This window comes from gamma proteobacterium symbiont of Scutellera amethystina (assembly GCF_059730845.1).
In genome coordinates, this window is sequence record NZ_AP035935.1 from 395433 (window position 1) to 453103 (window position 57671).

At 56.7% G+C, this 57671-nt stretch carries 49 protein-coding genes, 6 tRNA genes and 4 rRNA genes (2 of these 59 cut by a window edge); 32 read left to right on the forward strand and 27 right to left on the reverse strand.

Annotation, left to right across the window (positions count from 1 at the left end; translation table 11 throughout):
• Window positions 1–109, reverse strand: the 5' portion of a protein-coding gene (gene def / locus AC6I79_RS01885; RefSeq protein ID WP_021508231.1) for a peptide deformylase. Its footprint begins 404 nt before the window's first position; the window shows 109 of its 513 coding nt (coding positions 1–109); its start codon is at window positions 107–109; its stop codon lies off the left edge, out of view.
• A 115-nt stretch (window positions 110–224) separates the two neighbouring features.
• Here def and dprA point away from each other — a divergent pair, with 115 nt between their 5' ends.
• The 6 genes from dprA to AC6I79_RS01915 are packed head-to-tail and all read left to right on the forward strand — an operon-like array spanning window position 225 to window position 4011.
• On the forward strand, window positions 225–1349 hold the full coding sequence (gene dprA, locus AC6I79_RS01890) for a DNA-protecting protein DprA (protein WP_159377825.1): 1125 nt from the start codon (window positions 225–227) through the stop codon (window positions 1347–1349).
• The gene (gene smg / locus AC6I79_RS01895; protein WP_031279836.1) at window positions 1321–1794 is read left to right on the forward strand and encodes a DUF494 family protein Smg; all 474 of its coding nucleotides are present in this window, start codon (window positions 1321–1323) and stop codon (window positions 1792–1794) included. Before dprA ends, smg begins: the two co-directional genes overlap by 29 nt.
• 24 nt (window positions 1795–1818) lie before the next feature.
• On the forward strand, window positions 1819–2367 hold the full coding sequence (locus tag AC6I79_RS01900) for a DNA topoisomerase family protein (RefSeq protein WP_159377824.1): 549 nt from the start codon (window positions 1819–1821) through the stop codon (window positions 2365–2367).
• A gap of 2 nt (window positions 2368–2369) precedes the next feature.
• Window positions 2370–2945 carry an L-threonylcarbamoyladenylate synthase type 1 TsaC gene (gene tsaC, locus AC6I79_RS01905; protein WP_159377823.1) on the forward strand — a complete coding sequence of 192 codons (576 nt, stop codon included), beginning with the start codon at window positions 2370–2372 and terminating at the stop codon, window positions 2943–2945.
• 2 nt (window positions 2946–2947) lie between these two features.
• Complete coding sequence (aroE, locus tag AC6I79_RS01910) at window positions 2948–3766, forward strand: shikimate dehydrogenase (protein ID WP_159377822.1); 819 nt, start codon at window positions 2948–2950, stop codon at window positions 3764–3766.
• Entirely contained in the window at window positions 3763–4011 is a 249-nt protein-coding gene (locus tag AC6I79_RS01915) for a DUF1488 family protein (protein WP_058759902.1), read from the forward strand. The genes aroE and AC6I79_RS01915 overlap by 4 nt, the downstream gene beginning before the upstream one ends.
• Here the strand turns inward: AC6I79_RS01915 and AC6I79_RS01920 are convergent.
• Window positions 3987–4541, reverse strand: coding sequence for a gamma carbonic anhydrase family protein (locus AC6I79_RS01920; protein ID WP_058776575.1), 555 nt, complete (start codon window positions 4539–4541; stop codon window positions 3987–3989). The genes AC6I79_RS01915 and AC6I79_RS01920 overlap by 25 nt on opposite strands.
• Before the next feature lie 494 nt (window positions 4542–5035).
• Here AC6I79_RS01920 and AC6I79_RS01925 point away from each other — a divergent pair.
• The 7 genes from AC6I79_RS01925 (at window position 5036) to rrf (AC6I79_RS01955) (ending at window position 10606) form a co-directional block, all read left to right on the forward strand.
• A 16S ribosomal RNA gene (locus AC6I79_RS01925) occupies window positions 5036–6577 on the forward strand.
• A gap of 74 nt (window positions 6578–6651) precedes the next feature.
• Window positions 6652–6728, forward strand: a tRNA-Ile gene (locus AC6I79_RS01930).
• A gap of 149 nt (window positions 6729–6877) precedes the next feature.
• Window positions 6878–6953 (forward strand) — tRNA-Ala (locus tag AC6I79_RS01935).
• Between the two features lie 198 nt (window positions 6954–7151).
• Window positions 7152–10055 (forward strand): 23S ribosomal RNA (locus AC6I79_RS01940).
• A gap of 197 nt (window positions 10056–10252) precedes the next feature.
• Window positions 10253–10368 (forward strand): 5S ribosomal RNA (gene rrf / locus AC6I79_RS01945).
• 14 nt (window positions 10369–10382) lie between these two features.
• A tRNA-Thr gene (locus AC6I79_RS01950) sits at window positions 10383–10458 on the forward strand.
• 32 nt (window positions 10459–10490) lie between these two features.
• Window positions 10491–10606: ribosomal RNA gene (rrf, locus tag AC6I79_RS01955) — 5S ribosomal RNA — on the forward strand.
• The 16S, 23S and 5S rRNA genes sit together here with 3 tRNA genes alongside, the layout of an rRNA operon.
• Before the next feature lie 152 nt (window positions 10607–10758).
• On the opposite strand, the gene AC6I79_RS01960 is transcribed toward rrf (AC6I79_RS01955), so the two are convergent.
• From AC6I79_RS01960 to msrP, 15 genes are all read right to left on the reverse strand, one after another.
• Complete coding sequence (locus AC6I79_RS01960; RefSeq protein ID WP_058759889.1) at window positions 10759–11520, reverse strand: amino acid ABC transporter ATP-binding protein; 762 nt, start codon at window positions 11518–11520, stop codon at window positions 10759–10761.
• Window positions 11521–11528: 8 nt separating this feature from the next.
• Window positions 11529–12629, reverse strand: coding sequence for an amino acid ABC transporter permease (locus AC6I79_RS01965; protein WP_058781108.1), 1101 nt, complete (start codon window positions 12627–12629; stop codon window positions 11529–11531).
• Between the two features lie 15 nt (window positions 12630–12644).
• Window positions 12645–13823 (reverse strand): amino acid ABC transporter permease, encoded by a 1179-nt coding sequence (locus AC6I79_RS01970; RefSeq protein ID WP_348879857.1) that lies wholly within the window; start codon window positions 13821–13823, stop codon window positions 12645–12647.
• A 66-nt stretch (window positions 13824–13889) separates the two neighbouring features.
• Complete coding sequence (locus AC6I79_RS01975) at window positions 13890–14915, reverse strand: amino acid ABC transporter substrate-binding protein (RefSeq protein WP_058759887.1); 1026 nt, start codon at window positions 14913–14915, stop codon at window positions 13890–13892.
• Between the two features lie 537 nt (window positions 14916–15452).
• A complete protein-coding gene (gene fis / locus AC6I79_RS01980) occupies window positions 15453–15749 on the reverse strand; it encodes a DNA-binding transcriptional regulator Fis (RefSeq protein ID WP_003855228.1) in 297 nt (98 codons plus the stop codon).
• Between the two features lie 24 nt (window positions 15750–15773).
• Entirely contained in the window at window positions 15774–16739 is a 966-nt protein-coding gene (dusB, locus tag AC6I79_RS01985; protein ID WP_040679767.1) for a tRNA dihydrouridine synthase DusB, read from the reverse strand.
• A gap of 308 nt (window positions 16740–17047) precedes the next feature.
• Window positions 17048–17776: a carbonic anhydrase gene (locus tag AC6I79_RS01990; protein WP_031279827.1), complete on the reverse strand. Its 729-nt coding sequence runs from the start codon at window positions 17774–17776 to the stop codon at window positions 17048–17050.
• A 195-nt stretch (window positions 17777–17971) separates the two neighbouring features.
• A complete protein-coding gene (prmA, locus tag AC6I79_RS01995; RefSeq protein WP_021508161.1) occupies window positions 17972–18853 on the reverse strand; it encodes a 50S ribosomal protein L11 methyltransferase in 882 nt (293 codons plus the stop codon).
• 12 nt (window positions 18854–18865) lie between these two features.
• Window positions 18866–20311: a sodium/pantothenate symporter gene (gene panF, locus AC6I79_RS02000; RefSeq protein ID WP_059011529.1), complete on the reverse strand. Its 1446-nt coding sequence runs from the start codon at window positions 20309–20311 to the stop codon at window positions 18866–18868.
• On the reverse strand, window positions 20301–20543 hold the full coding sequence (locus AC6I79_RS02005) for a YhdT family protein (RefSeq protein WP_058775720.1): 243 nt from the start codon (window positions 20541–20543) through the stop codon (window positions 20301–20303). The genes panF and AC6I79_RS02005 overlap by 11 nt, the downstream gene beginning before the upstream one ends.
• 71 nt (window positions 20544–20614) lie before the next feature.
• Window positions 20615–21964 carry an acetyl-CoA carboxylase biotin carboxylase subunit gene (accC, locus tag AC6I79_RS02010; RefSeq protein WP_021508158.1) on the reverse strand — a complete coding sequence of 450 codons (1350 nt, stop codon included), beginning with the start codon at window positions 21962–21964 and terminating at the stop codon, window positions 20615–20617.
• Window positions 21965–21975: 11 nt separating this feature from the next.
• Complete coding sequence (gene accB, locus AC6I79_RS02015) at window positions 21976–22443, reverse strand: acetyl-CoA carboxylase biotin carboxyl carrier protein (protein ID WP_058759883.1); 468 nt, start codon at window positions 22441–22443, stop codon at window positions 21976–21978.
• Between the two features lie 21 nt (window positions 22444–22464).
• Window positions 22465–22917 (reverse strand): type II 3-dehydroquinate dehydratase, encoded by a 453-nt coding sequence (gene aroQ / locus AC6I79_RS02020; RefSeq protein ID WP_021508156.1) that lies wholly within the window; start codon window positions 22915–22917, stop codon window positions 22465–22467.
• 232 nt (window positions 22918–23149) lie between these two features.
• Window positions 23150–23752 (reverse strand): protein-methionine-sulfoxide reductase heme-binding subunit MsrQ, encoded by a 603-nt coding sequence (msrQ, locus tag AC6I79_RS02025; protein ID WP_021508155.1) that lies wholly within the window; start codon window positions 23750–23752, stop codon window positions 23150–23152.
• Complete coding sequence (gene msrP / locus AC6I79_RS02030) at window positions 23753–24757, reverse strand: protein-methionine-sulfoxide reductase catalytic subunit MsrP (protein ID WP_159377415.1); 1005 nt, start codon at window positions 24755–24757, stop codon at window positions 23753–23755.
• A gap of 305 nt (window positions 24758–25062) precedes the next feature.
• Between msrP and csrD the strand changes: the two genes are divergently transcribed.
• From csrD to tldD, 8 genes are all read left to right on the forward strand, one after another.
• Window positions 25063–27009 carry an RNase E specificity factor CsrD gene (gene csrD, locus AC6I79_RS02035; RefSeq protein WP_058771469.1) on the forward strand — a complete coding sequence of 649 codons (1947 nt, stop codon included), beginning with the start codon at window positions 25063–25065 and terminating at the stop codon, window positions 27007–27009.
• 311 nt (window positions 27010–27320) lie between these two features.
• Window positions 27321–28364 (forward strand): rod shape-determining protein MreB, encoded by a 1044-nt coding sequence (gene mreB, locus AC6I79_RS02040; protein ID WP_003855260.1) that lies wholly within the window; start codon window positions 27321–27323, stop codon window positions 28362–28364.
• A gap of 268 nt (window positions 28365–28632) precedes the next feature.
• Window positions 28633–29667 carry a rod shape-determining protein MreC gene (gene mreC / locus AC6I79_RS02045; protein ID WP_021508152.1) on the forward strand — a complete coding sequence of 345 codons (1035 nt, stop codon included), beginning with the start codon at window positions 28633–28635 and terminating at the stop codon, window positions 29665–29667.
• Window positions 29664–30152, forward strand: a complete 489-nt coding sequence (gene mreD / locus AC6I79_RS02050; RefSeq protein WP_031279826.1) for a rod shape-determining protein MreD — start codon at window positions 29664–29666, stop codon at window positions 30150–30152. The genes mreC and mreD overlap by 4 nt, the downstream gene beginning before the upstream one ends.
• An 8-nt stretch (window positions 30153–30160) precedes the next feature.
• Window positions 30161–30754 (forward strand): Maf family protein, encoded by a 594-nt coding sequence (locus AC6I79_RS02055; RefSeq protein WP_058775723.1) that lies wholly within the window; start codon window positions 30161–30163, stop codon window positions 30752–30754.
• Window positions 30744–32213: a ribonuclease G gene (rng, locus tag AC6I79_RS02060; protein WP_021508149.1), complete on the forward strand. Its 1470-nt coding sequence runs from the start codon at window positions 30744–30746 to the stop codon at window positions 32211–32213. The genes AC6I79_RS02055 and rng overlap by 11 nt, the downstream gene beginning before the upstream one ends.
• A gap of 47 nt (window positions 32214–32260) precedes the next feature.
• Window positions 32261–36079, forward strand: coding sequence for an AsmA2 domain-containing protein YhdP (gene yhdP, locus AC6I79_RS02065; protein ID WP_159377416.1), 3819 nt, complete (start codon window positions 32261–32263; stop codon window positions 36077–36079).
• Between the two features lie 64 nt (window positions 36080–36143).
• Window positions 36144–37589: a metalloprotease TldD gene (tldD, locus tag AC6I79_RS02070; protein ID WP_136545551.1), complete on the forward strand. Its 1446-nt coding sequence runs from the start codon at window positions 36144–36146 to the stop codon at window positions 37587–37589.
• 326 nt (window positions 37590–37915) lie between these two features.
• On the opposite strand, the gene aaeR is transcribed toward tldD, so the two are convergent.
• The gene (aaeR, locus tag AC6I79_RS02075; RefSeq protein WP_498027526.1) at window positions 37916–38833 is read right to left on the reverse strand and encodes an HTH-type transcriptional activator AaeR; all 918 of its coding nucleotides are present in this window, start codon (window positions 38831–38833) and stop codon (window positions 37916–37918) included.
• A gap of 258 nt (window positions 38834–39091) precedes the next feature.
• Here aaeR and aaeX point away from each other — a divergent pair, with 258 nt between their 5' ends.
• From aaeX to AC6I79_RS02100, 5 genes are all read left to right on the forward strand, one after another.
• Window positions 39092–39295, forward strand: coding sequence for a p-hydroxybenzoic acid efflux pump operon protein AaeX (gene aaeX, locus AC6I79_RS02080; RefSeq protein ID WP_021508145.1), 204 nt, complete (start codon window positions 39092–39094; stop codon window positions 39293–39295).
• An 8-nt stretch (window positions 39296–39303) separates the two neighbouring features.
• Window positions 39304–40233, forward strand: coding sequence for a p-hydroxybenzoic acid efflux pump subunit AaeA (gene aaeA / locus AC6I79_RS02085; protein ID WP_058759877.1), 930 nt, complete (start codon window positions 39304–39306; stop codon window positions 40231–40233).
• A gap of 11 nt (window positions 40234–40244) precedes the next feature.
• Window positions 40245–42197: a p-hydroxybenzoic acid efflux pump subunit AaeB gene (gene aaeB / locus AC6I79_RS02090; protein ID WP_021508143.1), complete on the forward strand. Its 1953-nt coding sequence runs from the start codon at window positions 40245–40247 to the stop codon at window positions 42195–42197.
• Window positions 42198–42308: 111 nt separating this feature from the next.
• On the forward strand, window positions 42309–43763 hold the full coding sequence (locus AC6I79_RS02095) for an NAD-dependent succinate-semialdehyde dehydrogenase (RefSeq protein ID WP_081316069.1): 1455 nt from the start codon (window positions 42309–42311) through the stop codon (window positions 43761–43763).
• A gap of 15 nt (window positions 43764–43778) precedes the next feature.
• The gene (locus AC6I79_RS02100; RefSeq protein ID WP_021508141.1) at window positions 43779–44048 is read left to right on the forward strand and encodes a barstar family protein; all 270 of its coding nucleotides are present in this window, start codon (window positions 43779–43781) and stop codon (window positions 44046–44048) included.
• 59 nt (window positions 44049–44107) lie between these two features.
• Here the strand turns inward: AC6I79_RS02100 and yhcN (AC6I79_RS02105) are convergent, their stop codons facing one another.
• From yhcN (AC6I79_RS02105) to argR, 4 genes are all read right to left on the reverse strand, one after another.
• Window positions 44108–44374, reverse strand: a complete 267-nt coding sequence (yhcN, locus tag AC6I79_RS02105; RefSeq protein WP_021508140.1) for a peroxide/acid stress response protein YhcN — start codon at window positions 44372–44374, stop codon at window positions 44108–44110.
• 103 nt (window positions 44375–44477) lie between these two features.
• Window positions 44478–44744: a YdgH/BhsA/McbA-like domain containing protein gene (locus tag AC6I79_RS02110; RefSeq protein WP_021508139.1), complete on the reverse strand. Its 267-nt coding sequence runs from the start codon at window positions 44742–44744 to the stop codon at window positions 44478–44480.
• 90 nt (window positions 44745–44834) lie between these two features.
• Window positions 44835–45098, reverse strand: coding sequence for a peroxide/acid stress response protein YhcN (gene yhcN / locus AC6I79_RS02115; RefSeq protein WP_021508138.1), 264 nt, complete (start codon window positions 45096–45098; stop codon window positions 44835–44837).
• Between the two features lie 492 nt (window positions 45099–45590).
• On the reverse strand, window positions 45591–46061 hold the full coding sequence (argR, locus tag AC6I79_RS02120; RefSeq protein WP_021508137.1) for a transcriptional regulator ArgR: 471 nt from the start codon (window positions 46059–46061) through the stop codon (window positions 45591–45593).
• 420 nt (window positions 46062–46481) lie between these two features.
• Here argR and mdh point away from each other — a divergent pair, with 420 nt between their 5' ends.
• Entirely contained in the window at window positions 46482–47417 is a 936-nt protein-coding gene (gene mdh / locus AC6I79_RS02125) for a malate dehydrogenase (RefSeq protein WP_021508136.1), read from the forward strand.
• Window positions 47418–47470: 53 nt separating this feature from the next.
• On the opposite strand, the gene AC6I79_RS02130 is transcribed toward mdh, so the two are convergent.
• The 4 genes from AC6I79_RS02130 to rsgA form a co-directional block, all read right to left on the reverse strand.
• A complete protein-coding gene (locus AC6I79_RS02130) occupies window positions 47471–48748 on the reverse strand; it encodes an HNH endonuclease (RefSeq protein WP_072209050.1) in 1278 nt (425 codons plus the stop codon).
• Between the two features lie 252 nt (window positions 48749–49000).
• On the reverse strand, window positions 49001–52336 hold the full coding sequence (gene mscM, locus AC6I79_RS02135; protein WP_058771346.1) for a miniconductance mechanosensitive channel MscM: 3336 nt from the start codon (window positions 52334–52336) through the stop codon (window positions 49001–49003).
• Between the two features lie 17 nt (window positions 52337–52353).
• Complete coding sequence (asd, locus tag AC6I79_RS02140) at window positions 52354–53250, reverse strand: archaetidylserine decarboxylase (protein WP_159377419.1); 897 nt, start codon at window positions 53248–53250, stop codon at window positions 52354–52356.
• Between the two features lie 93 nt (window positions 53251–53343).
• Complete coding sequence (rsgA, locus tag AC6I79_RS02145; protein WP_031279822.1) at window positions 53344–54393, reverse strand: small ribosomal subunit biogenesis GTPase RsgA; 1050 nt, start codon at window positions 54391–54393, stop codon at window positions 53344–53346.
• A 102-nt stretch (window positions 54394–54495) separates the two neighbouring features.
• Here rsgA and orn point away from each other — a divergent pair, with 102 nt between their 5' ends.
• The 4 genes from orn to AC6I79_RS02165 all read left to right on the forward strand — a co-directional run bounded on the left by orn (window position 54496) and on the right by AC6I79_RS02165 (window position 55798).
• The gene (orn, locus tag AC6I79_RS02150; protein WP_021508132.1) at window positions 54496–55044 is read left to right on the forward strand and encodes an oligoribonuclease; all 549 of its coding nucleotides are present in this window, start codon (window positions 54496–54498) and stop codon (window positions 55042–55044) included.
• 236 nt (window positions 55045–55280) lie between these two features.
• A tRNA-Gly gene (locus AC6I79_RS02155) sits at window positions 55281–55356 on the forward strand.
• Between the two features lie 91 nt (window positions 55357–55447).
• A tRNA-Gly gene (locus tag AC6I79_RS02160) sits at window positions 55448–55523 on the forward strand.
• A 199-nt stretch (window positions 55524–55722) separates the two neighbouring features.
• Window positions 55723–55798 (forward strand) — tRNA-Gly (locus AC6I79_RS02165).
• A 431-nt stretch (window positions 55799–56229) separates the two neighbouring features.
• On the opposite strand, the gene queG is transcribed toward AC6I79_RS02165, so the two are convergent.
• Window positions 56230–57369, reverse strand: a complete 1140-nt coding sequence (gene queG, locus AC6I79_RS02170; RefSeq protein ID WP_159377420.1) for a tRNA epoxyqueuosine(34) reductase QueG — start codon at window positions 57367–57369, stop codon at window positions 56230–56232.
• Between queG and nnr the strand changes: the two genes are divergently transcribed.
• A protein-coding gene (gene nnr, locus AC6I79_RS02175) for a bifunctional ADP-dependent NAD(P)H-hydrate dehydratase/NAD(P)H-hydrate epimerase (protein WP_072217103.1) crosses the window boundary here: on the forward strand, window positions 57368–57671 show its start. It continues 1214 nt past the right edge of the window; the window shows 304 of its 1518 coding nt (coding positions 1–304); the start codon lies at window positions 57368–57370; its stop codon lies off the right edge, out of view. The two genes, queG and nnr, sit on opposite strands and share 2 nt — an antisense overlap.

Consider the following 57671-nt stretch of genomic DNA (forward strand, 5'->3'; position numbering starts at 1 on the left):
CAAACATATCGTCGACAATACGCTGAACGTCAGCATTCACAGCCGCAACGGGTGCAGCAATTTTGCGAAGGCGATCGTCAGGGAAATGTAATACCTGCAAAACTGACATAAATATCCAGATCTGTATGCGTTAAAGAAAAGATTACTGCCTCATATTGTAGACTTTTTGGGGCCTGATTGACAGCATTGTGCCGCATCAGAGCACGGCTGACAGGGAGCGCAGCATGGAACGCAGTGAAAGGATTATCAGGCTGACTTACGTCTGGGGTTTAAGCGGTGAGCGCGCCCGTCAGTTCATCATGGCGCTTCTGGCCGCCAGCCACATTGACGACGCGTGGCTGCAGCAGCACGGTCTGGACGACACGCAGCGGCAACAGTTTCTCGCCCTCTGTCCACGCCAGCTGGAAAAAACGCAGCGCTGGCTGCAACAGGCGCAACATCATCTGCTTGCCTGCAGCGACGCACATTATCCCGCTCGTTTGCGGGAAATCAGCCGCTATCCGGCTGCCCTTTATATAGCGGGTGACCTCTCTGCACTCGCGACACCGCAGCTGGCGGTGGTCGGCAGTCGTCACTGTTCGCCGTATGGCAGAGAGTGGGGCGGCTGGTTTACCCAGCAGCTGGCGCTAAGCGGTTTGACCATCACCAGCGGGCTGGCGCGCGGTATTGATGGCGTGGCGCATCGTGCCGCGCTGGAAGTGCAGGGCAAAACTCTGGCCGTGCTGGGCAGCGGGCTGAATCATCTCTATCCGAAAAGCCATCAGCCGCTGGCACAGGAGATTATCGCCAGCGGCGGCGCGCTGGTTTCAGAACTGCCGCTGTCGATGGCGCCCCATGCGGTAAATTTCCCGCGGCGTAATCGTATTATCAGCGGCCTGAGTCATGGCGTGCTGGTGGTTGAAGCGTCACTGAAGAGTGGCTCGCTGGTAACGGCGCGGTATGCGCTGGAACAAAACCGTAACGTGTATGCGCTGCCTGGCGCGCTGGGTAATCCTGGCTGTGAAGGCACGCACTGGCTGATTCAGCAGGGTGCGCTGCTGGTGGCGCATCCCAACAATATCCTTGAGGATTTGCATTCTGCCCTGCAATGGTTGCCGGCCAGCATCTCAGAAACAATATATTCACAACTCAGTGATGATGTGCCATTGCCATTTCCCAGCGTGTTGGCTAACGTAGGTGATGAGGTTACACCTGTTGACGTCGTCGCTGAACGTGCCGGCCAACCTGTGCCAGTTATCGCAGCGCAATTGCTGGAGCTGGAGTTAGCAGGATGGATCGCAGCTGTACCCGGCGGCTATGTCCGATTGAGGAGGGCATGCCATGTTCGACGTACTTATGTACTTGTTTGAGACGTATATCCACAACGAGGCTGAAATGCGCGTTGACCAGGATAAATTGACCGATGACTTAACCGATGCCGGTTTTCATCGCGAAGATATCTACAATGCGTTGAATTGGCTTGAGCGGTTAGCGGATTATCAGGATGGTCTGGTCGCGCCAGTGTTGCTGGCTAACGATCCGCTCTCCATGCGAATCTATACGGAAGAAGAGAGCCAGCGTTTAGATGCCGAGTGTCGTGGTTTTATTCTGTTCCTGGAGCAAATCCAGGTGCTGAATATGGAAACGCGCGAAATGGTCATCGAACGGGTTATGGCGCTTGATACGCTGGAATTCGATCTGGAAGATCTCAAATGGGTGGTGCTGATGGTGCTGTTTAACATCCCCGGGTGTGAAAATGCCTATCAGCAGATGGAAGAACTGTTATTCGACGTCAATGAAGGTATGCTGCATTAATTTGCGATTAATGCATTCGGTAATATGAGTAAACCAGCACTATTTACCGTGCGTAAACACGATCCCTGCCCCGCCTGCGGGGCAGAATTAGTAATACGTGCCGGCAAACACGGGCCTTTTCTCGGCTGTGTGAATTATCCAACCTGTGACTATATCCGCCCGCTGAAAAGTCAGGGTGATGGCCATATTGTCAAAGTGCTGGAAGGCCATGCCTGCCCGCAGTGTGGTGCGGACAAAGTGCTGCGCCAGGGGCGATTCGGCATGTTTGTCGGCTGTAGCCACTATCCGGATTGTGATTACACGGAAACCATCGATAAGCCGGACGAAACCGCAATTGCCTGCCCGCAGTGCGCCAGCGGTAAGCTGGTGCAGCGCCGTTCACGCTATGGCAAAACCTTCCACGCCTGCGATCGTTATCCCGACTGCCAGTTCGCGATCAACGCCACGCCGCTGGAAGGTGTCTGCCCCCATTGCCAGTTCCCGTTATTAATAGAAAAGAAAACCGCACAGGGCATGAAGCGCTTCTGCGCCAGCAAACGCTGCGGCAAGCCCATCGCCCAGGATGAAGAGTGATCATGAACCAGAGCCAGCATGCACCCGGAAGCCTCGACTTCTGCATCGAACAACTTCAGCAACAGCAAGTGATTGCTTACCCTACCGAAGCCGTATTCGGCCTTGGCTGCGATCCGGACAGCGAAAGCGCGGTGATGGCCCTGCTGGCACTGAAACAGCGCCCGGTAGAAAAGGGTCTGATTCTGATCGCCGCTGATTATACGCAGCTTGAGCCTTATATTGCCGATCGCGAACTCACCGTGCTGCAGCGCGAACGTATGTTTGCCAGCTGGCCGGGTCCGGTCACCTATGTGGTGCCTGCTTCGCCGCATACGCCGCGCTGGTTAACCGGCCGCTTTGATTCGCTGGCGATTCGCGTCAGTGATCATCCGCAGGTCCAGGCGCTGTGTCGCGGATTTGGCAAGCCGCTGGTCTCAACCAGCGCGAATTTAACCGGTCAGCCGCCGTGCCGCAGCGCCGCCGAAGTGGCAGAGCAGTTTGGCCCGCAGTTCCCGGTGTTGCAGGCGGCCACCGGCGGTCGCCTGAATCCTTCTGAAATCCGCGATGCTATTAGCGGTGAACTCATTCGTCAGGGCTGATTATGGAAAAGTTTGCCGTTTTTGGTCATCCCATCGCCCACAGCAAATCTCCGTTTATTCACGCCGCTTTTGCTGCGCAGACTGGTATTGAACATCCTTACGGACGCATCTGCGCACCGCTGGAAGGGTTCCCGCAGGCGATAGAGGCGTTTTTTGCGGCTGGTGGCAAAGGCGCCAATGTTACGCTGCCGTTTAAACAGCAGGCATGGGAATTCGCGGATGAGCTCAGCGAACGCGCGGCATTATCCGGCGCGGTAAATACCTTAAAGAAGAGAGCCGATGGTTCGATTCTGGGTGATAACACGGACGGCATCGGCCTGCTGAGCGATCTGCAAAGGCTGCAGCTGATCCGGCCGGGCGATCGCATTCTGCTGGTGGGTGCGGGCGGCGCGGCGCGTGGGGTGATCCTGCCGCTGCTCTCGACGGGCTGCGCGCTGGTGGTGGTTAACCGCACGGCAGAACGCGCGCAACAGCTGGCTGAGCTTTTCCAGCACAGTGGGGCGATCCAGGCGATGAGTTTTGATCAACTGGCCGGCGATCGTTTTGATCTGATCATCAATGCCACCTCCAGCGGCGTAGCGGGCGACGTGCCGCCGCTGCCGGTTACGCTGATTGATGCGCAGGTGCGCTGTTACGACATGTTTTATCAGCAGGGGCTGACGCCATTTCTGGCGTGGTGCCAGCAGCACGGCACACAGCAGCTGGCGGATGGACTCGGCATGCTGGTGGGTCAGGCGGCGCATGCGTTTCAGCTGTGGCATGGCGTTATGCCGGAGATCGCGCCGGTCATCGATCAACTTAAACAGGCGATGCAGGCATGAATCAGGCTATCCAGTTTCCCGATCGGGAAAGCTGGGACGCAGTCAGGCAGGCGGTGCTGTTCCCGGTCTTAGTGAATGGTATGGGACTGACCTGCGCAATATCGCTGCCGGCGCTGCAGCAGCGTTTTGGTGCCGGAGAGGCGATGGCGCTGTTTAGCGCGCATCGCTGGGATCTGGAGGAAGAGGCCGAGCAGCTGCTCCGGGCGGAGCAGGCCGACGATCAGGGCTGGCTGTGGCTGCCCTGAGTCAGATATTCATCTTTCCAGCCGACATAATTGTTAGCGGAGTAAAGCAGTCCGGCTATTTCCGCTTCGGTTAGTGGCCGGATCTGCTTCACCGGGCTGCCTAAATAGAGATAGCCGCTTTGCAGGCGTTTACCGGGTGGCACCAGGCTGCCGGCGCCAATCATCACCTCATCTTCGACGATCGCGCCATCCAGCAGGATCGAGCCCATACCCACCAGCACGCGGTTGCCAATGGTGCAGCCGTGCAGCATTGCTTTATGGCCCACCGTCACGTCTTCACCGATGATCAATGGAAAGCCATCGGGATTACTGCTGGATTTATGCGTAACGTGCAGCACGCTGCCATCCTGGATATTGCTGCGTTTACCAATCACCACTTTATTCACGTCACCGCGGATTGCTACCAGTGGCCAGATGCTGACATCATCAGCCAGCTCGACTTCGCCAACGACCACGCTGCTGCTATCCACCATCACACGTTCGCCGGTGTGGGGAATATGTTGCTTATAAGGGCGCAGGGCTACAGACATTCTATTTCTCCTTTTCTGATGTTTCCCGCTAGCCTGCGGCTTCCGGTGCGGGTAAACAAGCTGATTTTTGCGCGGATCGCTCGCGATCGCAGCGAAAAGAGTGAAAACTCGCCAGTCGATAAAAAAGATCGAAAAAAGGGGTTGTGCAAAAAATCCGGATCCCTATAATGCGCCACCACTGAGACGGCAAAGCGGCAACGCAGGCGGCTCAGCAGGGCGTGAAGCGATTCACCCCGCCGGAGAAAAACGCTGAAAAAAGTGTTTGACTCTGAAGGAGGAAAGCGTAATATACGCCACCTCGCGACAGCAGGCCGAGCGCCGCGTCGCACCGCTCTTTAACAATTTATCAGACAATCTGTGTGGGCACTCGCAGGATTGATATCACAAGCCTACGGGCTTTAAAAAATATCAAGTCTTTGCTGAGTGAACACGTAATTCATTACGAAGTTTAATTCACAGAGCATCGCTGCACTGGTTGCAGCAAATCAAACTTTAAATTGAAGAGTTTGATCATGGCTCAGATTGAACGCTGGCGGCAGGCCTAACACATGCAAGTCGAACGGCAGCACAGAAGAGCTTGCTCTTTGGGTGGCGAGTGGCGGACGGGTGAGTAATGTCTGGGAAACTGCCCGATGGAGGGGGATAACTACTGGAAACGGTAGCTAATACCGCATAACGTCGCAAGACCAAAGTGGGGGACCTTCGGGCCTCACACCATCGGATGTGCCCAGATGGGATTAGCTAGTAGGTGGGGTAATGGCTCACCTAGGCGACGATCCCTAGCTGGTCTGAGAGGATGACCAGCCACACTGGAACTGAGACACGGTCCAGACTCCTACGGGAGGCAGCAGTGGGGAATATTGCACAATGGGCGCAAGCCTGATGCAGCCATGCCGCGTGTATGAAGAAGGCCTTCGGGTTGTAAAGTACTTTCAGCGGGGAGGAAGGCGGTGAGGTTAATAACCTTGCCGATTGACGTTACCCGCAGAAGAAGCACCGGCTAACTCCGTGCCAGCAGCCGCGGTAATACGGAGGGTGCAAGCGTTAATCGGAATTACTGGGCGTAAAGCGCACGCAGGCGGTCTGTTAAGTCAGATGTGAAATCCCCGGGCTTAACCTGGGAACTGCATTTGAAACTGGCAGGCTTGAGTCTCGTAGAGGGGGGTAGAATTCCAGGTGTAGCGGTGAAATGCGTAGAGATCTGGAGGAATACCGGTGGCGAAGGCGGCCCCCTGGACGAAGACTGACGCTCAGGTGCGAAAGCGTGGGGAGCAAACAGGATTAGATACCCTGGTAGTCCACGCCGTAAACGATGTCGACTTGGAGGTTGTGCCCTTGAGGCGTGGCTTCCGGAGCTAACGCGTTAAGTCGACCGCCTGGGGAGTACGGCCGCAAGGTTAAAACTCAAATGAATTGACGGGGGCCCGCACAAGCGGTGGAGCATGTGGTTTAATTCGATGCAACGCGAAGAACCTTACCTGGCCTTGACATCCAGAGAACTTAGCAGAGATGCTTTGGTGCCTTCGGGAACTCTGAGACAGGTGCTGCATGGCTGTCGTCAGCTCGTGTTGTGAAATGTTGGGTTAAGTCCCGCAACGAGCGCAACCCTTATCCTTTGTTGCCAGCGGTTCGGCCGGGAACTCAAAGGAGACTGCCGGTGATAAACCGGAGGAAGGTGGGGATGACGTCAAGTCATCATGGCCCTTACGGCCAGGGCTACACACGTGCTACAATGGCGCATACAAAGAGAAGCGACCTCGCGAGAGCAAGCGGACCTCATAAAGTGCGTCGTAGTCCGGATTGGAGTCTGCAACTCGACTCCATGAAGTCGGAATCGCTAGTAATCGTAGATCAGAATGCTACGGTGAATACGTTCCCGGGCCTTGTACACACCGCCCGTCACACCATGGGAGTGGGTTGCAAAAGAAGTAGGTAGCTTAACCTTCGGGAGGGCGCTTACCACTTTGTGATTCATGACTGGGGTGAAGTCGTAACAAGGTAACCGTAGGGGAACCTGCGGTTGGATCACCTCCTTACCTGAAGATACCTTCCCGCGAAGTGCTCACACAGATTGTCTGATAGAAAAGTAACGAGCAGAAAAAACCTCTACAGGCTTGTAGCTCAGGTGGTTAGAGCGCACCCCTGATAAGGGTGAGGTCGGTGGTTCAAGTCCACTCAGGCCTACCAGATTTCTTCTCATGCCGCGTTATGTTTCCGGCTCGCATAGTTCACTATGCTTCGCGAAAACATGCCTTGCCTGAGACGAAATCACATTTCCCGTGTGAGAAACGTGACTCCTGGTGAGTGGATGTAGATGGTCTCTGCAGTGACTGTATGGGGCTATAGCTCAGCTGGGAGAGCGCCTGCCTTGCACGCAGGAGGTCAGCGGTTCGATCCCGCTTAGCTCCACCATTACAGTACTGAAACTTACTTCAGAGTATACCGGCGACGGTGTGCTGCGAAGTATTTGCTCTTTAACAATCCGGAACAAGCTGAAAATTTGAAACGACGCGTCGTATTCATTCTCCGTAATAAGAATGAAATGGCGATGCGTTCGAGTCTCTCAAATGCTTGCAGTCCGCAGCGTTGTAAAACGCCTGTGGGTTGTGAGGTTAAGCGACTAAGCGTACACGGTGGATGCCCTGGCAGTCAGAGGCGATGAAGGACGTGCTAATCTGCGAAAAGCGACGGTAAGGTGATATGAACCGCTACAGCCGTCGATGTCCGAATGGGGAAACCCGGTGCACTCTGTGCATCATCGTTTGATGAATACATAGTCAAACGAGGCGAACCGGGGGAACTGAAACATCTAAGTACCCCGAGGAAAAGAAATCAACCGAGATTCCCCCAGTAGCGGCGAGCGAACGGGGAGCAGCCCAGGACCTGAATCAGCTTGTGCATCAGTGGAAGCGTCTGGAAAGTCGCGCGATACCGGGTGACAGCCCCGTACACGAAGATGCATGAGCTGTGAGTCCGACGAGTAGGGCGGGACACGTGGTATCCTGTCTGAACATGGGGGGACCATCCTCCAAGGCTAAATACTCCTGACTGACCGATAGTGAACCAGTACCGTGAGGGAAAGGCGAAAAGAACCCCGGCGAGGGGAGTGAAACAGAACCTGAAACCGTGTACGTACAAGCAGTGGGAGCACCTTCGGGTGTGACTGCGTACCTTTTGTATAATGGGTCAGCGACTTATATTCTGTAGCAAGGTTAACCGCATAGGGGAGCCGAAGGGAAACCGAGTCTTAACCGGGCGTTAAGTTGCAGGGTATAGACCCGAAACCCGGTGATCTAGCCATGGGCAGGTTGAAGGTTGGGTAACACTAACTGGAGGACCGAACCGACTAATGTTGAAAAATTAGCGGATGACTTGTGGCTGGGGGTGAAAGGCCAATCAAACCGGGAGATAGCTGGTTCTCCCCGAAAGCTATTTAGGTAGCGCCTCGTGAACTCATCTCCGGGGGTAGAGCACTGTTTCGGCTAGGGGGCCATCCCGGCTTACCAACCCGATGCAAACTGCGAATACCGGAGAATGTTATCACGGGAGACACACGGCGGGTGCTAACGTCCGTCGTGAAGAGGGAAACAACCCAGACCGCCAGCTAAGGTCCCAAAGTCATGGTTAAGTGGGAAACGATGTGGGAAGGCACAGACAGCCAGGATGTTGGCTTAGAAGCAGCCATCATTTAAAGAAAGCGTAATAGCTCACTGGTCGAGTCGGCCTGCGCGGAAGATGTAACGGGGCTAAACCATGCACCGAAGCTGCGGCAGCGACACTATGTGTTGTTGGGTAGGGGAGCGTTCTGTAAGCCGCTGAAGGTGTGCTGTGAGGCATGCTGGAGGTATCAGAAGTGCGAATGCTGACATAAGTAACGATAAAGCGGGTGAAAAGCCCGCTCGCCGGAAGACCAAGGGTTCCTGTCCAACGTTAATCGGGGCAGGGTGAGTCGACCCCTAAGGCGAGGCTGAAAAGCGTAGTCGATGGGAAACAGGTTAATATTCCTGTACTTGGTGTTACTGCGAAGGGGGGACGGAGAAGGCTAGGTTATCCGGGCGACGGTTGTCCCGGTTTAAGCGTGCAGGTGTGAAGACCAGGCAAATCCGGTCTTCTTTAACACTGAGGCGTGATGACGAGCCGCCACGGCGGTGAAGTAACTGATGCCCTGCTTCCAGGAAAAGCCTCTAAGCTCCAGGTAACACGAAATCGTACCCCAAACCGACACAGGTGGTCAGGTAGAGAATACCAAGGCGCTTGAGAGAACTCGGGTGAAGGAACTAGGCAAAATGGTGCCGTAACTTCGGGAGAAGGCACGCTGGCGCGTAGGTGAAGGGACTTGCTCCCGGAGCCGAGGCCAGTCGAAGATACCAGCTGGCTGCAACTGTTTATTAAAAACACAGCACTGTGCAAACACGAAAGTGGACGTATACGGTGTGACGCCTGCCCGGTGCCGGAAGGTTAATTGATGGGGTTATCCGCAAGGAGAAGCTCTTGATCGAAGCCCCGGTAAACGGCGGCCGTAACTATAACGGTCCTAAGGTAGCGAAATTCCTTGTCGGGTAAGTTCCGACCTGCACGAATGGCGTAATGATGGCCAGGCTGTCTCCACCCGAGACTCAGTGAAATTGAAATCGCTGTGAAGATGCAGTGTACCCGCGGCAAGACGGAAAGACCCCGTGAACCTTTACTATAGCTTGACACTGAACATTGAGCCTTGATGTGTAGGATAGGTGGGAGGCTTTGAAGCGCGGACGCCAGTCTGCGTGGAGCCAACCTTGAAATACCACCCTTTAATGTTTGATGTTCTAACGTAGGCCCGTGATCCGGGCTGCGGACAGTGTCTGGTGGGTAGTTTGACTGGGGCGGTCTCCTCCCAAAGCGTAACGGAGGAGCACGAAGGTTGGCTAATCCTGGTCGGACATCAGGAGGTTAGTGCAATGGCATAAGCCAGCTTGACTGCGAGAGTGACGGCTCGAGCAGGTGCGAAAGCAGGTCATAGTGATCCGGTGGTTCTGAATGGAAGGGCCATCGCTCAACGGATAAAAGGTACTCCGGGGATAACAGGCTGATACCGCCCAAGAGTTCATATCGACGGCGGTGTTTGGCACCTCGATGTCGGCTCATCACATCCTGGGGCTGAAGTAGGTCCCAAGGGTACGGCTGTTCGCCGTTTAAAGTGGTACGCGAGCTGGGTTTAGAACGTCGTGAGACAGTTCGGTCCCTATCTGCCGTGGGCGCTGGAGAATTGAGGGGGGTTGCTCCTAGTACGAGAGGACCGGAGTGAACGCACCGCTGGTGTTCGGGTTGTCATGCCAATGGCACTGCCCGGTAGCTAAGTGCGGAAGAGATAAGTGCTGAAAGCATCTAAGCACGAAACTTGCCCCGAGATGAGTTCTCCCTGACCCTTTAAGGGTCCTGAAGGGACGTTGAAGACGACGACGTTGATAGGCCGGGTGTGTAAGCGCAGCGATGCGTTGAGCTAACCGGTACTAATGACCCGTGAGGCTTAACCTTACAACGCCAGAGGCGTTTTGGTCCGAGAGACCGAAAGAATTTTCAGCTTTGTTCACCGGATTACGTCCAGTGGATTTTGTGCTGTGACAGGGCGGCACGCGAGACGACGTGAAGGAGCATACACGAGTATGTGACTGAGCGGCGCGAGCGGGGCAACGCAGTCAGAGCGCGAAAGACGCGGACGAAAACAGAATTTGCCTGGCGGCAACAGCGCGGTGGTCCCACCTGACCCCATGCCGAACTCAGAAGTGAAACGCCGTAGCGCCGATGGTAGTGTGGGGCCTCCCCATGCGAGAGTAGGGAACTGCCAGGCATCAAATTTAGTGTGCTGATATGGCTCAGTTGGTAGAGCGCACCCTTGGTAAGGGTGAGGTCCCCAGTTCGACTCTGGGTATCAGCACCAGTTATGGCATGAGTTCGGTTTAAAAGAATTTGCCTGGCGGCAACAGCGCGGTGGTCCCACCTGACCCCATGCCGAACTCAGAAGTGAAACGCCGTAGCGCCGATGGTAGTGTGGGGTCTCCCCATGCGAGAGTAGGGAACTGCCAGGCATCAAACACGAAAGCCCTGAACATCTGTTCAGGGCTTTTTTGTTTTCCGCGATGACCTTTATCTCAATAAAAACGCTCAATAAAATCCACAGGCATAAAAAAAGCCCCTGCCATGCTGGCAAGGGCTGAATGATGCGGCTAATCGGGTTCGCTTAGTGGATAACCTGCGACAGAAACGCCCGGGTCCGCTCGGATTTCGGATTCGCAAAGAACTCTTCCGGCGGCGCCATCTCCACGATTTCACCGCGATCCATGAAGATCACCCGATCGGCAACCGTACGCGCAAAGCCCATCTCATGCGTCACACACAGCATCGTCATCCCGTCTTCCGCCAGACCGATCATGGTATCCAGCACCTCTTTAACCATCTCAGGATCGAGCGCGGAGGTGGGTTCATCGAATAACATAATCTTCGGCTTCATACACAGCGAACGGGCGATGGCCACACGCTGCTGCTGCCCGCCAGAGAGCTGCCCGGGAAACTTATGGGCATGCTCAGCAATGCGCACGCGCTGCAGATAGTGCATCGCCAGCTCTTCGGCCTCTTTCTTTGGCATCTTGCGTACCCACATCGGTGCCAGCGTGCAGTTCTGCAGAACGGTCAGATGCGGGAAGAGATTGAAGTGCTGAAATACCATGCCGACTTCAGTGCGCACGCGTTCAATATTGCGCACATCATCATTCAGGTGGATGCCGTCTACGACAATCCGTCCCTGCTGATGCTCTTCCAGATGGTTGATGCAGCGAATGGTGGTAGATTTACCGGAACCCGAAGGGCCGCACAGCACGATACGCTCGCGCGGTTTCACCTGCAGGTTGATATCTTTCAGTACGTGGAATTGCCCGTACCATTTATTCACGTTTTCGAGCGTAATCATCATGGCGTTGGCCGCCGTTGTCATAGTTTGTGTCATGTAAAACCTCAGTGCGATTTACGCCCGGTGTGAAAGCGCTTTTCCAGATACTGGCTATAGCGCGACATGCTAAAACAGAAAATCCAGTAAACCAGTGCAGCGAAGACATAGCCTTCGGTCGACATACCCAGCCATGTAGGGTCGACGGTTGCCTGCTGCACGCTACTGAACAGATCGAACAGGCCGATGATGATCACCAGGCTGGTATCTTTAAACAGCGCGATGATGGTGTTCACCAGACCGGGAATGGTCAGCTTGAGCGCCTGCGGTAAAATCACCAGCGCCTGGGTTTTCCAGTAGCCGAGCGCCAGCGACTCTGCCGCTTCGTACTGGCCTTTAGGCAGGGCCTGCAGCCCGCCACGTACCACTTCGGCGACATACGCCGACTGGAACAGGATCACGCCAACCAGCGCACGCACCAGTTTGTCTATCGTGGTGCCTTCCGCCATAAACAGCGGCAGCATCACTGAAGACATGAACAGCACGGTAATCAGCGGTACGCCACGCCAGAACTCAATGAAAATCACTGACAGGGTGCGCACCACCGGCATTTTAGAGCGACGGCCCAGCGCCAGCAGAATGCCGAGCGGCAGCGCCCCGGCAATGCCGACAGATGCGATAATCAGCGTCAGCGTCAGGCCGCCCCACTGGCGCGTTTCCACTCGGTCCAGCCCGAAATAGCCGCCATACAGCAGCAGCCAGACGACGACCGGATAGAGCACCGCCCAGCAGGCGATATAGCGGCCGCGGCGCGGCATGGATTTGATAAACATCGGCACAATCGACAGCAGGCCAATCACCAGCGCCAGATTGATGCGCCAGCGCAGCTCATGCGGATAGAGCCCGTACATGAACTGGCCAAAGCGCGCGTGGATAAAGACCCAGCAGGCGCCCGCTTTCGTACAGTCCGCACGGGTTTCGCCAATCCAGTTAGCCTGGAAGATCAACCAGTTCAACGCCGGCGGGATAACGCTCCAGATAATCCACAGGCTGAGTAACGTGAGCAGCGTATTCAGCCAGCTGGAGAACAGGTTTTTACGCGCCCAGAGCCAGGCTTTACCCAGCGGATTGCCCGACACCGGCGGCGTTTCGTGTGTGGTCACAGACATAATGGTTCCGTTCTCTTAACGCTCAACCAGCGCAATTTTGCGGTTATAGAGGTTCATCAGCAGCGAAATGATCAGGCTGATAATCAGGTAAACCGCCATGGTGATGGCAATGGTTTCAATTGCCTGGCCGGTCTGATTCAGTACGGTGCCGGCAAACAGCGACACCATATCCGGATAGCCAATTGCGGCGGCCAGCGAGGAGTTTTTCACGATGTTAAGGTACTGGCTGGTGAGCGGCGGGATAATCACGCGCATCGCCTGCGGAATGATCACCTGACGCAGCGTAACCGGGTTGGGCAGCCCGAGCGAACGTGCCGCTTCGCTCTGACCATGTGGTACTGACTGAATCCCGGCGCGAATCACCTCAGCAATAAAGGAAGAGGTGTAGATCGACAGTGCCAGCGTCAGCGCTGCCAGTTCCGGAATCATGGCAAAGCCGCCGCGGAAGTTGAAGCCGCGCAGCTCGGGCACATCCCAGTGCGTGGCGGCACCAAACAGCGTATGGGCGATCAGTGGCAGCAGCACAATTAAACCGGCCGCAGCGGGCCAGGTGCGGCGCAGCTGACCGGTTTTCAGCTGATGCTTGCGGTTGAAGCGGAACAGCGCGGCGCTGGCGGCGATGGCAATCGCCAGCGCGATCAGGAATGGCCAAGTGCCGGGCGCATACTCCGGCCACGGTATATACAGACCGCGGTTGCTGACAAAAGCCAGATCGAACGCGTTCAGCGCCTGACGCGGGCCCGGCAGATTGCGCAGCACGGCAAAGTACCAGAAGAAGATTTGCAGCAGCGGCGGGATATTACGGAACGTCTCGATATAAATGGTCGACAGCTTGCGCAGCAGCCAGTTATCCGACAGGCGCGCCAGACCGATGGCGAAGCCGAGGATGGAGGCGAAGACAATACAGAGCGCGGAGACCAGCAGGGTGTTGGTTAACCCGACCATAAACACGCGCGCGTAGGTATCACCTTCGCTGTAATCGATCAGATGCTGGACGATGCCGAAACCGGCGTTGCGCTCAAGAAAGCCAAAGCCGGAGGTGATACCGCGATTGGCAAGGTTGATCACCGTGTTGTGGATCAGATAACCCACCACAGCAAACACCGCCACAATCGCGACAATCTGGTAAAGCCAGGCGCGAACCGTAGGATTACCGAACGAAAAATCCCTTTTCACGGTTGGGCGTTGCGACATGTTAAAACCTCAGTGAAGAATACGCGTGGGCACCGCAGGATGCGGTGCCCGACTGGCAGGAGACAATTAACGCACTGGTGGAGCGTACTGGATGCCGCCCTGGTTCCAGAGCGCATTCTGGCCACGTGCAATTTTCAGCGCGCTGTCTTTACCAACGTTACGATCGAACACTTCCTGATAGTTGCCAACCTGCTTGATGATGTTGTACGCCCACTTGTTATCGAGCTTCAGGTCTTTACCGAAATCACCCTCTGCGCCCAGCAGGTGTGCCATATCTGGCGTGGTTGGCTTCGCCGCCATCTCATCAACGTTCTTCGAGCTGATGCCCATCTCTTCCGCATTCAGCATGGCGAACAGCGACCATTTCACGATGGTGAACCAGTCATCATCACCGCGACGCACGACCGGGCCCAGCGGCTCTTTTGAAATCACTTCTGGCAGTACGATAAAGTCATCCGGCTTGCCCAGCTTGATGCGCAGCGCATATAGCTGTGACTGGTCAGAAGAGAGGGTATCGCAGCGGCCGCTATCCAGCGCTTTAGCAGACTCATCAGAGCGGTCGAAGGTGACCGGCGTGTACTGCATTTTGTTAGCTTTAAAGTAGTCGGCCACGTTCAGCTCGGTATCAGTACCGGCCTGGATACACACGGTGGCACCATCCAGCTCTTTGGCGCTTTTCAGACCGGCTTTCTTATGGGTCAGGAAGCCGATGCCGTCATAGTAGTTTACGCCGGCGAACAGGAAGCCCATGCCGCCATCGCGTGATGAGGTCCAGGTGGTGTTACGCGACAGGATATCCACCTCGCCTGACTGCAGCGCAGTGAAGCGCTCTTTGGCGGTCAGCGGAGTGTATTTTACTTTGCTGGCATCGCCGAAGACCGCAGCAGCAGCAGCGCGACACACGTCAACATCGATACCGGTGAATTTGCCGCTGGCGTCAGCGTAGGAGAACCCTGGCAGACCATCGCTGATACCGCACTGTATAAACCCTTTCTTCTTAATGGCGTCCAGCGTGGTGCCTGCGTGCGCCTGCTGGGTCACGGCGAACAGCGAGGCGGCAGCAATCAGGGTGGAAAGCATCATCTTTTTCATAAAGCATCCTGTGTGGCGAGATCGTGTGTTGTTATGTTTGCGCGCACTTTACTGTGCGCTTATTTCTTTCTATGGCGTTTAGCCATCCACGACACTGCAAAGCTGATGCCAGGTTTGCAGAATCCTGAATTCACTGGAAAGATCTTTTAATAAACGGACGTATCCGGAAAGTTGTCGCTACTATCGCGCACCAAAAGGCAGCATGACGAGTCGCCACGATCACAAATAGTGCAAAAAGTTTCACTATATGGAAGCAGTGTGAGCTAACGCTCATGAACAGGTGTACGGCAAAGTGGAATTACCGCTGAAGCGGTTCAGGATCACAAACAAAGCGGGCTGAGGGGCGATCGGAAGGATTTTTTCTGCGCAAAAACAGGGCAGGGCAGCGGCCCTGAGAGAGATGAGCTATCACGCCGGCAATTGCAACTATCGTTACCATTTTGACGATAATCGTTTCACGCGGTGTTAACAGGCGGGAAATACAAACAAAAACGCCAGCCCAAAGGCTGGCGTTATCGCAGCAAGGAACCAGAACGCTTAGTTCATGCCGTATTTTTTCAGCTTCTTACGCAGCGTACCGCGGTTGATGCCCATCATCAGGGCAGCGCGGGTCTGGTTGCCACGGGTATACTGCATCACCATGTCCAACAGAGGCTGCTCGACTTCAGCCAGTACCAGCTCATACAGGTCACTTACATCCTGACCGTTCAGTTGAGCAAAATAGTTCTTCAGTGCCTGTTTAACCGAATCACGCAGAGGCTTTTGCGTCACCTGATCCTGTGAGTTAACGGTAGAAACGGTCAGTACGTCAGAATTTACGCGTTGTTCGAACATAGTTCTTTCAGCTCTTTATTTCGTTTACGCAAGATTTTCGAAGTATGCCTCCAACGCCTCCAGCTGTTCGCTGGCATCCTCTATGGCGTTGAATGTGCGCCGAAACTGGTCGTCAGGGGCACTTTCCTGCAAATACCAGGAAACGTGTTTTCGGGCAATACGGTATCCCTTGCGCTGACCGTAAAAGTCGTGCAGCTCCCGTATGTGTCCAATCAGCATATGCTTCACTTCAGCCAGCGGCTTCGGTGCCAGCAGCTCCCCTGTGTCCAGATAATGCTGGATTTCCCGGAAGATCCACGGTCTTCCCTGAGCAGCGCGTCCCACCATCAGAGCATCGGCTCCGGTGTAGTCGAGCACTGCCCTGGCTTTATGCGGGTCAGTAATGTCACCATTCGCGATAATCGGAATAGCGACGCTCTGCTTAACTGTCCGAATGCTGTCGTATTCAGCTTGCCCTTCAAACAAACAGGCGCGCGTGCGGCCATGGATGGTCAGGGCCTGAATACCACAGCGTTCAGCCAATTGGGCAATCTCTACACAATTACGATTTTCTTTATCCCAGCCAGTGCGAATCTTCAGCGTAACCGGTACATCGACTGCGTTCACCACCGCACGGAGGATTGATTCCACCAGCTGCGGATGCTGCAGCAGCGCTGAACCTGCCATCTTACGATTCACTTTTTTAGCCGGGCAGCCCATGTTGATGTCGATAACCTGTGCACCGGACGCAACATTAATGCGCGCGGCGGCGGCCATCTCATCGGGATCGCAACCCGCAATTTGCACGGCGCGAATACCGGGCTCGTCACTATGCACCATACGCAAACGTGATTTGTCACTGGCCCAGACTTCCGGGTTCGATGACAGCATCTCGGAGACAGTCATACCGGCGCCGTTGTCATAACACAGGGTGCGAAATGGCTTGTCGGATACTCCGGCCATAGGCGCAGCGATGAGTCGATTACGTAGCTGGTGATGTCCAATGCGCATGAAAAAGAAGTGACCCTAACTGTTCGCAAGGCGGCGTATATTACGCATTTTTTCCGGAAGATGAAAGGCCAAACTTTGAACAATTCGCCGTTTAAGATCAGGGAAATGGGGCTTAGCAGCGGGGTATTGATCATTACTTGTTTAAATTCAGTGCATTACAAAAATACGCTGAAATTGTGAGCAAAAGTTTTTCCAAAAATATGCGCTGAATCACAACATAAAAACCGCCACTTCCGCGAATCGGCAAGAGAAATGGCGGTGATTTGATTGAAAAGTGAACGGTTTATTTACGTTTAGTGAGTATTTCGTTACTCAACCACCAGCCGGCCATTGAGCGGCTGCACCGGGCGGCTGTTACCGTGTTCACCCAGCACCGCGCTGAAGGCCTGCAGCTGCTGTGCGGAAGCCGTTACCGGTTGCTTCATCACCAGCCAGCGCACGCCTTCACTGCACGGTGGCGTGGTGAGTGAACCGCTGAAGCGGTAGTAACGGCGATCGGCGGGCAGCAGTGGCGTAATATCGACATCCTGCTGCAGCGTGGCCGGCTGATTGACCTGCGCCGGCAGCGTATCCAGCAGCGTCGTCAGTACCGGATTTGCCGCACCGGCTTCGAACATCACCCCGATGACCGCCAGCTGCTGCTGCTCGTCACTGAATACAAAGTGGCCCTCAAGCGGATAGCGTTTGCCGTCGATCAGGTTTTCGCTCGGGGTATGGAAGTGGAACTGCTTCAGCGTGAAGGTCTCGCCGTCCAGCGTCAGCGTATCACCCTGCTGCAGGTTGATCTGCACGGTGTGGCCGTTGTTAACAATGGCGGCCTGGCGCGCCTGCAGTTCCAGCGTCAGCGCCGGCAGACTGGCATGCAGCGCCTGGCGAATATCAATCGGCGACTGATTCACGCCCTGCTTGCAGACGTGAAAATCAGGGGACAGGTCGCCCCACTGCTGTGGCTGAGCATAATCCCAGGCGGCAGCCTGAACGTGAGCAAAAGGCGCTGCTGCCAGCAGCAGAGCGATCAGTGTGTGTTTGCTTTTCATCATCATTTATTCACTAAGCGATATATCAATGTTATGTGCCGCGCACGGCACGGTTAACAGGGATAGCGCTATCGCCTGGTGCAGCAGTCTACTGATTTCAATGTAAAGAAACGGCAGGAAAACGGGGCTGGCGGGGATTTGAGACAGGTCTCAGGCGGGGGAAATCGGGCCAGCAGTTGCTGGCCCATGCGTCGGTTAGCGGCGCACGCCAGTGATGCGACACCACTCTTCTTTTTCCGCCACGGCGTCCAGCGCAAAGCGCTCCGCATAGGCTTCACACACGCTTTCCGCCTGGCTGGCCAGCACGCCGGACAGACCGAGATGGCCGCCGGCTTTCGGCAGCACGCCAATCAGCGGCGCCAGTTCGCGCAGCGGACCGGCGAGGATATTGGCGACCACCACATCCGCCTGCAGGTTTTCCGGCTGCTGGTGCGGCAGATACAGCGACAGGCGGTCGGCCACGCCGTTGCGCTCGGCGTTATCGCGGCTGGCCTGGATCGCCTGCGGATCGATATCAATGCCGATCGCCTGAGCTGCGCCGAGTTTCAGCGCGGCGATGGCCAGAATGCCGGAGCCACAGCCGAAATCGATCACCGTTTTGCCCTGCAGATCGAGACCATCCAGCCAGCTCAGACACAGCGACGTGGTAGGATGGGTGCCGGTACCAAAGGCCAGACCGGGATCTAGCATCACGTTGACCGCATCCGGATCCGGCACGTCGCGCCAGCTTGGGCAGATCCACAGGCGTTCACCGAAGCGCATCGGGTGGAAGTTATCCATCCATTCGCGCTCCCAGTCTTTATCCTCGATCTGTTCGATCTTATGGCGGAAACCCGATCCCAGCAGCGGATGCTGGCTCAGTTCAGCCACTACGTCGTCCATGGCGGTTTCCGCGTCGAACAGGCCAGTCACATCGGTATCGCCCCACAGCCGGGTTTCACCGGGCAGCGGCTCATACACCGGGTTGTCGTGCGTGTCCTGAAAGGTGACCGACACCGCACCGGCGTCCATCAGCGCATCACTGAGGGTTTCGGCGTGCTCGCCGGTGCTGTTAATTTTGATTTGAATCCATGGCATAGCGTTTCTCTTTTATTCCAGGGCAGCATCGCGTGCGTCAGGCGCGCTGCCGAACAGATTACCCACCAGGAAGGCCAGCAGGCTTAATGTCAAAGATGGCACGATAGGGTGAAAGCCCCACAGTTCGATTTTCAGGCTGGCAAGCAGCGTATAACATCCGGCTCCCACCAGCATGCCACTGATGGCACCCGCCGCATTGGCGCGCTCCCAGTACAGTCCCAGCACCAGCGGCCACAGAAAGACCGCTTCAAGGCCACCGAACGCCAGCAGGTTGAGCCAGATAATCATATCTGGCGGATTCCAGGCCGCCAGCAGCAGCAGCAGGCCGAGCACAAAGGTGATGGTGCCGGAGAGCAGCCGCAAACGCGCCTCGTTCTCGCTGTGCTGCGGCGCGATACGCAGGTAAAGATCTTTGATCAGCGTAGCGGACGATTGCAGCAGCTGCGCGTTAATCGTCGACATGATCGCCGCCATTGGCGCCGCGAGGAACACGCCAGCCGCCATCGGTGGCAGCACGGTGATCATCAGCGTCGGGATCACGCGATCCGGAATCGCCAGATCCGGCAGTACCGCGCGACCGAGTGCGCCGGCCAGATGCATGCCGAGCATCAGTATCACTACCACGATAGTGCCAAGGATAATTCCACGGTGCAGCGCTTTGCTGTCTTTGTAGGAAATACAGCGCACGGCGGTATGCGGCAGCCCAATCACGCCAAAGCACACCAGCACGGCAAACGAGCTGAGGAAGGTCGGATTGATGACGTTGCCGACGCCTTCCGGTGACACCAGCTGCGGATCGATGCTGCGCAGTTTGGTGACCGCCGTTGCCAGGCCGCCTGCCTGGTGGATGACGGCAAACAGCAGCAGGAAGGTGCCAATCAGCATCACCAGCCCTTGCATGGCATCGTTAAGTACGCTGGCACGAAAGCCGCCAAACGCGGTATACAGCGCGATGGTGCCGCCAAAAATCAGCAGGCCGGTGTCATAAGGAATACCGGCGGCGGTTTCCAGCAGGCGTGCGCCGCCGATAAACTGCACCGTCATGGCACCAATAAACGCCACCAGCAGGCTGATACTGGCCAGCCAGATAAGCAGCGGGCTGCGGTAGCGGCCATACAGCATGTCGTTGAGCGTCACCGCGTTGTAGCGTCGCGCCAGAATCGCGAATTTTTTGCCCAGCACGCCGAGCGACAGCCAGACCGCCGGCACCTGGATCATCGCCAGCAGTACCCAGCCCAGGCCGTATTTATACGCCGCGCCCGGCCCGCCAATAAATGAGCTGGCGCTGATGTAAGTGGTGGTGATGGTCATCGCCAGCACAAAGCCACCCATTGAGCGACTACCGAGGAAATATTCGGTGAGAAAGTTGCCCTGACGCTGCTTGCGCATGGCAAATACTGACAGCCCGGCGATTACCACCAGATAGGCCAGCAGCGGCAGAATGATTTCAGTTTCCATTGTGGTCCTCCAGAGACATATCGCGGAACACCACGCGCACCATCAGCCAGCACAGGCCGATGAACAGCACGGGCGCGAACACGCAGGAGAACTCAAACCAGCGCGGTAAGCCGGTGATACCGCTTTGTGTGCCGCCGAGCCAGGCGGACACGCCCCAGACGGCGAGGTACGCCAGCGTCAGGTACAGCGACCAGCGCGCCTCTTTGTTAGCTTGCAAAAAACGCCCATCCATCATGCAACCTCAAAGGCAACAAAAATGAAAAAGGCCGGTTTAACCGGCCTCTGCATTGCTCTGCGCTGCGCTTACTTCTCGTGCAGGCCGAGTTTTTTCTCCAGATAGTGGATGTTAGTACCACCCTGCTGGAAGTTTTCGTCGGTCATGATGCGCATCTGCAGATCGACGTTGGTCTTGATGCCGTCGATGATCAGTTCCGCCAGCGCATTTTTCATGCGCGCGATAGCCACGTCACGGTTTTCGCCGTAGGTGATCAGCTTACCAATCATTGAGTCGTAATACGGCGGCACGCTGTAGCCGGCATAGATGTGCGATTCCCAGCGCACGCCAAAACCGCCTGGCGCGTGGAAACGGGTGATCTTGCCCGGGCTCGGCAGGAAGGTGTTTGGGTCTTCGGCGTTGATACGGCACTCGACCGCATGACCGCGCACCACCACATCTTCCTGTTTGATTGACAGCGGCTGACCGGCAGCAATACGCAGCTGCTCTTTGATCAGGTCGACGCCAGTGATCATCTCGGTGACCGGATGTTCCACCTGAATACGGGTGTTCATCTCGATGAAGTAGAACTCACCGTTTTCATACAGGAACTCGAAGGTACCGGCACCGCGATAGCCGATCTCCACGCAGGCGTTAGAGCAGCGCTCGCCGATGTAGCGACGCAGTTCCGGCGTGATGCCGGGTGCTGGTGCTTCTTCGACCACTTTCTGGTGGCGGCGCTGCATGGAGCAGTCACGTTCGGCCAGATAGATGGCGTTGCCCTGACCGTCGGCCAGAACCTGAATCTCGATGTGGCGTGGATTCTCGAGGAATTTCTCCATGTACACCATGTCGTTGTTGAAAGCCGCTTTGGCTTCCGCTTTCGTCATGTTGATGGACTGCTCAAGATCCTTGTCGCTGCGCACAACGCGCATACCACGACCGCCGCCGCCGCCAGAGGCTTTGATGATCACCGGATAGCCGATGCGCTTAGCGATGGCACGGTTTTTCTCCATGTCGTCGGTCAGCGAACCGTCAGAGCCTGGTACGGTCGGTACGCCGGCTTTTTTCATCGCGTTGATCGCTGACACTTTGTCGCCCATCAGGCGAATGGTGTCGGCTTTCGGACCGATGAAGATAAAGCCAGAGCGCTCAACCTGCTCGGCGAAATCGGCGTTCTCAGAAAGGAAGCCGTAGCCCGGGTGGATCGCAACCGCGCCGGTGATTTCGGCGGCGGAGATCAGCGCCGGGATATTAAGATAACTTTTGACCGACTGCGCCGGGCCGATGCAGACGGTTTCGTCCGCCAGCAGCACGTGCTTCAGGTCGCGGTCTGCCGTGGAGTGTACCGCCACAGTCTTGATGCCCAGTTCTTTACAGGCACGCAGAATGCGCAGCGCAATCTCACCACGGTTAGCAATGACAATTTTATCCAGCATGCTTCGCCTCGTTATTCGATGACGACCAGCGGCTCGTCGAATTCAACCGGCTGGCCGCTTTCCACCAGGATCGCCTTCACAACGCCGGATTTATCGGCTTCGATCTGGTTCATCATTTTCATCGCTTCAACGATGCACAGGGTGTCGCCAGCGTTCACTTTCTGACCCACTTCCACAAACGCTTTGGCGTCCGGGCTTGGGGTGCGATAGAAGGTACCGACCATCGGCGAACGCACGATGTGGCCGCTGACTTCAGGTTTAGCCGCTTCTGCAGCGACAGGCGCAGCAGCAGGTGCAACCGCAGCAGCCAGCGCAGGCTGTGGAGCCGGAACAGCATAAGCCTGCTGCATCATGGGGTAACCGACATTGGCAGGTGAACGGCTGATGCGAACTGACTCTTCGCCTTCAGAGATTTCCAGCTCAGCGATGCCGGACTCTTCAACCAGTTCGATCAGTTTCTTAATTTTACGAATATCCATGAGTGTGGTTCCGTACTCTGTTTAATTGGAATGTGACAGGCGTTTTACGGCCGTTTGTAAAGCCCACGAGTAGCCGTCGGCGCCCAGTCCGCAGATGACGCCGGCAGATACATCGGAAAGATAGGAGTGATGTCGGAACGGTTCGCGTGCATGCACATTTGAGAGATGCACCTCAATAAAAGGAATGCTAACCGCCAACAGCGCATCGCGCAGGGCAACGCTGGTGTGCGTAAACGCAGCCGGGTTGATGATGATGTAATCGACGTTGCCGCGGGCTTCGTGAATACGATCAATCAGCTGGTATTCCGCATTCGATTGCAAATGACTCAATTTCACATGGTGCTGGTCGGCCTGTTGCGTCAGATCGCTGACAATCTGCGCCAGCGTGGTGTGACCATACTTGTCAGGCTCGCGCGTTCCCAACAGGTTCAGGTTGGGTCCGTTTAACAGCAGTATGTGAAATTTATGCGCCATCTTGCGGCTATCTCCTGCAATCAGTGAGGCATCGCGTAAAATACCGCGACATCCTTCATTTGTCACTCTTCAGAGTGAAAAAGAAGACTTCGCTTGCAATAAAGCCGGGCATTATATCCGTTTCGAGGCAATTCGCAGCAAAATACTGGTCTTATCTGCGAAGTTGATCCGGCGAGGCCCGAAGGCCACACCTTTTAACAGATCTCGCAGCAGGAAAACAACCTTGCGGGGATTATCGGCGCAGAAGTTTACGCAACTTATTGTAACGCCAGCCTAACAGCGCCAGCGCCAGCAGGGCATAAATCCACGGCTGCGGTGACAGCACTTTCACTGACCAAAGATAGTGGACAGGCGCGAGGATCGCGACCAGATAGATGCCGTTGTGCAGCGTTTGCCAGCGGCGTCCCAGTTTGCGCTGGGCGCGCTGAAAAGAGGTGATGGCGAGAGCAAACAGAATAATCCAGCTGATCATGCCCAGTAACAAATAGGGGCGCGAGACAATCTCACTGCCGAGTAATCGCAGATGATCGTAACCCAGTTCCAGCAGATAGTAGCTGGTGAGATGCAGACAGGCCCAGGCAAAGCACCACAGGCCGAGCAGCCGGCGGGTACGAATCAGCAGCGGCTGCTTCAGATAACGCGTCAGCGGGCTCACCAGCAGCGTCGCCAGCAGCAGCTTCAGCGCCATGCGGCCGGTAAAATGCTGGATATCTTTCGCCGGATCGGCGCTCAGCCAGCCCTGATTTGCCGCCAGAAACAGGTACACCAGCGGCAGAAACGCCGCCAGATGGAGCACCACTTTCAGCAGCGTAACGTGGCGTAATGTCAGGCGCACTCAGTAGTTCTCCCGTAAATCGAGACCGCGATACAGCGAGGCCACCTCTTTAGCATAACCGTTGAACAGCAGCGTCGGCTGGCGTTCCACCTTGAGAATGCCGCCCGCACCGATAAAGCGCTCAGTCGCCTGCGACCAGCGCGGGTGGTTGACGTGCGGATTCACGTTAGCGTAGAAGCCATACTCGTTGGCGGCGATCTGGCTCCAGGTGGTGGGCGGACGATTGTGCGTCAGGGTAATTTTGACGATCGACTTAATCCCTTTGAAGCCATATTTCCACGGCACCGTCAGGCGAATCGGCGCGCCGTTTTGCGGCGGCAGCGCTTTGCCGTAAACGCCGGTGCTGAGCAGCGTCAGCGGATGCATCGCTTCGTCCAGCCGCAAGCCTTCAACATAGGGATAATCCAGTCCGCCGCCGATAAAGCGGTCCTTTTGCCCCGGCATCTGATCGGGCGCGTATAGCGTCTGGAAGGCGACATAGCGGGCATTGCTGGTGGGTTCAGCCAGCTTAAGCAGCTTGTTGAGTTCAAAGCCTACCCAGGGAATCACCATCGACCAGGCTTCAACGCAGCGCATGCGATAGATACGCTGCTCCATGGCGAAACGTTTGAAGATGTCGTCCATATCCAGCGTCATCGGCTTCGCCACTTCGCCCTCAATGCGCAATTGCCACGGGTCGGTTTTCAGCGTGCCGGCATTGGCTGCAGGATCGGCTTTGTCGAGACCAAATTCGTAGAAGTTGTTGTAGCCAGCGACTTTATCAAACGGCGTCAGCGGCAGGTCCGCCTGCCACTGGGCGGGTTTACTGAACTGCAGATCGCGTCCGGCAGGCGCCGGCGGCCTGTCATTGCCCTTAAACCAGCTCAGCACATCGGCCTGTGCGCCGCCGGGCAGGCTGGCCGCGGCAGCGCCAAGCCCCAGCGCTTTCAGCACCTGGCGGCGGCGCAGATTAAAAATGCTTTCCGGCGTAACATCGGCTTCGGTAAGGATGTGCGTGCGCTTCATGGCGTTCTCCGGCAAATCGATTAACTGTAGCTAGCATGATCAAACGCTGCCCGGCGCGCCACTTTCGCTGGCAAAATGTGAAATTTCCTGGCCGGTGCGTTCTGTTGAGAATAGGACGAAAAAGCCGCCCCGGAAGCCAGCGCTTCACACTTTGACGTTATACTCGCGCCGCAGGGTGGCGAAACCGGCGCCGGTCGGGCGCTGATTTGGATCGGTAATTGTGATAATTTGCTCAGGTTTGCACCAGCGCGGCTGGCGCGAACCGTTGGCTGGCGTTCATAAACCGCAGTGATACAGGCACAGGGATGCGATTAACAACCAAGTTTTCTGCGTTTATTACCTTATTAAGCTTACTGGCGATGTTACTGATGCTGGTAGGCTGCGCTTTTAGTTTTATCTGGCTGTCGCAGCAGCGCGTAGAGAACCGTGTGCAGACGCTGGCGACGGAAGTCGATAAAGCGCTGGCCAGCCAGTCACCGCAGGAACTGACGCAGTGGCTGACGCGCCTGATGCCCGTCATCAATGCCGAACAGCTGGAACTGCATCACGATGATACCGTGCTGTTCCGCCTCGCGCGCCATGAAAATCCGATGCTGGAAGACGAGCCCAACCGTTTCATTCAACTGGATATGCCGCTGGTGCACGCGCCGGGCATGGCGCTGCGCGTGGTGGTGCTCGATCCCGCCAAAACCTGGTTCCGCTCGTTCACCGGTGCCTATACGCTGATTATCCTGCTGACGGTGGTGGCGATCATGTCGGCGCTGCTGGTGATGACGCACCGCTGGCTTAACCGCCGCTGGCAGCATATGGAGCGGCTGGAGGCGCGCGCGGAGCGCATCCTGGCTGGCGAGCGCGCGCCGCGCAGCGATACCATCGCCGAATGGCCGCCGAAAGCCAGCCGCGCTATCGATCTGCTGCTGGGGGATTTACAGGAAGCCGGCGAGCAGCGTCTGCGTATCGACACCTTAATCCGCACCTTTGCCGCGCAGGATTCGCGCACCGGCCTGAATAATCGCCTGTTTTTCGATAACCAGCTGGCCACGTTGCTGGAAGACCAGGAAGACGTTGGCACGCACGGTGTGGTGATGATGGTGCGGCTGCCGGACCTCGACACCCTGCATGAAACCCTCGGACCGACGCTGGTCGATGAATACCTGTTCGACCTGGTGAACATGCTCTCCACCTTCGTGCTGCGCTATCCGGGTGCGCTGCTGGCGCGCTATTTCCGCAGCGACTTTGCCGTACTGCTGCCGCACCGCACTTTGAAAGAGGCCAACAGCATTGCCGACCAGCTGATCAACGCGGTGGATTCACTGCCGCCGATGCGCATGGTGGATCGTGATGACCTAATCCACATTGGCATCAGCGCCTGGCGCAGCGGCGAGTCGGTGTCGCAGGTGATGGAGAATGTCGAACTGGCCACGCGCCGGGCGGCGCTGCAGGGCGGCAACAACTGGTCGGTAGGCGAGGGCAATACGCTGGAGATGGGGCGCGGCAGCGTGCGCTGGCGCACCCTGCTGGAAAACACCGTAAACCGCGGCGGCCCGCGTCTGTACCAGAAACCGGCGGTGCTGCTGGACGGCAAAGTGCATCACCGTGAAATGCTGGCGCGCGTGTTCGACGGCGATAAAGAGGTGGTGTCGGCAGAGTTCATGCCGCTGGTGCTGCAGCTTGGCATGGCCGACAGCTGGGATCGTCAGCTGGTCATGCGTATTGCGGCGCTGTCGGAGGTCTGGCCGGATGAAACGCTGGCGCTGCCGGTGAATATCGATTCGCTGCTGCAACGGCCGTTCCAGCGCTGGCTGCAAAAATTGCTGCTGCAGTGCAGTAAATCGCAAAGAAAACGATTTTTATTTGAACTTGCTGAGGCGGATGTTTGTCAACACATCAATCGTTTAGTGCCGGTTTTCCGTATGCTGACCGCGTTTGGCTGTCGGATTGCGGTAGATCAGGCCGGATTAACGGTAGTGAGTAGCGCTTACATCAAGCAGTTCCCGATTGAGCTGATCAAGCTCGACCCGGGTCTGATTCGCAACATTGAGCGCCGTACAGAAAATCAGCTGTTCGTGCAAAGTTTGCTGGAAGTGTGTAAATCCACGCCCACCAAAGTCTTTGCCGCCGGTGTACGCACGCGCGCGGAGTGGCAAACGCTGGCCGGGCTGGGCGTCGCGGGCGGCCAGGGCGACTTTTTTGCTCCTTCGCTGCCGGTGAACAGTAACGTGAAGAAACACTCGCAACGTTACCGGATTTAGCGCGTCAGCCACAGATACGGCAGCAGGCGGCTATTTTTCGCCTTTATGCCGTGCGCAGCCGGCGCGATCGGCGGCGGGAAATGTTAGATTTTATGTCGGAATTCACCCGCGACCGGCGGGTGAATTTGCGTTTAGAGCGGCAGCTTAGCGCCGTTTAACGCCGGTGTCGGACGGCAGCACCGCCGCGAAAAATTATTCAGCCTGGTTTTTCACCGAAGCAGAACGTTTTTGCGCCTTGTAGCGGCTTCGCGTGGTTGGTAAAGTAGGCGGATTTTATTTTCCGCCCCCAGCTTGCAGGATTATCCCTTAGTATGTTTAAAAAATTTCGTGGCATGTTTTCCAATGACTTGTCCATTGACCTGGGTACCGCGAATACCCTGATTTACGTAAAAGGACAAGGCATCGTGCTGAACGAGCCTTCTGTGGTTGCCATTCGTCAGGATCGCGCCGGCTCCCCAAAGAGCGTAGCGGCTGTTGGTCATGATGCAAAGCAGATGCTTGGCCGTACGCCGGGTAACATCGCAGCTATCCGTCCGATGAAAGATGGCGTTATCGCCGACTTCTTCGTGACTGAAAAAATGCTCCAGCACTTCATCAAGCAAGTGCACAGCAACAGCTTTATGCGCCCCAGCCCACGCGTGCTGGTGTGCGTGCCGGTCGGTGCGACCCAGGTTGAGCGCCGTGCCATCCGCGAATCGGCGCAGGGCGCCGGTGCCCGTGAAGTGTTCCTGATTGAAGAACCCATGGCCGCGGCAATCGGCGCGGGTCTGCCAGTGTCAGAAGCGACCGGCTCGATGGTGGTGGATATCGGTGGCGGTACGACCGAAGTCGCGGTTATCTCCCTGAACGGCGTGGTTTACTCTTCTTCTGTGCGTATTGGTGGCGATCGCTTCGATGAAGCTATCATTAACTACGTGCGCCGTAATTACGGCTCGCTGATTGGTGAAGCCACCGCTGAGCGTATCAAGCATGAGATCGGTTCTGCTTATCCGGGTGACGAAGTGCGCGAGATCGAAGTGCGCGGCCGTAACCTGGCTGAGGGCGTGCCGCGTGGCTTTACGCTGAACTCGAATGAAATCCTGGAAGCGCTGCAGGAGCCACTGACCGGTATCGTCAGTGCCGTGATGGTCGCGCTGGAGCAGTGCCCGCCGGAGCTGGCTTCTGACATCTCCGAGCGCGGTATGGTGTTGACCGGTGGCGGCGCGCTGCTGCGTAACCTGGATCGTCTGCTGATGGAAGAGACCGGTATTCCGGTGGTAGTCGCAGAAGATCCGCTGACCTGCGTAGCGCGCGGCGGCGGTAAAGCACTGGAAATGATCGACATGCATGGCGGCGATTTGTTCAGCGAGGAGTAATTCCTCTCCGGCTGAGACCGTGGTCAAATTGCGCAGGGAATAGCGACGATACCCAAAATCAGCACAACGGCAGGACGATGGCCATCGCATGCCGCACGGCAGCCTCAGCAGCAGGCACCGGGCAGCAGCGGCACAACATCGTCACTGCGGTTTGCAGGATGCGGGGTAACTGGCGACGCTGCGCACGACGGCGTATAGCGTCCAGCCCTGGAGGCGTGAGTGCTGACACTCACGCTTCTTCCCTGATGTCGAGGAATTCGCAGAATTTATGAAGCCGATTTTTAGCAGGGGACCTTCCCTGCAGTTGCGCCTGTTTCTGGCCGTGATTGTGGCTATCGCGATTATTGTCGCCGATAGCCGGATCAGCACGTTCTCCCAGATCCGCAACTACCTGGACACGTCGGTCAGTCCATTTTATTTCCTGGCCAACGGGCCACGACAGCTTCTTGACGGCGTTTCCGAAACGCTGGCCTCGCGCCAGCAGCTGGAGCTGGAAAATAAAGCGCTGCGCCGTGAGCTCTTCCTGAAAAACAGTGACCTGCTGATGCTGGGGCAATACAAGCAGGAAAACGCGCGTCTGCGCGAGCTGCTCGGCTCGCCGCTGCGTCAGGATGAGCACAAAATGGTGACCCAGGTGATCTCCACCGGCACCGATCCTTACACCGATCAGGTGATCATCGATAAAGGCAGCGTCAACGGCGTGTATGAAGGCCAGCCGGTGATCAGCGATAAAGGCGTGGTCGGCCAGGTGGTGGCGGTAGGGCAGATGACCAGCCGCGTGCTGCTGATTTGCGATGCCTCGCACGCCCTGCCGATTCAGGTGCTGCGTAACGATATTCGCGTCATCGCCGCCGGTAACGGCTGCAGCGAAGATCTGCAGCTGGAGCATCTGCCGGGCAATACGGATATTCGCGTCGGTGATGTGCTGGTGACGTCAGGCCTGGGCGGACGCTTCCCGGAAGGCTATCCGGTCGGCGTGGTGTCGTCAGTGAAAGTGGATACGCAGCGTGCCTATACCGTGATTCAGGCGCGTCCGACCGCCGGTCTGCAGCGTCTGCGCTACCTGCTGCTGCTGTGGGGTGCGGATAAGAACGGCGACATGCCGATGGCACCGGATGAAGTGCATCGCGTGGCCAACGAGCGCCTGATGCAGATGATGCCGCAGGTGCTGCCGCCCGCGGGCGAAATGGGGCCGCCGGCACCCGCCATGATGCAGCAAAATCAGCAGATGGGGCCGCCACAGCCCGCCGCCAGCAGCCGTTCGCAGGGTAATCCGGCGAACTCGCGCGGAGGCCAGCCTTGAGTCGATATCGCAGCCAGGGGCGTTGGGTGATCTGGCTGTCCTTCCTTGTTGCGCTTATCCTGCAAATCATGCCGTGGCCGGATCAGATTTACATGTTCCGGCCATCGTGGCTATTGCTGATCCTGATCTACTGGGTGCTGGCGCTGCCGCACCGGGTTAATGTGGGCACCGGCTTTTTCCTCGGCGCCATTATGGATCTGGTCGCCGGCTCAACGCTGGGCGTGCGTGCGCTGGCGTTCAGCATTATCGCCTATCTGGTGGCCTTTAAATTTCAGCTATTCCGTAATCTGGCGTTGTGGCAGCAGGCATTAATGGTTATGGTGCTGTCGCTGGCGGTTGATGTGATTGTTTTCTGGGCAGAATTTCTGGTCATCAACGTCTCCTTCCGCCCGGAAATCTTCTGGAGTAGCGTGGTCGACGGTATCCTGTGGCCCTGGCTATTCTTACTGATGAGAAAGATTCGCCGTCAGTTTGCTGTGCAATAAGGAATACAATGATAACCCTCTACCTGGCTTCCGGCTCACCGCGTCGGCGCGAGCTGTTAACGCAGCTTGGCCTGCAGTTTGAGCGCCTGATTACCGATGTTGAAGAGCAGCGTCAGCCGGGCGAAGCGGCGGAGTCTTATGTGCGGCGTCTGGCCAGCGATAAGGCGCGGGCCGGCGTGCAGATAGCACCGCAGGATCTGCCGGTGCTGGGCGCTGACACCATCGTGGTGCTAAATGGCGAAGTGCTGGAGAAACCGCGCGATGCGGCGCATGCCGCGCAGATGCTGGGTAAACTGGCCGGGCAAACCCATCAGGTCATGACGGCCGTGGCGCTGGCCGATGCGCAGGGCGAGCTGGATTGCCTGGTGACCACAGACGTGACATTCCGCACTATCACGGCAGAGGAAATTTCGCACTATATCGCCAGCGGCGAGCCGATGGATAAAGCCGGCGCGTACGGAATTCAGGGCCTGGGCGGCAACTTTGTGCGCCGCATCAATGGAAGTTATCACGCCGTAGTGGGATTGCCGCTGGTGGAAACCAGCGAACTGCTGAGCCATTTTCAGTCGCTGCGTGCGTTAAGGGGACAAGATGACGGCTGAACTGCTGGTAAATGTGACACCTTCTGAAACCCGTGTTGCCTATATTGACGGCGGCATTCTGCAGGAAATCCATATTGAGCGCGAAGCGCGGCGCGGTATTGTCGGCAATATCTACAAAGGGCGCGTCAGCCGGGTACTGCCGGGCATGCAGGCGGCGTTTGTCGATATCGGGATGGACAAAGCGGCCTTTCTGCACGCCTCGGACATCATGCCGCACACCGAATGCGTGGCGGGTGATGAGAAGAAGAACTTTATCGTGCGCGATATCGCCGAGCTGGTGCGTCAGGGACAGGATTTAATGGTGCAGGTGGTGAAAGATCCGCTCGGCACCAAAGGCGCCCGTCTCACCACCGATATTACGCTGCCGTCGCGCTACCTGGTCTTTATGCCGGGGGCTTCGCACGTGGGCGTCTCACAGCGCATTGAAAGCGAAGCCGAACGTGAGCGCCTGAAAGCGGTGGTTGCCGCTTACTGTGACGATCTCGGCGGCTTTATTATTCGTACCGCCGCAGAAGGCATTGGCGCAGAAGAGCTGGCGCAGGACGCGGCATTTTTAAAGCGCCTGTGGACCAAAGTCAGCGAGCGTAAGAAGCGCAACCAGACGCGCTGCCTGCTGTACGGCGAGCTGGCGCTGGCGCAGCGCGTGCTGCGCGATTTCGCCGGCGCAGCGCTGGATCGCATCCGCGTCGATTCGCGCCTGACCTGCGATCTGCTGGTGGAATTTACCAGCGAATATATTCCGGAGATGGCCAGCAAGCTGGAGCTGTACAACGGCAAGCAGCCGATTTTCGATCTCTATGACGTGGAGAACGAGATTCAGCGCTCGCTGGAGCGCAAGGTGGAACTGAAATCTGGCGGTTACCTGATTATCGACCAGACCGAAGCGATGACCACGGTGGACATTAACACCGGTGCGTTTGTCGGCCACCGCAACCTCGACGAAACCATTTTTAATACTAATATCGAAGCCACGCAGGCGATTGCGCGCCAGCTGCGGCTGCGTAATCTCGGCGGCATTATCATCATCGACTTTATCGACATGAATAATGACGATCATCGCCGGCGCGTGCTGCACTCGCTGGAGAGCGCGCTGAGCAAAGATCGCGTCAAGACCAGCATCAACGGCTTCTCCGCGCTGGGGCTGGTCGAGATGACGCGCAAACGCACGCGCGAAAGCATTGAGCATGTGCTGTGTGCCGATTGCCCGGTGTGCCAGGGGCGCGGTTCGCTGAAGACGGTGGAGACCGTGTGCTATGAAATCATGCGTGAAATCGTCCGCGTACATCACGCTTACGACTCCGACAGCTTCCTGGTGTACGTGTCGCCCGCAGTGGGTGAAGCGCTGAAAAGCGATGAGTCGCACGCGCTGGCCGAAGTGGAAATTTTTGTCGGCAAGCAGGTCAAAGTACAGGTTGAACCGCTCTACACGCAGGAGCAGTTTGACGTCGTCATGATGTAAGTCGTGAGGTTGAACGCCGTAACCCAACGGAAAGCAAGGAGAGGTGTGTGAGGCGGTTGCCGGGGATTTTGTTACTGCTGCTCGCCGCAATCATCGTCATTGTGGCGCTGCTGGTCAGCGGGCTGCGCCTTGTGATGCCGCATCTCAACAGCTATCGCGGCGAGGTGCTGCACACCCTTTCGCGCGTCAGCGGCGTCACCATCGATGCCAGTGAAGTTCAGGGAAAATGGGAGAATTTTGGCCCGACCCTGCAGGTGCGCGATCTGCGTATCGACATGGATAAAGATGGCGAGCTGCAGATTGGCCGCGTTACGCTGGCGCTCAATGTGTGGCAGTCGCTGCTGCACTGGCGCTGGCAGTTCCGCGATCTCACCTTCTGGCAGCTGCGGCTGGCAACCAACCGTCCGTTGCTCACCAGCGACGAGCAAAAAAACAGCTTCAAACCGGCTCAAATCAACGATCTGTTCTTACGCCAGTTTGACCATTTCGATCTGCGTGACAGCAGCATCCGTTTTCTCACGCCTTCCGGCCAGCATGCCGAACTGGCGATTCCCCGCCTTACCTGGCTGAACGAGGACAACCGCCATCGCGCCGAAGGCGAAGTGAGCCTGTCCAGCTTCACCGGCCAGCACGGCGTGGTGCAGGTACGGCTCGATCTTAACGATACTAACGGCTTACTCAACGACGGCCGCATCTGGATGCAGGCCGATGACGTGGACGTGCGCCCGTGGATTGGCCGCTGGCTGCGTGATAATACCAGCCTGCAAAGCGCGCGTTTCAGCCTGGCCGCGTGGGTCAACCTGCGCGACGGTGAGGTGTACGCAGGCGATCTGCTGCTGAGCAAAGGCGGCGCACGCTGGCGCGGCGAGCAGGGTGATCACCAGCTGCAGGTGGATGGCCTGACCGCGCATCTGGCGCGCTACCAGAATGGCTGGAGCCTGACGGTGCCGCAAACCCGGCTGATGACTGACGGCGTGGCCTGGGATGCCGGCCATATCGCCCTGCTGTGGAAGCCGGAAGATAAACAGATGATCGGCGCGAACAGTGCAGCGGAAGTGCGGGTGCGCGCCACCCGGCTCGATCTGCAGCGTCTGGCACCGCTGGTGCCGCTGTTTGCGCCGCTCTCGCCTACGCTGCTGGACAACTGGCGGGCGCTGCAGCCGCGCGGCTATATCGACGCGCTGGCGCTGGATATTCCGCTGGCGCAGCCGGAGCAGACGCGTTTGCAGGCGCGCTGGCGCGATCTGGCGTGGCAGCACTGGCAGCTTTTGCCGGGCATCAGCAATCTGAGCGGCAGCGCCAGCGGCAGTCTGAACCACGGCCAGCTGGATGTGCAGATGGGCCAGGCGGAAGTGCCGTACGGCGATATGTTCCAGGCGCCGTTACAGATTCAGCAGGTCACCGGCAGGATTAACTGGCTGCGCGATGGCAACGGCCTGACGCTGGATGGCCAGCAGCTGGACGTGCAGGCACGTTCGCTATGGGCGCGCGGCGATTTCCGCTATCAGCAAAATGTCGGTAAAGCGCCGCGCCTCGACATTCTTGCCGGGATTCGCGTCACCGACGCCGGTGATGCCTGGCGCTACTTCCCTGAGCCGCTGATGGGCCACGATCTGACGCAGTATCTCAGCGAAGCGGTCAAAGGCGGCCAGGTGGAGAATGCCACGCTGCTGTTTGCCGGCGATCCGCGTCTGTTCCCGTTTAAGCACCACGACGGCATGTTTGAAGTGGCCGTGCCGGTGCGTAATGCTACCTTCCAGTTCCAGCCAGGCTGGCCGGCGCTGCAAAATCTCGATATCGACCTCGATTTTATCAACGACGGTCTGTGGATGAAGGCGGCGCAAACCCGACTGGGCGCGGTGGACGCGCGCAACGTCAGTGCGGTAATCCCGGATTACCTGAAAGAGAAGTTGATCATTGACGGTGATTTGAGCGGCGAAGGTAAAGATATCGCCGACTATTTCGCCCGCACGCCGCTCAAATCCACGCTGGGTGCGGCGCTGGAGCAGCTGCAGATTGGCGGCAACGTGCGTGGTTCGCTCAACCTGGATATTCCGCTGGATGGGGAACTGGTGCACGCCAGCGGCAACGTGGTGCTGAATAACAACAGCCTGCACATTAAGCCGCTCAACACCACATTGAAAAACCTGACCGGACGTTTCCGCTACAACAACGGAAACCTGGAGAGTGAAGAGCTGCAGGCCAACTGGTTCGGTCAGCCCATCGGCGTGCGTTTCAGCACCACGGAAAATCCCGATGATTTTGGCGTTAACGTCAAACTGCTGGGCGACTGGCAGCCGGCAAAACTGGCCATGCTGCCTGCCAGTATAAGCAGTAAGCTGGGCGGCAGTCTGGCGTGGCAGGGCAATGTCGACATCACGCTGCCGCATCAGGGTGGGGCGCGCTACAAGGTTGATATCAACGGTGACGGCAAGACAGTGAGCAGTCACTTACCTCCACCACTGGATAAAGAGGTCGGTGAGGCACTGCCCATCGCCATTAATGCCAGCGGCGATTTGCACAGTTTTAACCTCAGCGGCAGCGTGCGTGAGCACCATCGCTTTAACAGCCGCTGGCTGCTGGAGCCGCAGCTGCGCGTCGATCGCGGTATCTGGCTGAATGATGCCAAAAGCACGCCGGCGCTACCGGATCGGCGCGGGATGGTGCTTAATCTGCCAGCGCTGGACGGCGAAGCCTGGCTGGGGCTGATGACCGGCGCGACGGGTTCACGCAATGCGCAGGGCGAGACGGACATCGGCGGCGCACTGCTGCCGGGCGATGTGACGTTGCGCACTCCGGCCCTGACGCTCGGCGGCCAGCAGTGGCACGATGTTAATGCCACGGTGACCCAGGGCGCGGGCGGCAGTACGCAGCTGCAGCTGGAGAGCCGCGAAGCGCGCGGCAGCCTGCGAACCGCACAACACGCGCCGTGGCAAATCGACCTGAGCTATCTTTATTACAATCCGCAATGGAGTGACGGTGAAGCGGACAAGGCCTCCTCGCCGTTCAGCGGGGACAGCGGCATTGATTTCCGCAGCTGGCCAGCGCTGCAGCTCAACTGCGCTGAGTGCTGGCTGCGCGGCCAGAAGTTCGGCCACATCCAGGCCAGGCTTCAGCCGCAGGGAGAGACGTTAGCACTCACTAACGGCAGCGTCGATACCGGCAGCTCGAAGCTCAATGTCGCGGGTGAATGGGTGAACAAAGCGGGCGAGCAGCGCACCTCGCTAAAAGGCAGCCTGAGCGGCAAAAATATCAATGATGCCACCAACTGGTTTGGCATGAACACGCCGCTGCGCGATGCGCCGTTCAAAATTGATTATGACCTGCACTGGCGCTCCGCACCGTGGCAGCCTTCAGAAAAGACGCTGAGCGGCACGTTGAAAACCCACTTCGGCAAAGGGCAGATTGCGGATGTGAACACCGGTCGTGCCGGACAGTTGTTGCGGCTGGTGAGCTTCGATGCCCTGCTGCGTAAGCTGCGCTTCGATTTTAGCGATACCTTTAATGAAGGTTTCTGGTTTGATTCGATCAACGGCACGGCGTGGATTGAAAACGGCGTGATGCGCACCGATAACCTGCTGGTGGATGGCCTCGAAGCGGATATCGCCATGCAGGGCAAAATAGATCTTGTGCAGCGGCAAATCGACATGGAAGCGGTGGTGGCACCGGAGATCGGTGCCTCGGTTGGCGTGGCCACCGCGTTTGTGATTAACCCGGTGGTCGGCGCGGCGGTTTTTGCCGCCAGCAAGGTGCTGGCACCGTTGTGGAATAAGATTTCGCTGCTGCGCTATCACATCAGCGGACCGCTGGATAAGCCGGAAATCAATGAAGTGCTGCGCAAACCGCGCGAAGCCGATAAGAAGTGAATTTGACGCCGTCGGGGAATTGCCGCAGGCTATGACTATCCGAGCACATAATGAGTGAGAAACGATGACTCTGAATCTGGTAAGTGAGCAGTTACTAGCTGCGAACAGCATTAATCAGCAGGACCTTTTTTCCCTGTTAGGGCAGCTTTCAGAACGTCGTCTGGACTATGCCGATCTCTATTTTCAGTCCAGCTTCCATGAATCCTGGGTGCTGGAAGACAAAATCATTAAAGATGGCTCTTATCACATCGACCAGGGCGTGGGCGTCCGCGCGGTAAGCGGGGAGAAAACCGGTTTTGCCTATGCCGATCAAATCAGCCTCAACGCCCTGCGCCAGTCGTCCGAAGCGGCGCGCAGTATCGTGCGCGAGCAGGGCAATGGCAAAGCGCACGCGCTCTCTGCGGTGCTTAACCGTTCGCTGTACGCCCCGGTCAATCCGCTGGACAGCCTGACGCGCGAAGACAAAATCGCGCTGCTGCACCGGGTTGATAAAGTGGCACGCGCTGCCGATCCGCGCGTGCAGGAAGTGAATGCCAGCCTGAGCGGCGTCTACGAGCAGGTGCTGGTCGCCGCCACCGACGGTACGCTGGCGGCGGATATTCGTCCGCTGGTGCGCCTGTCCATTAGCGTTCAGGTGGAAGATCAGGGTAAACGCGAGCGCGGCGCCAGCGGCGGCGGTGCGCGTACCGGCTACGAATTCTTCCTTGCCGATGAGAGCGGTGATGTACGGGCCGATGCCTGGGCGCGCGAAGCGGTGCGCATGGCGCTGGTTAACCTGTCTGCCGTCGCGGCGCCAGCCGGTACGCTGCCGGTGGTGCTGGGTGCGGGCTGGCCAGGCGTGCTGCTGCACGAAGCGGTGGGCCACGGTCTGGAAGGAGATTTCAACCGCCGCGAGACTTCCGTCTTCAGCGGTAAGATGGGCCAGCTGGTGGCGTCCGAACTCTGCACCGTGGTTGATGACGGAACCCTTCAAGGGCTGCGTGGTTCGCTGGCGGTAGATGATGAAGGCGTGCCGGGACAGTACAACGTGCTGATCGAAAACGGCGTGCTGAAAGGCTACATGCAGGACAAGCTCAATGCGCGTCTGATGGGCGTGCCGCCTACCGGAAACGGGCGTCGTGAATCCTATGCACACCTGCCGATGCCGCGCATGACCAACACCTATATGCTGGCGGGCAAATCGACGCCGCAGGAGATCATTGAGAGTGTGGAGTATGGTCTGTATGCCCCTAACTTTGGCGGCGGCCAGGTCGATATCACCTCCGGCAAGTTTGTGTTCTCGACCTCCGAGGCTTATCTGATCGAGAACGGCAAAGTCACCAAACCGGTGAAAGGCGCTACGCTGATCGGCTCCGGCATTGAGGCGATGCAGCAGATTTCCATGGTCGGGAACGATCTGGCGCTGGATAAGGGCGTCGGCGTGTGCGGTAAAGAGGGCCAGAGCGTGCCGGTCGGCGTAGGTCAGCCCACGCTGAAGCTGGATAAAATTACCGTGGGCGGAACAGCTTAAGGTTCATGCTGGTGCGCATCAGTGCGCACCCTGTCAAAACCGCGCAATGGGTTTGTACAATGCTTGTCAGTTATGAGTAAACAGCACGCACACTTTGGTAGCGGCGCAATTTATTGCGCGAAGCATGGATGGGAACGGTGCTGCTAGTAGTACGCGCGATTAATCGCGCTGCTACGAAATCTGCGGTAATTGAATTTGGTACTTAACTGATCGGCATTACGCAATTGTTTTGTCAGGTCACCCTTCGTGGTGACCTGGCATGCATAACTGCCCCGCATTTTCCCGTATGCGCCCTTCAGGCCGACCACACCAGCGCCAGACGGCGGCTAACTTTTGCGGTGCTGCTGATACTGCCTCGCCACCTGCCTGAAATACTCGGTCAGATAATTGATACACACCTGCACCTTGAGCGGCAGCTTATCCTTCTCGGTATAGACGGCATACACCGGGCGCGGCTCCGAGTGATACTGCGGGAACAAAATATCGATCTCTCCGGCGTTAATCTCATCAATCACCCACATCAGCGGCACATAGGCGATACCGCAGCCCGCTTTCAGCCAGCGAATCAGCGTCTGAGAATCATTGGTGACAAAACGGCCCTGCGGCGTCAGGCGCGTCACCTGGCCTTCCGGCGCCACCAGCTCGAAGGTGTTATCCGGGCGCACGCTGTACTCCAGCCAGGAAAAGTTGTCGATTTCAGCCGGCTTTTCCGGCGTGCCGTGCTGGGCCAGGTAGCTTTTCGCCGCGCATACCACCATCGGCATGGCACCCAGCCGGCGCGAGAACAGGTTGGAATCCTGCAGCTCACCGACGCGTATCACCACATCCAGCCCGTTAGCAATCAGGTCCGGCGCCGGTATGCCGGTCATCAGGTTGACGCTCAGTCCCGGGTATTCGTGCAGCATCTCGCTGGTCATGGCGGAGAGGACATTTTGCGCCATGGTGGTTGAGCAGCCGATGCGTAAAATCCCGATCGGCGTGTTGTTGAAGGCGTACAGCTGTTCGTGCACCTGCGAGGCCTCTGCCAGCATGCCGCGGCAGCCCTGATAATAAATCTTACCGGCTTCGGTCAGGCCCAGACTGCGGGTGCTGCGGTTAAGCAGTTTCACCTGCAGCTCATCTTCCAGTCTGGCAACAATCTGACTGATTGACGAGACGCTGAGCTGCAGCTGGCGTGCGGCGGCGGTAAATGAGCCCAATTCAACCACTTTGGCGAAAATGGACATGCCTTTGAGTCGTTCCATTGTTTACTCTGGCTAAAAAGTGATTTAGCTCACAATATGTAGAAAACGTATAGTCAAGCGCGTTACTATACGCACGCTGGGTCTCTTCACCGCACCTGAACACGGCAGTGTTTACCCGATGATACGCTATGATTAGCTCAACGCGGCCTGAATGTTGTCATCAGATTATCCGTCATCCCACTATCATCAACCCGACGTGCCAGAGGGCATGAGGGCAGGTATCGGTGCAATCCGGCAAGGTCGAACTAAGGAACCGAAATGAGTGTGCTTCCGGTATTTGTCGTATTCGGGCTGTCTTTTCCGCCCATCTTCATTGAACTACTGGTTTCGCTGGCGCTGTTCTGGCTGGTGAAACGCGTGCTGACGCCCAGCGGGATTTACGATCTGGTGTGGCACCCGGCACTTTTTAACACAGCGCTGTATTGCTGTGTGTTTTACCTTGTATCCCGTCTATTCGTCTGAGGTTTTAAGTGAAAGCGCTAATAAGAAAAATCGCGCGTTACGCCATTACGCTCCTGCTGGTTATCATCGCTGTTGTTATCATCTTCCGCGCCTGGGTGTTCTATACCGAGTCGCCGTGGACGCGTGACGCCAAATTCTCCGCCGATGTGGTGGCGATCTCCCCGGACGTGACCGGACTGATCACCGACGTCCCGGTACACGACAACCAGCTGGTGAAAAAAGGCGATACGCTGTTTATCGTCGACCGTCCGCGCTATCAGAAAGCGCTGGATGAGGCGCAGGCGGATGTCGAATATTACCAGGCGCTGGTCAGTGAAAAACGCCGTGAAGCGGCGCGCCGTAACCAGCTCGGTACCAGCGCGATGTCGCGTGAAGCCATTGAGCAGTCGAACAGCGACCTGCAGACCAGCGAACATCAGCTGGCCAAAGCGGTGGCGACGCGTGATCTGGCGGTGATCGACCTCGATCGCACCACCATCAAAGCGCCGTCCGACGGCTGGGTCACCAACCTCAACGTCTATCAGGGTGAATTCATCACGCGCGGCTCGGTGGCCGTGGCGCTGGTGCAGCAGCACTCGTTCTACGTGCTGGCCTACATGGAAGAGACCAAGCTGGATGGCGTGCGTCCCGGCTTCCGCGCGGAGATTACCCCGCTGGGCAGCAACACGGTGCTGCGCGGCACGGTTGACAGCATCGCGGCTGGCGTGACCAACAGCAGCAGCAGCGTCGACAGCAAAGGCATGGCCACCGTGGACTCCAACCTCGAGTGGGTGCGTCTGGCGCAGCGCGTGCCGGTGCGTATTCGCCTTGACGATCAGCCCGGCAACCGCTTCCCGGCGGGGACCACCGCCACCGTGGTGATCACCGGTGACAAAGACCGCCAGACCAAAGTGTCGCCGATGGCGCAGCTGTTCAACCGCCTGCGTGAGTTTGGTTAAGCGGGGGCGATATGATTGAGTTTTTGCGTTTCCCGGTAAAGCTGACCTTCGCGCTGGTGGCGGCGCTGATGATTGGCTTTCACTTCAATCTGGAAACGCCGCGCTGGGCGGTGATGACCGCCGGCATCGTGGCTGGCGGCACCGCCTTTGCCGCGGGCGGCGATCCCTACTCTGGCGCACTGCGCTACCGTGGCGTTCTGCGTATTATCGGCACCTTTATCGGCTGTATCGCGGCACTCACCATCATGATTGCGACGGTGCGCGCGCCGGTGGTGATGCTGCTGCTGTGCTGCCTGTGGGCCGGCATGTGCGTCTGGCTCTCATCGCTGATTAAAGTCGAAAACTCCTACGCGCTGGGCCTCGCCGGCTACACCGCGCTGATCATCGTGGTGACCGCGGATGCCAGCGGCGGCCTGACGCTGGCGCCGCAGTTCGCCGTGGAGCGCTGCAGCGAAATTGTGCTCGGTATTCTGTGCGCTATTCTCGCCGACATGCTGTTCTCTCCGCGCTCGATCAAGAAAGTGATTGATGCGGAAGTGGATGCGCTGCTGGTGGCGCACTACCGCCTGCTGCAGCTGTGCGTGGCGCACGAGGATAAAGAGGAAGTCGACAAAGCCTGGAGCGCGCTGGTGCGCCGCACGACCGCGCTCAACGGTATGCGCAGCCAGCTGCTGATGGAGTCGTCGCGCTGGAGCAACACCAGCCGCCGGCTGCAAATGCTCAACACGCTATCGCTGACGCTGATTACTCAGGCCGCTGAGACCTTCCTGATTCAGAATTCGCGCCCGGATTACATCCCGCCGCAGTATCGCCTGCTGATTGAGAAAGAGGTAACCAGCGTCAGTGACGTACATAAGCGTATGAAGCTGATGCGCCGCGTTATTGGCGTCAGCAGTAAAAGCGTGCCGTTTACCCTGGCCAGCTGGGTCGGCGCAGCGACCGAATATCTGCTGCTGATCAACGGCGTCAAAAGTAACAGCCGTATCACCACGCTGGAGGAGAGCATTCTGCAGCGTGAGGTGGTGATCCAGGCGCGCTCAGCGGAGACGCATCATGCGATGATCAATGGCGTGCGCACCTTTGTCGCCACCGCGCTCGGTTCGCTGTTCTGGCTGTATACCGGCTGGACTTCCGGCAGCGGCTGCATGGTGATGCTGGCGGTGATTACCGCGCTGGCGATGCGTATGCCGAATCCGCTGATGATGGCGAAAGACTTCTTCTACGGCATGGCCTTTGCGGTGCCGCTGGGCATGCTCTACTTCATCTGGGTATTGCCGGGCACCCAGCAAAGTGCCTTGCTGTTGTGTATCGCGATTGGCGCACTCGGCTTTATCGGCGGCATCTTTGTACAGCGGCGGCAGATTGGTACGCTGGGCGCGCTGATCGGCACCATCAACGTGCTGGTGCTGGATAACCCGATGAAGTTTGAGTTCAACGTGTTTCTCGACAACGCGCTCGGCCAGTGGATTGGCAGCTTTGTGGCGATGATGGTGATTTTGCTGATTCGTGACAAATCCAAAGCCCGCACCGGACGCAAGCTGCTGAATCGCTTTATGTATGCTGCGGTGGCAGCGCTGACCACCAATCAGGCGCGCCGGCGGGAAAACCATTTACCGGCGCTTTATCAGCAGCTGTTCCTGCTGCTTAACCTGTTCCCGGGCGATATCGACAAATACCGGATTGCGCTCACGCTGATTATTGGTCATCAGCGCCTGCGCAACGCGGAGGTGCCGGTCAATGCCGACCTGTCGGCGTATCACCGCCAGCTACGCGCCACCGCCGATCGCATTATTGCGGCCAGCAGCGATGATAAACGGCGCTACTACTTTGAGCGCCTGCTGCAGGAGCTGGACGTTTATCAGCAGAAGCTGCAGCACTATGCCGCCCCGGCCAGCGTGACGGAACCGGTGAAACGGCTGTCGATGATGCTGGATAAGTACCAGAACACCCTCATCCAAATCTGAAACTGGCCGCTGCCTGGCGCAGCGGCTGGCCTGATGCCACGCTGACCCTCATTGCCCGATTATTGCCATCTATACTTTCCTGACAGGATGCTTACTGACAGGAGAATAACGATGTCCACTTCCCTGCAACAACACGAACTGTTCAACACTGGCTACTTCGCTGACGGCCAGTGGCACACCGCCAGCAGCACCTTTGATGTCACCAATCCGGCCACCGGCGAGGTACTGGCGCAGGTGGCGAAAGCCGGCAAGGCTGAAACCGAACAGGCGATTGCCGCCGCGCAGCGCGCCTTTCCGGCGTGGCGCGACAAAACCGCCAAACAGCGCAGCGAAATCCTATATCGCTGGTACCAGCTGATCATTGAGCACAAAAGCTGGCTGGGCCAGCTGATGACCGCTGAGCAGGGCAAACCGCTGCAGGAAGCCGAGGGTGAAGTAGAGTACGCCGCCAGCTTTATTCAATGGTTTGCCGAGCAGGCGAAGCGCGCCAACGGCGAAATTATCCCGCCGGCCAAAGCCGGTTCACGTATTCTGGCGACGCGCGAGCCGATTGGCGTCGTCGCGGCCATCACGCCGTGGAATTTCCCGATGGCGATGCTGACGCGCAAACTCGGCCCGGCGCTGGCGGCCGGCTGCACCGGCATCATCAAGCCAGCCAATAACACCCCGCTCAGCGCCTTTGCGCTGGTGGCGCTGGCACAAAAAGCGGGCGTGCCGGACGGCGTGCTGAACGCGGTAGCTGGCGACACGCACGCCATCAGCGACGCCATTATGGCTTCCCGCGCGGTGCGTAAAATCTCCTTTACCGGTTCCACCGCAGTGGGGAAAACGCTGATGCGGAACGCGGCCGAAACCATGAAGAAAGTCTCGATGGAGCTGGGCGGCAACGCGCCCTATATCGTGTTTGACGATGCCGATATCGACGCGGCGGTGCAGGGGGCTATCGCCAACAAATTCCGTAACGCCGGCCAGGTGTGCGTCAGCGTTAACCGCTTCTATATCCACAACGCAATATACGACCGCTTTGTGCATCAGCTGGCTGAGGCGGTGGGCAAACTAAAAGTGGGCAATGGCGTGGAGCCTGGCGTGGTGGTCGGGCCGCTGATTGAGCCGTCTGCGGTGGAGAAAGTGGCGGAGCATGTCAAAGATGCGCTGAGCAAAGGCGGGAAGCTGCTGGTGGGCGGCGAGCGCCATCCGCTGGGCGGCAACTTCTGGCAGCCGACGGTGATTGCCGATGCGCATGAAGAGATGCAGCTGGCGCGGGAAGAGACCTTCGGTCCGGTGGCTGCCTGCTTCCGCTTTGACGATGAAGCTGAGGTAATCGCGCGCGCCAACAACACCGAATACGGTCTGGCGGCTTACTTCTATACGCAGAATCTGCAGCGCGTGTTTCGCGTTTCGGCGGCGCTGGAAGCCGGCATGATTGGGATCAACGAGTGCGCGGTCTCGACCGAGCTAGCGCCGTTTGGCGGCGTGAAAGAGTCCGGACTGGGACGCGAAGGATCGGTGCTGGGCATGGAAGAGTATCTGGAAGTCAAAGCGCTGCACCTCGGCGGTCTGGCGTAGCGAGAGGATGTCACCATGAGAACCGAGCGTTTCGACTTCAATGAAATCGTCGATCAGGCTCATTTCTACCGTCAGTTTTGCGAACGTTTCGCGCTGGCGGATCGCACCATTCACGATCTGGACGATCTGTGGGAAATGATCATCGGCGAGCAGATCCCGCTGCCGCTGGAAATTGCGTTCATCAATCTGGGGAAAGGGCAGAAACGCCGCTATGGTGCGCTGATATTGCTATTCGATGAGGCAGAAGAGGAGCTGGAAGGCCAGCTCCGCTTTAATGTTCAGTAGCACAACCAAAAAGGGCCCCGGCAGGCGGGGCCAAAGGGTTCGTCAGAATTGACGAGGAATTATTTGTACAGCTCTGCAGTCAGGTGATAGCTGTCACCGGTGCGCGCTTCAATCACTTTATACGCGCTGGCACCCTGCTCATCGGCTTTCTGAGAAAGCTGAGCGCGGTAATCCATAGGTGAGCCGCCTGTTCCGCTAACGGTAATGGTCTGGCCGGTAGATTGCAGATTCTGCGCGGATTCATCCGTTACCAGTTGAGCAGCCGAAGCGCCAAAAGCGAACAGAGAAAGCAGCGTAGCGGTTGCGATGGTTGTTTTGATTTTCATAATTCGTCTCCTCATTAGAATCAACAACCTGCGGCACGAAGAGGGTAAGCGGGTCGTCGATCTTCTCCCGGCGACTGCATAACGCCGGATCGATAGTTAAAGTTTATTTGTACAGTTCAGCCGTCACGTGGAAGGTGTTGTCCTGATTGTTCTCAATGATGCGGTAATGGCTGGCACCCTGAGCATCGGCTTTCTGGGACAGTTCCTGACGGATATTGGTCTGGTCGCCGTCGACGCCGCTCACGCTAATGGTCTGATTCAGCGGCTGCAGATTTTCAGCCTGGGTGTTGGTTACCAGGGTGGCAGCACTGGCGCCAAAAGACAGAACGGAAGCCAGACTCAGTACAGCAATAGATAATTTGGTTTTCATGATTCACTCTCCTGAAATGGGGTGGGCAACCTGAGAGGCAAGCGCCTCTCAAACGGGTCGCCGTTCACACTGCATCTTGTTCCGGCAAACTTATTTATAAAGTTCCGCGGTTGCGTGGTAGCTGTTGTCGTTATAAGCCTCAACAACGCGATAGGCTTTAGCACCTTGCGCTTCAGCTTTGGCGTTCAGCTGCTGATGGATATCCATCGGTGAGCCGCCGATGCCGCTGACGCTAATGGTGCCGACCGGCTGCAGGTTTGCTGCCTGTTCGGCATTGATAGAATCTGCGGCGAAAGCACCAAATGACAGGGCAGATAGAACACTCAGGGTGGCGATAGTAGTTTTAACGTTCATGGTATTTTTCCTCGTCTTCTGTTTTTCTCTTTTTGATTTCGTGTGATTTGCATCACGAAAAGAAGTATAGATCTAATCACCCATGAAATTAATATCCCGCTAATAATGATTGGTTGTAATTCTTTATCCTTATGGCACATTTTTATAACGCAAAGTTATTAAAACCGCCTGGATCTTAACCGGGAGGGTGTATTTCCATGCAAAAACAATGATCTGCATCAAATTATCTTTTTGTGCGAAACAATGTGGTTGATCAAGCTGGCTGTGCGCTAAAAGCAAGAGATAACCGCTAAGCACTAATTGTAAAGCAGCGTAAAATAGCGCAAAGGGTTAAGCAGGCGAAAAGGTCGTACCAATAATTTCGCGCATTGAGAACCCGGCGGAATATGGCTAAGCAGTTATTTTGTAAGGTGTTGGCGGTAAAACAGCGGGAGAAGCGCGGGCGGGCAGGCAAGGTTACCGGCAGGTAAACCGCCGGTAACAGACAGGGTTTTATAGTTCCTGTTCGAATAACACCAGCACGGCGTCATACAGCTGCTTCACCGTAAAGGCGCGCGCTGGCGTAATAAAGATGGTGTCGTCACCGGCGATGGTGCCGAGAATGCCTTCGGCTTTGCCGAGGGAGTCGAGCAGGCGGGCAATCAATTGGGCCGCGCCCGGGCTGGTATGAATCACTACCAGCGCATCGTTATAGTCGATATCCAGCACCAGATTCTTCAGCGGGCTGGTGGTGGTGGGCACGCCCAGTTCGGCTGGCAGGCAGTACACCATCTCCATTTTGGCGTTACGCGTGCGCACCGCGCCAAACTTGGTCAGCATACGAGAAACTTTTGACTGGTTGATGTTGCCGAAGCCGTCTTCCTGCAGCGCCTGGACAATTTCGCCCTGAGAGCTGAACTTTTCTTCTTTCAGTAAGGCTTTGAACGCCTTTATCAGATCGTCTTGTTTAGATGGGTTTCGCATAAGCTACCAATAAAAGAGGGTTGCAGCAGGCAACAGGCCCGTCGCAGATAAATTATTATGCATTTAGATGAATTTTTATGCAATAAGCGGATGCGTGAATTCACGGCATGCGCGTGTGGGGCGGGCATGATAACAGAGTTTTATCCTGCACCAAAATCGCGCGCTGGCGCGCAAAGCGAAGGTTGCAAAGTTGTTATATTATTGAAGTGGTAACAACAAAACGATGATCATTGCCGTCCATAGTCTTCTGGCTGCGACTGGATCATTCAGGCGACTTCTGAAGTGGAGATGTCTCGGGAGCCGATTGCGGCGTAATGTTATTGCGCGACAGGTGTGTCGCTATCGCCTGAGAAGTTGATTAAACTCGTAACCTGATGGATTTCCGGCATATCTCTGCCCCACCTTAATAAGGAGTTCAGGATGAAAGTTGCCGTTCTCGGTGCAGCTGGTGGTATTGGCCAGGCACTCGCTCTGCTGCTCAAGACCCAATTACCCGCAGGTTCAGCCCTCTCACTGTATGACATTGCCCCGGTGACGCCAGGCGTCGCGGTTGATCTCAGCCACATTCCTACTGCCGTGAAAGTCGAAGGGTTCAGTGGCGAAGATGCCACGCCGGCTCTGCACGGCGCCGATGTGGTGCTGATCTCGGCCGGTGTGGCACGCAAACCTGGCATGGACCGCGCCGATCTGTTTAACGTCAACGCCGGTATCGTGCGTAACCTGATTGAACAGGTGGCGACCACCGCGCCAAAAGCGCTGATTGGCGTCATCACTAACCCGGTAAATACCACGGTGGCGATTGCCGCCGAAGTGCTGAAAAAAGCCGGGGTGTACGATAAAAACCGGCTGTTTGGCGTCTCAACGCTGGATGTGATTCGCGCCAACACCTTTGTCGCTGCCCTGAAGGGCAAACAGCCTACGGAGATTGAAGTGCCGGTGGTCGGCGGGCATTCAGGCGTGACCATTCTGCCGCTGCTGTCGCAGGTTAAAGGCGTCAGCTTCAGCGAGCAGGAGATCGCCGACCTGACGAAACGTATTCAGAATGCCGGTACCGAAGTGGTGGAAGCCAAAGCCGGTGGCGGCTCGGCGACGCTGTCGATGGGCCAGGCGGCGGCGCGCTTTGGTCTGTCGCTGATTCGTGCACTGCAGGGCGAAGCCAATGTCGTAGAGTGCGCCTATGTGGAAGGCGACGGCGAGTACGCGCGCTTCTTCTCGCAGCCGCTGCTGCTGGGCAAAAACGGTATCGCCGAACGCCGTCCGCTCGGGCCGCTCAGTGATTTCGAACAGCAGGCGCTCAACGGCATGCTGGAGACGCTGAAAAAAGATATCGCGCAGGGCGAAGAGTTTGTGAAGTAACCGATTTCTGGTTTTGTTATAGCCACCTTAATGTATTAAGGTGGCTATAATATTTACAATATTCGCTTCCAACTCTGCGTCAGTACAATACTCGTTAATCTAAAAAACTTCATTGTATTACGTGATTGGATATAAAGATCTGAGTATCTATCTTTTATCTTGGCTTTAAATTCTGACCCTTCTCTAGTTAATTTTGAAGATAACTCTGAATTGTTTGTCAGCAGTGAGTTTTGCTCATGCAAATACTTTATAAATATTCCATTTTTATCATATAGTGGAATTCTATCTTTAATTGCTTTGTTAGTCATGGGGTCATAGTAATGTTCAAATACTTCAAAGTTATCCTCCAGTTCTTTGATGTTAATGTCACCATCGTAAAAGTCCAGCTTTATATCACCTTGTATTTCATGAAAGATATCTTCTAATCTTTTTACGGTAAAATTCTTACCATCCAAATCATTAATACCAATCAGCGAATCATTGAAGGGTAACAGATTATTTGGTGATAAATTAACACCGAAATGAAACATCTCGTTTAGGCTCACAATACATATTAATCCTTGAGGCCCTCGAGATAAAATCAGTATGTGTCTTTTTTTATCAAAATCAATAAAGCTTTCGAATGGCTTTAGTATAGCCATGTCGAATCCATTGCCAACATTTACATATTTAGATGCTTTCTCGTAATCAGCATCTTTCAAAATTTTAGATATTTTTACAGCATTTTTATCGGAAAAATATTTTTCAACCTTATCGACTGCAAACTCGTAAGCTATTTTCAATATGCCTATTTTCAACTTATCTAGTTCTAGTGTCCATGAAGCCTTAAAACTATCAGACAAAAATATTGTTTTAGTTTCCACCTCACTAATATCTGATTCTTTTAATTTGTTTCTGGATAATATTTTCTTAAGCTCTTTTTTTACTTTGTGTTTATCGCTTTCGTCGCAACTTATAATTATTTTTTCAATAATTCCTTTTTCATTGCGAACTATCTCGTTCTTTTGAAATATATAAGGAAGGAGTTGATGATCGTTATTTCTTCTGAATTGCATTTTTTGACTTTTGTCATCAGAGTAAAATATATCTGATAGTGGGTTAGGTATATCTCCTGTTTTACCTTTAATTGAATGTTTATCACGGTAAAATTGACTTATTTTATTGTTTGTTAAGTAATTATCAATCTTAATGCCCATTTCTGAGTTGCAATTTTTACAAACATTATAAATATGGTAAACACCCCCTAAGGCATCTGGAATTACATGTTCATCAGTAAGTTGCACTGAATCTTCACGGCAAATTATACAGCGTCCAATATTTTTAATTTCCATACCTTTTTCCTAACATTAAATTTATATCATCATGCCAATATGCATATACTGTCAAGAGTTAAAAATTTTATTTCTAAAATTCAGGGTTGTTTATTTTTTTTTGTTTCAAAGATGGAACTATTGAAATTCAGATATGATCCATATTTGTAAAATATATTGAGGATAATAAGAATTTATCTGGGGGTGCTTGCGTTGATAGTTAAATAATATGTTTAGGCTGGTGTTTGAAACACACCAGCCGGGCGTTTTGTTTTACAGGCCACCGGATTTGAAGGTCCGGCTGGCAGTCGAACCGTTGCTGGCGGGCGTTTTGCGTCCCAGCGTTTCCATGCGAACCTGGAACGGCGGGAACGGCATCTCAATGCCATGCTCTTCAAAGCCGCGCAGAATCAGCTGATGCAGCTCATGACGCAGCGGCATACGATGGCCCATCTCCGCCGCGTGCACGCGCAGCTCAAACAGCTGAATGCCCTGCTGCAGATCCACCAGGAACACATCTGGCGCCGGCATATCCAGCACGTAGGTGCAGCGATCGGCCGCCTGCTTCAGGATGGTCGTCACCTCTTCGCTGTTAACGTGGGCCGGTGCCGGAATGGTCAGCACCACGCGCGTCACCGAATCCGACAGCGACCAGTTGACGAACTGCTCGGTGATAAAGGCCTTGTTCGGCACAATAATCTCTTTGCGGTCCCAGTCGGTAATGGTGGTGGCGCGCGTATTGATGCGGGTGATGCTGCCGGTCAAATCGCGAATGGTCACGGTATCGCCAATACGAATTGGTTTCTCAAACAGGATGATCAGACCGGAGATAAAGTTAGCGAAGATCTCCTGCATCCCAAAGCCCAGTCCCAGACCCAGCGCCGCTACCAGCCACTGCAGTTTTGACCACTCCACGCCAATAATCGAGAAGCCAATCAGACCGCCGACCAGCATCAGCGCGTATTTGGTCAGGGTGGTAATGGCGTAACCGGTGCCGGGCGACAGGCTGAGGTGCTGCAGCAGCGCCAGCTCCAGCAGCGCCGGCATATTGCGCACCAGCTGGGTGGTAATGATAAAGATCAGGATGGCGATCAGCACGGCACCCAGCGTAATGGGCTGTACGCTCTCGACGCCCTGCACCGTGGTGCTGGCATCCCACAGCGGAATGTTGTCGAGGAAGCTGAACGCGGAGTGAATCTCAGACCACAGCACAATCACCGACACCAGCGCAATCAGCGTCAAAATCGAGCGGACCAGCCGCAGCGACTGCGCGCTGATCGCATCCAGATCGATAATCGGCTCTTCGACTTCCACGGTATCGGTGCTGACGGCAGACTGCTGCTCTTTTTCCTCTTCGCTGCGCGCGCGGTTGGCCAGCATATCGGCACGACGCTGGCGCGCGCGGTCAAAGGCGATGCGGCGGCGCTGAATCAGCATCCAGCGGCGAATGATGTGGTAAATCACCAGCAGGAAGAACCAGATGCCGACCGAGGTTTCCAGACGCGCCAGCAGCGCCTGCGCGGTGGCCAGATAGCCAATGCAGGAGGCCAGCGCCGCCACCAGCGGAATGGCGATCATCAGGTTCCACAGAATCCGGTTAACGAAGTTATCGCCGTCGCCCTCTTTATCTAAATAGAGCGGGATACCGGCGCGTTTCAGGCTGACGGTGACAATGCTCAGCGCCCCGCAGATCAGAATAAAGCACAGGCGCCCCAGCGTGGCGGAGAACTGCGGATCGTCGAGGTTGGCGAAAGCAATCAGCAGCATAATCAGCGGTACGATCAGGCCGACCGTCAGCGAGTAATAACGCATGGCGCGCGCGACCCGCGCCTGCGGCCAGCGGAAGTGCACGACAAACAGGCCGTCAGGACGGGCAAAAGCCGCGCTGATCATGAACGCCCACAGCAGCGGCAGGGTGGCAGTGATGCCATCGCCAATCGCTACGGCAAACGGGTAAGGCCAGGCGTGCTGCAGGCCAAAGCCGAGCGCGGCCCACAGCACCGGCAGCGGCACCGCGACCAGAATCGACCAGAAGACGGTGCGCAGCGTCAGGCTGAAGCGGTCCTGCGTCACTTTCCCCACGCGGCTGGCCGCGCGCGCCATAAAGGCGTTGTAGTGACGACGCGTGCTGATGCTAAAGCCCACCAGCAGAATGGCGCCAATAATCGGCAGCACCGTTTCGCGGTTAGTGAACATCATCGCCAGCGCTTTGCCCAACTGGCCCAGCGTGTCCAGCGACAGCAGGCGCGTCAGATCGGTGGCCACGTCCAGCGGATATTTCAGGCCAACCGGGCTGACGTCGGCGGTCCAGAACAGATAGCGGTGCGTCGCCTCTTTGACTTCACTCAGCGCGTCCTGCAGCTGCGTATTGGAAACCTTCAGCTTGGTGATTTCCAGAATCAGCGTGTCGCAGCCGGAAATCAGTGAGTTCAGCAGTTCACGCTGGGTTTTCAGCTGGGCATCCAGAATGCGCGTCTGTTCACTGGTGAACGGCGTGCCGTCTGCCTGTTTCTCTTTGCGCAGCGCCTGCTGGCGCTCCAGCAGGTCTTCATAATGCAGCCGCTGCACGCGCAGCTGGCCCATCTCACTGTCAATCTGCTGGGATTTCGGCATCTCCGGCAGGCGCGCCACCTGCGCGCGCAGCGCTTCACCCAGAAGATTCGACACGCCCAGCCACTGTGACTGCTCGCGCAGCGTGCTCAGCGCCTGGCGCACCTGCAATGTCTGATTGGTGGCGAGACGCTGCTGCGAGGCCACCAGATCCATACGCTGCGCCTGCTGATTCAGATCGGCGGAGAGCTCGCGGTTAACGCGGAACTGATCGCTGATGGAGGCCGGCAGATCGCCGCTGTTTTCCGCCAGCTGTTCGGTGCGCTCCAGCGCCAGTTCGGCTTCGCGCTGGCGCTGGTTGTTGAGCTGATTGCGCAGCGCCTGCAGATAGTTATCCAGCTGGGTGGCTTTGCGCTGATGCACTTCCGCGCGCATGCGCGCCAGCTCCTGACGGTTATTAGCCGACAGCTGCGCCAGCTCCAGCTCATCTACCCGCGCTTTACTGGCAGCGCTCTCGGTCTGACGCGCATAAATCTGCGCCTGTGCCAGCGGGGTAGCGGCAGCCGCCACGCCCTGTGCGCGCCGTTCGCTTTCGGTCATGGCGCGCCGCGCATCGGTCTGCTGCTGCGGCAGCTGCGACAGTGAATCGCTGATTTCGCGGGCGCGATCCTGCTCCTGCTGCGCCTGGCGGCTCTCCTCCAGCAGCTGGCTGCTAACCTGCAGGATCTCCTGATCCAGCTCGGCATTGCTCATGTTGCTGCGCACTGGCTTGCTGCTGTCGGTCAGCGTGGCGATTTGCTGACGCAGCTCGCGCGCCAGCCGCGGGAAATCATCGATTACCTGCTGATACTGTTTCGCCCGTTCCAGCGAGTCGTCGCGTTCGGACAGGAAGTTAATTGCTGCTTCCAGCGCCTGCACCTGTTCGGCCTGGCTGGGCGAGCTTTTCGCGGATTTCGCCGTTTCCAGATCCTGTTTCAGCTGGCTGGCGGGTGGAACGGTGGCGGCAAAGACGGTGCTGCTGAGCACCAGGCTCAGCAGCAGAAAAAGAGAGGCGCGCACGGCGGTGTTTCCCGGAATTAGTCGGTGAGCGGAGCGCTGTCGCCGGGCTGCGGCAGGGCGATAGCCAGCGGCTGACCCAGGCGGGTTTTGCTTTCGGCTTCAAGGCTTTCAGCCAGCTTAACGCGGTTCGGCGCAAACAGGTTGATCACCGTCGAGCCCAGCTTAAAGCGGCCCATCTCCTGACCTTTCAGCAGCACGACCGCGCCATCATGATCGGCCGATGGGTAGCGCCAGCGTTTGATCACCCCTTCGCGTGGCGGCGTCACGGTGCCGGCCCAGACGGTTTCGATGCTGCCGACGATGGTGGCACCCACGAGGATCTGCACCATCGGGCCGTGATCGGTATCAAATACGCAGATCACGCGTTCGTTACGGGCAAACAGGTTCGGGATGTTGCGCGCGGTCAGCGGGTTAACCGAGTAGAGATCGCCCGGCACGTAGATCATTTCGCGCAGGATGCCGTTACACGGCATGTGCACGCGGTGGTAGTCGCGCGGCGCAAGGTACGTGGTAACGAACTCACCGTCGACAAATTTTTCCGCCAGATCGTCATTGCCGGCCAGCAGCGCCTGCAGCGAGTAGGTGTGGCCTTTGGCCTGGAAGATCTGATCGCCAGCAATACGGCCCAGCTGGCTGATGGCGCCATCCGCTGGCAAGGCCAGCAGCGAAGCGTCCGGATCAATAGGGCGCGCACCCTCTTTTAACGGGCGTACAAAGAAGTCATTAAAGGTGCGGTAGCTGCCGGTGTGCGGCTTGCTGGCTTCCGCCATATCCACTTTGTAGAACCAGACAAAAATGTCGATGACCGCTTTGGTCAGCCAGCCAGCGCGGCGGCTGGCGCCCCAACCGGCGAGTTCGGTCAGCGCTTTTTTAGGCAGAATGTGATTCAGGCCGAGTTTAAAACGATCAAACACCGTTGCCTCCTGGCTTAATAACGTTTGGTTTACACAAAAGGGGGCGGATTGTAGCAGCGCCCCGGTCAGTTGGCGAATGTGCCGTTGTACCCGTTAATCTTCGCTGGCGGAAAAGTTTTTACGCGTTTTTACCTGCGCCATGCTCTCCAGAATACGGTGGTAGTTATCGAAGCGTGAAATGTCGATGATCCCGTTCTCCACCGCTTCGCGGATGGCGCAGCCTGGGTCGTTGTCGTGCTTGCAGTCACGGAACTTGCAACCGCCGAGAAATTCACGAAATTCGACAAATCCCTGGGTAATTTGTTCCGGCTCCAGATGCCACAAACCGAACTCGCGCACGCCAGGCGAATCGATGACATCGCCGCCGTGCGGGAAGTGATACAGCCGTGAGGCGGTGGTGGTGTGCTGGCCGAGGCCGGACACGTCCGACACATCATTGGTCAGGATCTCATCGCCTGCCAGGTCGAGGCCGAGCAGGTTGTTCAGCAGGCTGGATTTGCCCACGCCCGACTGGCCGGCAAAAATGCTGACCCGGCCGGTGAGCGCCGCTTCCAGATCCTTCAGTCCATCTTTGGCGCGGCTCGACACCATCAGTACGCGATAGCCAATGTGGCGATAGATATCCATCTGCTCATCGACAAACGCCCGCGCGTCGTCATCCAGCAGATCGGTTTTATTCAGTACCAGCAGCGGTTCCACGCCGAGCGTTTCGCTGGCCACCAGATAGCGATCGATAATGTTCAGCGACAGCTCCGGCAGGATCGCCGACACAATTATGATCTGATCAATGTTAGCGGCGATCGGTTTCACGCCGTCATAGAAGTCCGGGCGCGTCAGCACCGTCTGGCGCGGGTGCACGGCTTCAACAATACCTTTGCCGCCGTTTTCGCCGGCGGCGCGCCACACCACGCGGTCGCCGGTGACCAGCGAGCGAATGGTGCGGCGAATATTACAGCGATGCACCTCGCCGGCGCTGTCTTCCACATCCGCGTGCATGCCAAAGCGGCTGATCACTACGCCCTCAGAGGCTTCACCAAACAGGCTGTCGTCCGGTTCCGGCTTTTCGTTCCGTTGCTGCAGACGACGCTGATGGTTGGCGCTGACGCGACGTTGTTGACCCTTCGACAATTTATTTTTGCTCACGCATCCTCTCACGCTTTCGCCAGGCTTCGCCCCGCTGGGCAAAACGTCTATGATACACCTTAATTCAGGCTAATGACGACTTTGGCAACAGGCGGGAAACGCATGACAGCGGGAAATGAAAACAATCTGATTTGGATCGACCTGGAAATGACCGGACTGGATCCGGAGCGCGATCGCATTATTGAGATCGCCACCATTGTAACGGATGCCAACCTCAACATTCTGGCCGAAGGGCCGGTGCTGGCGGTGCATCAGTCCGATGCGCAGCTGGCGCTGATGGATGACTGGAACGTGCGCACCCACACCAATAGTGGGCTGGTTGCGCGCGTAAAGGCCAGCCAGCATGACGATCGTGCGGCGGAGCAGGCGACGATTGCGTTTCTGCAGCAGTGGGTTCCGGCCAACACCTCACCGATTTGCGGCAACAGCATTGGCCAGGATCGCCGCTTCCTGTTTAAGTACATGCCGGAGCTGGAAGCCTATTTCCACTACCGCTATCTGGATGTCAGCACGCTGAAAGAGCTGGCGCGCCGCTGGAAGCCAGAGATTCTGCCAGGTTTTAAAAAGGCCGGTACGCATCAGGCGCTGGACGACATTCGCGAGTCCATTGCCGAGCTGGCCTACTACCGCGAGCACTTCCTGCAGCTGTAAATCAACGCGGGTGCGCAGGAAAGCAGCAGTTTGCCGATTAAAACAGCAAACGCGCGCAAAGCGCAAAATTTTGCTTTGCAACGCTTGCGGCGGGAAGGATTTCTCGTATAATGCGCACCCCGTACCGGTGAAGAATTTACAACAGGTACGGAGCAGTAAAAGTAACAAATGTTCTGAATCAGGTAGTTCAGTTGCGCTAAGGCAGTCAACGCCGCAGCAGATTGAAAGACAATGATGCGGGAATAGCTCAGTTGGTAGAGCACGACCTTGCCAAGGTCGGGGTCGCGAGTTCGAGTCTCGTTTCCCGCTCCAGAACGTGCAGTAAAAAGTAATGCATCAGAATTAAGGATTTCAACTGCGTCCAGGCCGTTAAAGCCGCAGCGCAATGAAAGACGACGATTATGCGGGAATAGCTCAGTTGGTAGAGCACGACCTTGCCAAGGTCGGGGTCGCGAGTTCGAGTCTCGTTTCCCGCTCCAGTCTCTGTTGCAGTACGCCATCCAAATCACGGATTTAGTCTTTTTGCGGTTGTTGTGACTTAAGAATGCCGGTACATAATCGAGTATTTGAGTATGCAACAAGGCGGCAACTGAGCGAATCCCTGGGAGCTTACACGAGTAAGTGACCTGGGTGAGCGAAGGCAGCCAACGCCGTGGCAGACTAAAATACGAAGATTATGCGGGAATAGCTCAGTTGGTAGAGCACGACCTTGCCAAGGTCGGGGTCGCGAGTTCGAGTCTCGTTTCCCGCTCCAGATTTTCATATTCACTAAAGTTATTTGCCCCCGGGCACAATCAGACATACAACTGCTGCAGTCGTTTTACCTGTGCGGTTCCGTTTGTTATCTGGAAATTTTGCACGCCGCGTGAGTGCCTGAGATGTCTGCGTCTGTTGCAGTAATCTTACAGGTTATCCACAATGCGCCCGCAACGTGCTGACGGCGTTTTACCCTATCTGCAAAACCGTTTTGAACAGAGTTATCCACAAGCTCTGGACAAGCCCCTGCGTGCAAAACCCGACGTAAATGTTTACAGTAATTATCTAACTCTATGTTTTTTATTGGGTAAATGATATTTCAGACTGTGAATGCCCCTTTTAGACGAAATAACGATCCACGTCACTATTCGGGGAAATAATTTTATTCACAGCATGTGGAAAAGCATAATATCCTGCGCGATTGCTCAATCATGCATCACGCGGTAACCCTTTCTCGACGGCGCGCACCAGCCGCTGCTGCTGTGCCGATTGCACCTCTATCGCCTGCGCCGCGCGCTTTTGCCGCTGTTGCGCTATCGCCCAGTCAATGTGCTCATCCAGCAGCGGATGTTCACCGCGCCGCTGTTCTAATGCCGTGAGATTCCCGGGTGCCCAGGGCGCATTACCCAGCGCCACCGCTACGTTACGCAGCCAGCGCAGATGGCCGATGCGGCGAATGGCGGAGCCTTCCGTGACGCGCAGAAAACGGGCTTCATCCCAGCCGAACAGTTCGACCAGCTGCGGCGCGTGCAGCACCGCGCGCGGCGAAAAATCCTCTTCGTCGGTCAGCTGACCATAGCGATTCCACGGGCAGATCAGCTGGCAGTCGTCACAGCCGTAAATGCGGTTGCCGATCAGCGGGCGCAGCGCTTCGGGAATGGCGCCTTCCAGTTCAATGGTGAGATAGGAGATGCAGCGGCGCGCATCGACGACATAAGGTTCGACGATGGCGCCGGTCGGGCAGATGGTCATGCAGGCGACGCAGCGGCCGCACTGCTCTTGCTGCGGCTCATCCACCGGCAGCGGTAGATCAATCAGCAGTTCGCCGAGGAAAAACCATGAGCCGGCTTCGCGATTAAGCACCAGCGAATGTTTGCCGGTCCAGCCGAGTCCGGCTTTGACGGCAATCGGCCGCTCCAGAATCGGCGCGGAGTCAACAAACGGACGAAAATTGAGTGCGCCGCAGTGGGCCTGGATTTTTTCTCCGAGCTTTTTCAGTCGATTGCGCAATACTTTGTGGTAATCGCGGCCCAGCGCGTAGCGGCTGACATAACCCAGCTGCGGGTTTTTTAACGTGCTGGCAAACGCGGCTTTGGCCGGAAGATAGTTCATGCGTACGCTGATCACGCGCAGCGTGCCGGGCAGCAGTTCATGCGGACGGGCGCGCATCATGCCGTGACGCGCCATCCAGTCCATCTCGCCGTGATACTGTTTCTCCAGCCACTGCTGCAGTTTCGGCTCTTCGGCGCTCAGGTCGGTATCGCAAATCCCCACCTGCTGAAAGCCGAGTTCGCGCCCCCACTGTTTAATCTGTTGAGCGAGCTGTTGAAGATCGAGAGGGTATGACATGAGAGACCAGGCAATTGAAGCAAACGCACGCAGTTTACCACACTCTGTCTGGCCTGCGCAGGCCATGCCGCAACTGGAGTGCGACGCCGCCGATAGCCTGGGACTGACGCTGTATGAACTGATGCAACGCGCCGGGCAGGCCAGTTATGAACGGATTCGCCAGCAGTGGCCGCAGGCGCAGCACTGGCTGATTTTATGCGGCCACGGTAATAACGGCGGCGATGGCTACGTGGTGGCGCGGCTGGCGCAGGCCGCCGGGCTGAGCGTGACGCTGCTGGCCTGTGACAGCGAACGTCCGCTGC

Excerpts from the sequence above, each read along its gene's own strand:
- dprA (WP_159377825.1), top strand. The coding sequence starts at position 225 with ATGGAACGCAGTGAAAGGATTATCAGGCTGACTTACGTCTGGGGTTTA.
- smg (WP_031279836.1), top strand. The coding sequence starts at position 1,321 with ATGTTCGACGTACTTATGTACTTGTTTGAGACGTATATCCACAACGAG.
- AC6I79_RS01900 (WP_159377824.1), top strand. The coding sequence starts at position 1,819 with ATGAGTAAACCAGCACTATTTACCGTGCGTAAACACGATCCCTGCCCC.
- tsaC (WP_159377823.1), top strand. The coding sequence starts at position 2,370 with ATGAACCAGAGCCAGCATGCACCCGGAAGCCTCGACTTCTGCATCGAA.
- aroE (WP_159377822.1), top strand. The coding sequence starts at position 2,948 with ATGGAAAAGTTTGCCGTTTTTGGTCATCCCATCGCCCACAGCAAATCT.
- AC6I79_RS01915 (WP_058759902.1), top strand. The coding sequence starts at position 3,763 with ATGAATCAGGCTATCCAGTTTCCCGATCGGGAAAGCTGGGACGCAGTC.
- AC6I79_RS01920 (WP_058776575.1), bottom strand. The coding sequence starts at position 4,541 with ATGTCTGTAGCCCTGCGCCCTTATAAGCAACATATTCCCCACACCGGC.
- AC6I79_RS01960 (WP_058759889.1), bottom strand. The coding sequence starts at position 11,520 with ATGACACAAACTATGACAACGGCGGCCAACGCCATGATGATTACGCTC.
- AC6I79_RS01965 (WP_058781108.1), bottom strand. The coding sequence starts at position 12,629 with ATGTCTGTGACCACACACGAAACGCCGCCGGTGTCGGGCAATCCGCTG.
- AC6I79_RS01970 (WP_348879857.1), bottom strand. The coding sequence starts at position 13,823 with ATGTCGCAACGCCCAACCGTGAAAAGGGATTTTTCGTTCGGTAATCCT.
- AC6I79_RS01975 (WP_058759887.1), bottom strand. The coding sequence starts at position 14,915 with ATGAAAAAGATGATGCTTTCCACCCTGATTGCTGCCGCCTCGCTGTTC.
- fis (WP_003855228.1), bottom strand. The coding sequence starts at position 15,749 with ATGTTCGAACAACGCGTAAATTCTGACGTACTGACCGTTTCTACCGTT.
- dusB (WP_040679767.1), bottom strand. The coding sequence starts at position 16,739 with ATGCGCATTGGACATCACCAGCTACGTAATCGACTCATCGCTGCGCCT.
- AC6I79_RS01990 (WP_031279827.1), bottom strand. The coding sequence starts at position 17,776 with ATGAAAAGCAAACACACACTGATCGCTCTGCTGCTGGCAGCAGCGCCT.
- prmA (WP_021508161.1), bottom strand. The coding sequence starts at position 18,853 with ATGCCATGGATTCAAATCAAAATTAACAGCACCGGCGAGCACGCCGAA.
- panF (WP_059011529.1), bottom strand. The coding sequence starts at position 20,311 with ATGGAAACTGAAATCATTCTGCCGCTGCTGGCCTATCTGGTGGTAATC.
- AC6I79_RS02005 (WP_058775720.1), bottom strand. The coding sequence starts at position 20,543 with ATGGATGGGCGTTTTTTGCAAGCTAACAAAGAGGCGCGCTGGTCGCTG.
- accC (WP_021508158.1), bottom strand. The coding sequence starts at position 21,964 with ATGCTGGATAAAATTGTCATTGCTAACCGTGGTGAGATTGCGCTGCGC.
- accB (WP_058759883.1), bottom strand. The coding sequence starts at position 22,443 with ATGGATATTCGTAAAATTAAGAAACTGATCGAACTGGTTGAAGAGTCC.
- aroQ (WP_021508156.1), bottom strand. The coding sequence starts at position 22,917 with ATGGCGCATAAATTTCACATACTGCTGTTAAACGGACCCAACCTGAAC.
- msrP (WP_159377415.1), bottom strand. The coding sequence starts at position 24,757 with ATGAAGCGCACGCACATCCTTACCGAAGCCGATGTTACGCCGGAAAGC.
- csrD (WP_058771469.1), top strand. The coding sequence starts at position 25,063 with ATGCGATTAACAACCAAGTTTTCTGCGTTTATTACCTTATTAAGCTTA.
- mreB (WP_003855260.1), top strand. The coding sequence starts at position 27,321 with ATGTTTAAAAAATTTCGTGGCATGTTTTCCAATGACTTGTCCATTGAC.
- mreC (WP_021508152.1), top strand. The coding sequence starts at position 28,633 with ATGAAGCCGATTTTTAGCAGGGGACCTTCCCTGCAGTTGCGCCTGTTT.
- AC6I79_RS02055 (WP_058775723.1), top strand. The coding sequence starts at position 30,161 with ATGATAACCCTCTACCTGGCTTCCGGCTCACCGCGTCGGCGCGAGCTG.
- rng (WP_021508149.1), top strand. The coding sequence starts at position 30,744 with ATGACGGCTGAACTGCTGGTAAATGTGACACCTTCTGAAACCCGTGTT.
- tldD (WP_136545551.1), top strand. The coding sequence starts at position 36,144 with ATGACTCTGAATCTGGTAAGTGAGCAGTTACTAGCTGCGAACAGCATT.
- aaeR (WP_498027526.1), bottom strand. The coding sequence starts at position 38,833 with ATGGAACGACTCAAAGGCATGTCCATTTTCGCCAAAGTGGTTGAATTG.
- aaeX (WP_021508145.1), top strand. The coding sequence starts at position 39,092 with ATGAGTGTGCTTCCGGTATTTGTCGTATTCGGGCTGTCTTTTCCGCCC.
- aaeB (WP_021508143.1), top strand. The coding sequence starts at position 40,245 with ATGATTGAGTTTTTGCGTTTCCCGGTAAAGCTGACCTTCGCGCTGGTG.
- AC6I79_RS02095 (WP_081316069.1), top strand. The coding sequence starts at position 42,309 with ATGTCCACTTCCCTGCAACAACACGAACTGTTCAACACTGGCTACTTC.
- AC6I79_RS02100 (WP_021508141.1), top strand. The coding sequence starts at position 43,779 with ATGAGAACCGAGCGTTTCGACTTCAATGAAATCGTCGATCAGGCTCAT.
- yhcN (WP_021508140.1), bottom strand. The coding sequence starts at position 44,374 with ATGAAAATCAAAACAACCATCGCAACCGCTACGCTGCTTTCTCTGTTC.
- AC6I79_RS02110 (WP_021508139.1), bottom strand. The coding sequence starts at position 44,744 with ATGAAAACCAAATTATCTATTGCTGTACTGAGTCTGGCTTCCGTTCTG.
- yhcN (WP_021508138.1), bottom strand. The coding sequence starts at position 45,098 with ATGAACGTTAAAACTACTATCGCCACCCTGAGTGTTCTATCTGCCCTG.
- argR (WP_021508137.1), bottom strand. The coding sequence starts at position 46,061 with ATGCGAAACCCATCTAAACAAGACGATCTGATAAAGGCGTTCAAAGCC.
- mdh (WP_021508136.1), top strand. The coding sequence starts at position 46,482 with ATGAAAGTTGCCGTTCTCGGTGCAGCTGGTGGTATTGGCCAGGCACTC.
- AC6I79_RS02130 (WP_072209050.1), bottom strand. The coding sequence starts at position 48,748 with ATGGAAATTAAAAATATTGGACGCTGTATAATTTGCCGTGAAGATTCA.
- orn (WP_021508132.1), top strand. The coding sequence starts at position 54,496 with ATGACAGCGGGAAATGAAAACAATCTGATTTGGATCGACCTGGAAATG.
- queG (WP_159377420.1), bottom strand. The coding sequence starts at position 57,369 with ATGTCATACCCTCTCGATCTTCAACAGCTCGCTCAACAGATTAAACAG.